Below are 54,659 nucleotides of genomic sequence, written 5' to 3'. Positions count from 1 at the left end.
ATCTCGGTCTCGATCGCGGCGGTGCAGGCCATCGCCGCCTCCGGCCCGATCAGTGCCGTCGCCGCGCCCAGCGCAAAGCCCGCGGCCGACCACACCGGCTGCAGCAGCGTCGGACGCACGCCGCGCTGCGCGATCATCGCGTCGAACTTCGCCTGATGCTCGGTCTCCTGCGCGGCCATGCCGGCGATCTCGGTCGAGTGCGGACCGCGCGTGCCCATCACCGCCAGTTGGCCCGCGTAGATTCGGTTGGCGCCGAATTCGCCCGCCTGATCGACCCGCAACATCCGTTCGCTGCGCTTGCTCATCGCGTTCATCTCAAGCCTTTCGGTCGCTGCGGGCGATGAGGGCGAAGACCGCCAGCGCGCCCAGCGTCGAGAACAGGAAGTTGAAGCCCGCCAGCGAAATGCCCAAGAGGCTCCACGGCGCCACGTCGCAGCGGATCACCGGCGCCTTCATGATCGCGTCGAGCGGATCGCCGCCTGCCGCGAAGGGGCTGGCGGTGCAGGCGGTCACGCCTTCCCACCACTTATATTCGACCCCGGCGTGGAAGCCGCCGATCAGCCCGGACACCAGCACCGCCAGCGCCGCGACGGCCACCAGCGGGCGCACCGGCCGCCAGAAGAACGCCAGCAGCGCGAAGACGATGGCCAGCATGTGCGGATAGCGCTGCCACCAGCACATCTCGCAAGGGTTGAGCCCGAACACGTACTGGCTCACCAGCGCCCCGCCGAGGGCGATAACGGGAATGCCAAGCGCCAGCATACGCGCGGCGCGCACGGACGGTGCGGCGGAAACGGCCATGCCCTTCGTGCCCCTGCCGTCAGTTCTTGGAAACGGCGGCAAGCGCGGGCTTGCCCGCCGTACGCTGCAGCGTGGAGATCGCGTAGTGCAGCTGGAAGTCCTTGATGCCCTGCTTTTCCAGTTCGGCGGCGGTCACCTTGAAGCGCGGATCATCCTGCTTGTCGGTTTCCAGATCCTTGTCCTTGAGCGCCGCCTCGTTGATGAGGTGGCCGCGCAAGTCGGACTCGCGCACCGCACGTTCGGCGCGGGCACGGGCGTCGGGATCGGACAGCTGCGGAACCTTGATGTCGGGGGCGATGCCGCCCTCCTGCACCGAGTGGCCGGAAGGCGTGTAGTAGCGCGCCGTCGTGATCTTGATCGCGCTGTTCTGGTCGAGCGGCAGGAACGACTGGACCGAGCCCTTGCCGAACGTGCGCTCGCCCATGATCACCGCGCGGTGCTGGTCCTGCAGTGCGCCAGCGACGATCTCCGAAGCCGAGGCCGAACCCGCGTCCACCAGCACGACGACCGGCAGGCCCTTGGCGACGTCGCCCTTGAACACCGATTCGGCGCGGTAGAACTGGTTCTCGTTCGCGTTGCGCCCGCGCTGCGAGACGATGTCGCCATGGTCGAGGAACAGGTCGGACAGCGCCACCGCCTCGTCCAGCGAACCGCCGGGGTTGGAACGCAGGTCGAGCACGAGGCCGGTCAGCTTGCCGCCCTTCACCGCCGCCTGCTTCTTGAGGTCGGAGATGGCGTTGTTCACGTCGTTACCGACATCGCGCGAGAACTCGTTGACCGAGATCACGCCGACGTTGTCCTTGAATTCCCAGGTCACCGGCTCAAGCTCGATCACGCCGCGCGTCACGGTGACGTCGAACGGCGCGTCGCGGCCCGGACGGAAGATCGTCAGGCGGATCGAGGAGCCAGCCTCGCCGCGCATCTTCGATACCGCCTCGTCCAGATCGCGCTCGTAATAGAGCACGCCATCGAGGTGGGTGATGTAGTCGCCCGCTTTCAGCCCCGCCTTCTCCGCCGGGCTGCCCTTGAACGGCGAGACGATCTTCACCGCGCCGTCATCCTCGACCACCGAGAGGCCGAGGCCGGTATACTTGCCGTCGATCATCGTCTCCAGCCGCTGCAGCGACTGGCCGTCGAGGTAGTTCGAATGCGGATCGAGGCTGGCCAGCATGCCGTCGATCGCGCCCTTGAGCAGCTTGTCGTCGCTCACCTGGTCGACATAATTGTCCTTCACGATCTGGTAGATCGTGAAAAGCTTGTCGAATTCATGGCTGGTGCGCGTGTCCACCGCCGACAGGCCAGAGGTCGCCACAGGCAGCACGGCCACGGCGGAAACCAGCAGGGTAGCGCGGATTAGCGGGGCAATCTTCATCGGGCGTGATGCCTCTTCAATGCGTCGGTCCGGCGCGGTGGCCGGCGGGGGTTCATGACCGTCATCCTATCGTCCGATGACCGTGAACGCCAGCGGAACGGCAGGATTTGCGTTCATATAGGAGGCATCAGGCTAATTGCCCGAAAAAGCGGCATCGTCGTCCTCCACCCTCTACTTTCGTCATTGCGAGCGAAGCGAAGCAATCCAGGGCAGTCTCGCGTCGCCCTGGATTGCTTCGCTTCGCTCGCAATGACGAATATCCTCCTGCGCACAAGGCTACGATCAGCCCTGATGCGGAACGACGCCTTACAATGCCCGGATATACTGAAGCGGATTGACCGGCGCCCCGCCCTGCCGCAGCTCGACCATCACGCGCGGATCGCCCGGCCCGGTCACGCCGATCGGAGACCCGGCGACCACTTGCGCACCCACTGCCACGTCCAGCCGCGCCAGGCCCGTGACAAGCGAGGTCCAGCCGCCGTCGTGCTCGATGATGACGATGCTCTGGAAGCCGCGATACGGCCCCGCGAAAGCCACTCGCCCCGGCGCCGGAGAGACCGCCTGCGCATACGCGCGCGGGGCCATGACCAGCCCGTTGGAGCGCGCCTGCCCCGGCGCATCCTCGCCGAATCCGGTTACCAGCCGCCCGGTCACCGGCAGCATGTAGCTGGACAATCCCTCGGGCAGCGGCGTGAACTGCCCGGCGCCGATGACTTGCGCATCCTCCGGCCGGGCGGGCCGCATGATCGGCCCCGGCAGCGCCGCGAGGCTCGCCCGCAGTTCCCCCTGCCGGCCGACCTGCACCACCAGATCGCCCAGATCGCGCGCCTTCTCCGCCAGCGCCAATGCCCGGTCGCTTTCCCGCGCGGCGATACCGCTGGCTTCGCGCCCGGCCAGCCGCTGGCGCGATTCGATGGCGGCGAGTTGCCCGCGCCGCTCGCGCATCTGCGCCTGCGCCTGCGAGAGCCCGGCCGCGGCGGCCTTGGCCTGCTGCTCCAGCGCCCGCCCACGCTCGATCGCTACCCGCAGGCCCGCCGTGCGCGCCTCCACCTCGGGCAGCATCGTGTCGAGCAATGCCCGCATGTAAACCGCATCGCGCACCGATCCCGGCCGCAACAGGGCCAGCAACGGAGGCCGCCGCGACAGCCGCTGCAATGACCCGGTGAGTCGCGCCAGAGGCCCCTGCTTCTGCGCTAACTGCGCCCTCAGGCCCTGCCGCTGCGAAGCGATCAGCCGGATCTGCGCGCGCTGCACGGCGATCTGCGCATCGGTTTCCTGAATCCGCGCGGCGATGGCGGCGGCCTCACGCGCAGTGGTCTCGGCCTGCTCGGTGACTTCGCGGGCACGCGCTTCCAGCTTTTCCGCCCGCTTGCGAGCCGCTGCACCTTCGCGCCGGGCGGCGATCATGTCCGCCTGCGCCTGCCGCGCATCGACCGCCGGGTCGAGCACCGCAAGCCCGCCCTGCTGCGTCAGCGCCTGCGTGGCAAACGCAACGGAGCCCAGCGCGGTGACGGTCAGGAGAATGCGGTGGGCTGGCTTCACGGCGTCGTGTTAGGACAGCCGGAGTCACGCGGGAAGAGACGAAATGCGCCTTTATCCTCCCTGTTCCGCAGGAATGGGGAGGGGGACCGCCGACGAAGTCGGTGGTGGAAGGGGAGAAGACCCCTCCGTCGGCGCTTCGCGCTGCCACCTCCCCATTCCTGCGGAACAGGGAGGATAAAATGCCTTCACCTTGGATGGCGCGCGGCCAGCGCAATTCCGGCAAGGTTCTGCTCACGCTTGATCCACCGTATGCGCGCAGGACGAACCTGAGCCGCCAGCGCAAGGAAGCGCGCCGCGTGCCGCCCCGGGCCATGCCCGTCGCGCAAGGCCCGGTTGGCCTGACGCACAACCTCCACCGCATCGCCGATCAGCTCGACCTGTTCCAGCCCCTGCTCCCGGCAGAGTTCCAGTGCATGGATCAGCGCCAGCCACTCGGCATCGCTGTTGGTGCCGCAGCCGCAATCCTCGAAGACATGCGCCACCCCGCGGATCACCACGGCGACCTCGATGGGGCCGGGATTCGGGCGGCAGCCGCCGTCGAAGAAGGCCTTCAGGCGCTTCATCCCATCTCCCCGGTTTCGTCATTGCGAGCGCAGCGAAGCAATCCAGGGCCGCGTAAACCGCCCTGGATTGCTTCGCTGCGCTCGCAATGACGGATGAGTCGGCGCTTCATCAGCCCGAGCGGTGGTAAGGATGCCCGGCAAGGATCGCGGTGGCGCGCCACAGCTGTTCGGCGAGCATCGCGCGGACCATCAGATGAGGCCAGGTCATGCGGCCGAAGCACAGAAGGTGGTCGGCCTGCGCCCGCGCCTCGTCGCCGTGGCCGTCGGCGGCGCCGATCAGGAAGCGGCATTCGCGCACGCCCTCGTCGCGCCAGCGGCCGAGCAGCGCGGCGAACTCTTCCGAGCTCATCAGCTTGCCCCGCTCGTCGAGCAGGACTTCACGGACCGGGGTATGGGCGGGAGGAGGCACCTTGCCGCCGACATCGGGCAGCTCGCTGTGCCTGAACGGCCAGGTGATGCGCTTCGCGTAGCGATCCAGCATCTCACCCTCAGGCGAGCGGGCGATCTTTCCGCGAGCAATGATGTGCAGCAGCATGGGTTCAGGGTGCAATCAGGCCGGAACGCGGGGACGGAGCAGGGCCCCCGCGTGATTTCCTTGCGATTTTCCGGTCACCGTCGCGACCGGAGGATCATCCTCTAGGCAGCGATCAGGCTGCCCCGGACGGGCCGTCGAAGCCCCACATCCGCTCGAGGTTGTAGAACGTGCGCACTTCGGGACGGAACAGGTGGACGACCACGCTGCCCGCATCGACGAGCACCCAGTCGGCCGCCGGAAGGCCCTCGATACGCGGATGGCCGAAGCCGTTCTGCTTCAGTCGCTCGCCGAGTTTCTGCGCCATGGACGCAACCTGGCGGGTCGAACGGCCCGAGGCGATCACCATGAAGTCGGCGATGCTCGATTTGCCGTCGAGGTCGATCGTCACCAGCTCCTGCGCCTGATCGTCGTCCAGCGACGAGAGCACGAGGTTCAGCAACGGATCATCGCTTTCGATCGTGACCGGAAGCGGGGTGGCGCCGGTTGATTCCGGCTGTAGTTCTGCCTGTGGCATCTTGGTTGGGTTCTGCTCCTTTCAAAACCGACCGGGCAGGATGAAGGCCATCCTGCCGCGTTCGATCGTTTGCCGTGTAAGCCGGGTATGCGGGAAGATGGCCTGAAAGCCGATCATTCCGCCGTTCCGGGGATCAAGTGGTACGTGACCGCGTCACGCGAAGGTCGATCTGAGAACCTTCGTGCCCAGTCCGGATCGGCCTGGCGTATCGCCGTTGCCGACCGCGTATCGGGGTCGAATCGCAATGTCACCAGCGCGGGTGCGCTCCACTCTTCCGGACCGCGAAGACTGGTCAGGGGTCTCCGGAATTTCCCCAGCCAGGCCATCGCGGGGCTCGCGAGGGCAGCGCCATCATACCCCGGACGCGCGATTACCGCAATCGGCATGAGTCGGCACAGCGTCCGCCAGTCCTTCCAGCGGTGCAACTGGGCGAGGTTGTCCGCCCCCATCAGCCATACGAAGCGCCGTTTCGGGTAGCGGTGAAGGAGCGCGCGGAGGGTGTCGACGGTGTATCGGGTGCCCAGTTCGCGCTCGATCGCGGTGGCCCGGATGCGGGCGCCCCGCGCCTGCCGCTGCGCCGAACGCATCCGCGCGGCCAGCGGGGCCATCCCGGCCTTGGGCTTGAGCGGATTGCCCGGCGAAACCAGCCACCACACTTCGTCGAGCGCAAGCGCCTCGACGGTGAACAGGGTGACGCGGCGGTGTCCACCGTGGGCCGGGTTGAAACTGCCGCCGAGCAGGCCCGTGACGGGGCCGGGGCGGGTTCGGGTCCGCCTCAGAACCAGATTCAGGGCCGGGCCTGCCCGGTTCCGCGCACCTGCCACTTGTAGGTCGTCAGGCCCTCCAGCGCGACGGGACCGCGCGCGTGCAGGCGGCCGGTGGCGATACCGATCTCGGCGCCGAGGCCGAACTCGCCGCCGTCGGCGAACTGGCTGGAGGCATTGACCATCACGATCGCGCTGTCGACTTCGGCAAGGAAGCGCTCGGCCGATTCCGCGTCTTCGGTAACGATCGCATCGGTATGGTGCGAGGAATGCGCGGCGATGTGCTCAAGTGCCGGTTCGATGCCGTCGACCACGGCGACGGCCAGCACGGCGTCGAGGTATTCGGTGTCCCAGTCCTCGTCGCTGGCGGGCAGCACGCGCGGGTCGAGCGCCTGCGCACGGGCATCGCCGCGCAGTTCGCAGCCCGCGTCGAGCAGGCCGGCAACGACCGATTCGCTCTCGGGGAACTGGGTGTCGAGCAGCAGCGTCTCCATCGCCCCGCAGATGCCGGTGCGGCGCATCTTGGCGTTGAGCGTCAGGTCGCGCGCCATCCCGGCATCGGCCGAGGCGTGGACATACGTGTGGCAGATGCCATCGAGGTGGGCGAGCACGGGCACCCGCGCATCGGCCTGCACCCGCGCGACGAGGCTCTTGCCCCCGCGCGGCACGATCATGTCGATGAGGCCCGCCGCCGTCAGCATCGCGCCGACCACCGCGCGGTCCTGCGTCGGGACCAGCTGGATCGCCGCCTCGGGCAGACCCACGGTGGCGAGACCCTTCGCGAAGGCGGCACGGATCGCGTGGTTGGAATGGATCGCCTCGCTGCCGCCGCGCAGCAGCACCGCGTTGCCCGAGCGCAGGCACAGCGCGGCAGCGTCGGCGGTGACGTTCGGGCGGCTTTCGTAGATGATGCCGATCAGGCCGATGGGAATGCGCACGCGCGACAGCTTGAGGCCGTTGGGGCGTTCGCTGGAAGCGATCACCTCGCCCACCGGGTCGGGCAGGCCCGCGACCTGATCGACCGCACCGGCAATGCCGGCCAGCCGCGCGGCATCGAGCCGCAGGCGGTCGAGCATCGCACCTGACAGTCCCTTAGCCTCGCCAGCCGCGATGTCCTTCGCGTTGGCTTCGAGAATTTCCCCTTCAGCCTCGCGCAGCGCCGTGGCGGCGGCGCGCAGGGCGGCGGCCTTATCGGCGTCCGTCAGCTTCGCCAGTACGCGCTGCGCGGCCCGGCCGTCGCGGGCCAGTTGCTCGACAAGCGCCTCGGGCGAGAGCGCTGCAGGTTCGGCGGTCAGGGTGCTCTGCAAAGTCATGGGCGCGGCCTATCATTCCAGCGTGCAGTTGTCACCGGAATGCAGCCGCCAAAATGCACGCATGCAATCGATTCGTATGTCGTCTCACGGTCGCGCCAAGGTAAGGTTCCTCGGCTCACCGCTATCTGTTTTCGACTCGCCCCGATTCCGCAGAGGTTCGGGCCAAGCCGATTCGCTTTGGTAACTACCGCCTGCTACCGGCGCGATCCGGGACTGAGACATAGATTTCAAGCGGGGTCGTTTTGCTTTCCAAGTCAACCGGGGCGTTCATCCAGCGCCTCAGGACGGCGTTCCCCGACCGCGAGTTCATCATGCGGTCGCAGGGACAGGTCCGTTTCATCCGCGTTTCCGCGCGGGCACAGAAGATCGCTGCGGGTGCAGCCGTCGGCGTGCTCGGCATGTGGGCCGCATCGGTCGGCGCTCTGGCGCTCTCGCAGGCATCCGTCGGCAGCGAAAGCGCTGCCCTCGCCGAGCGCGCGGCCAATGTCGCCAAGGCCGAGAAGAGCGTCGCGCAGTACCGCCGCAACGTCGATTCGGTAGTCGCTGACCTTCAGCGGCGCCAGGAATTCATCACCCAGGTGGTCGATGCCCATATCGACGATGTCCCTGAAGAGGCCGATGAGGGGCAACCTACGGCCCGAACCGTAGCGACCGCCAAGAAGGTCAGCGCCGCCGTTCCCGGCGTCGGCAACCTTGCCGACATCGAGGCGAAGCAACTGGCGCTCGTCGATCGCCTCACCCGCTACGCCGACCAGCGTTCGGACGCGGCGATGGCTTCGATTCGCAAGCTGGGGCTCAATCCCAATGCGATGATTTCGCGCGCGCACATGGCTGAGGGTGGTCCGTTGGTGAAGCTGGCGACCGGGGCCGACGGCAGCGTCGATCCGCGCTTCCTGACGATGGGCAAGAGCCTTGCCCGCATGGACGCGCTGGAGAACGGCCTCGCCTCGATCCCGCAGGTGAGCCCGGCGCACGTCGCCTACGTCTCGTCCAGCTACGGCTATCGTTCGGACCCCTTCACCGGCGGCGCCGCGTTCCACGCGGGCCTCGACTTCCCGGGGCCGATGGGCTCGCCGATCTACGCCGCCGCCAAGGGGCGCGTCACGTTCGTCGGGCAGAAGTCCGGTTACGGCAACTGCATCGAGGTGACGCACGGCAACGGGCTGATGACCCGCTACGGGCACCTTTCCGGCTTCCGCACCCGCGTGGGTCAGGACGTCGATGCCGGGGCGCTGATCGGTGCAATGGGCAGCACCGGGCGCTCGACCGGCCCGCATCTCCACTTCGAGGTTCGCGTGAACGACCGTCCGGTCAACCCGCGTCCGTTCCTCGAAGCGGCACGTCTTCAGGGGGCGAACAACAGCAGCAACAGGGGCCAGGAGGAGAACCACTGACATGGCCAAGGCCTTCATAAGCTCGCGTGCGAGCATCAACAGTTCGAGCTTCTCGATGCTGGGCGGCGACACCGTCATCAGCGGAGACATTTCGGCAAGCGCCGACCTGCACGTCGACGGCAGCGTCAACGGCGACATTTCCTGCAAGGCCCTGATCCAGGGCGAAGGCAGCGAGATCAACGGCGCGGTGCGGGCCGAATCGGTACGCGTCGCCGGGCTCGTGCGCGGATCGGTTTCGGCGCGCGAGGTCGTGATCCTCAAGACCGCGCGGATCGAGGGCGACGTGTCCTACGACACGCTGACCATCGAACAGGGCGCGCGCCTCGAAGGGCGCCTGTCGCCCAATGGCGGACAGATGCCGCCGTCAATCGCTCGCCTGCCCGCTTCGGCGCCGATCGAGGTCATCGCCGAGGAAGACGAAGAGGAGCTTTCCGCAGCGGCAGAGTGAGGGCTCAGCCGTGACCCTTCGACAAGCTCAGGGTGAGCGGAAGTAGTGTAAACCTCAAACCCCGCTCAGGCTGAGCTTGTCGAAGCCCCCCGAGAGCGGACACGAAAAAGGGGACATGGGATCAACTCCCATGTCCCCTTTTCGATTCAGCCGTCAGGCTGAAGCAAAGTTACTCGCCGCGGGCCTCGGCGGCTTCGGCAGCACGCTTGGCTTCGAGCCAGGCGGCGACTTCGGCTTCCTGCGCGGCTTCCGACGCGGCCTGAACCTGCGCCTGACGCTCTGCGCGCAGTTCGTCGATCAGGGCCTGACGGTCATCGACCAGACGCTCATCACCCTCGCCGGTGTCCTGGATGCCCGCCTTCTTCGCGGCCTTGGCGACGAGGGCGTCCAGCTCGCGCTGCGAGCACAGGCCCAGCGTGACAGGGTCCTTGGGGGTGATGTTGGCGATGTTCCAGTGCGAACGGTCGCGGATCGCCGCGATGGTGTTGCGCGTGGTGCCGATCAGCTTGCCGATCTGCGCGTCCGAAACCTCGGGGTGGTTGCGCAGGATCCAGGCGATGCCGTCAGGCTTGTCCTGGCGCTTCGACACCGGGGTGTAGCGCGGGCCCTTGGTACGGTTCTGCGCGAGCGGCACCTTGTGCATGCGCAGCTTGTACTCGGGGTTGGCCTGCCCCTTCTCGATCTCTTCCATCGTCAGCTCGCCCGAGCGAACGGGGTCGCGGCCGGTATACTTGCTGGACGCCAGATCGTCGGCCATCGCCTGCACTTCGAGCATGTGCAGGCCGCAGAATTCTGCGATCTGCTCGAAAGTCAGCGAGGTAACGTCGACCAGCCACGAGGCGGTCGCGTGCGGCATCAGCGGAGTGGGCTGGCTCATTCTCTATCTCCGGCGGAAACAATAAGGGCCGCCCCTTCGCGGAGCGGCCTCACGGTTTCGATTTAGGGAATTTTTGCCGAAGGAGCAAGCAAAAGGGGCCGAAAATTGCGTCATTCCGTCGATGCGTTTCACGTGGAACGCAATTTGGGGCATGATTTGACGGCACTCAAAGGCACTCAAGGGTACCATAAGTGCACCTTCACACCTCCAGCACGATCTTCCCGACGTGGTCTCCGGCCTCCATCCGCGCATGCGCGGCGGCGGCTTCGGCGAGCGGGAAGCGCGTGTCCATCACCGGGCGCAGCAGGCCTTCCTCGACCAGCGGCCAGGCGCATTCGAGGATCTCCTGCGCAACCGCTTCCTTGAACGCGTCCGTGCGCGGGCGCAGGGTCGAGCCGGTCAGCGTGTAGCGCCGGGTCATGACCACCGCCATGTTCACCTCCGCCTTCGCGCCGCCCTGCACCGCGATGGTGACGTGGCGGCCATCGGGCGCGAGGCACTTGAGGTTGCGCGCGACGTAGCTGCCCGCGACCATGTCGAGCACCACGTCGACGCCGCGCCCTCCGGTAATCCGCGCGACTTCCTCGACGAAATCGGTGGCCTTGTAGTCGATCGCGTGATGCGCGCCGATCTTCAGCGCCGCCGCGCACTTGTCGGGCGAGCCGCAGGTGACGATGACCGTCAGCCCGAAGTGCCGCCCCAGCATCGCCGCCATCGTGCCGATACCGCTGGTGCCGCCGTGGACGAGCAGCCACTCGCCCTCACGCGCCAGGCCGCGCTCGAAGACGTTGTGCCAAACGGTGAAAAGAGTTTCCGGCAGCGCCGCGGCTTCCGCAAGGGACAAGCCCTCGGGCACCGGCAGGCAGTGCCCGGCCTTGGCGATGCAGTATTGCGCATAGCCCCCGCCCGAAACGAGCGCGCAGACTTCCTGACCGGGGAGAAACTGACTCACACCTTCGCCCAATGCCGCGATGGTGCCGGAAACCTCCAGCCCCGGAATCGGCGAGGCGCCCGGCGGCGGCGGATAATTGCCAAGCCGCTGCACCACGTCGGGGCGATTGACGCCCGCGAAGGCGACCTTGACCAGCACTTCGCCGGGACCGGGCCGGGGCACCGGGACCGTTTCAGGACGCAGGACTTCGGGGCCGCCGGGTGCATCGTAACCCACGGCGGTCATGGTGACAGGAAGGTCAGCTAACATGAACCTCCCTGTGCCACAGGATGGAGGGGGTGGGGAACTCCCTTTCTTGGCCCTGCCTCCCGAAGTGGAACGGTGCATGCAGTCGCACTGACAAAGTCTCTCGATTTTATGATGATAGTGGTGTTCACTCCACTTCGGGTCGCAGCCGTACCGTGCGGATGGGTTCATCAGAGGAAGTACGGAAGTGGGCGTGTCGACTATAGCTCTGTCCGTCCTGTTGGCGGGCGGCGGAGCCAACCTTCAGGATCACCCGGCGATCGGGACGCCGGGCGCAGTGACGACTCCTGTGCAGGAAGTGGCGGCGCAGCCGTTGCCGAACGTCGCGGCACAGCCGTTGCCCGACCACGCGCCGATCATTCACGCTCCGGCCCCGCCTGCGGGAACGCCCCCGCCCGGCAGCGTGCCTGCGGCGGAGGACGAGAATGTCATCATCGTCAGTTCCAGCCCCCGCCAGATAGAGGCCGACCCGTTCTCGGGCGTCAATGCGGCCAGCTTCGCGGTGGTTGAGGCGGTGGACAAGGTGGTCGTCGCCCCGGTCGCGGGAACGTACGAGCGGGTCGTGCCCAAGCCGATCCGCAACGGCCTGCGCAACTTCCTCATCAACCTCGCGGAGCCGATCGTCTTCGTGAACTACCTGCTGCAGTTCAAGCCGGGCAAGGCGATGGAGACGGCAGGCCGCTTCGTCATCAACAGTACGGTCGGCGTCGCCGGGCTGTTCGACATGGCCAAACGCAAGCCGTTCCGCCTGCCTTACCGCGAGAACGGTTTCGCCAACACTTTCGCCTATCACGGCATCGGCAACGGGCCGTACCTGTTCGTGCCCGTGCTGGGTCCGACGACGGCGCGCGACCTCGTCGGGCGCGTGCTCGATCTGGCAGTGTTGCCCACGCTGGTCGGCAAGCCGTTCAACAAGCCGGTCTACGGGCTTTCCACCGGCATAGTGAAGTCGATGAACGACCGAGTCGCCTTCGACGAGCAGATCAAGGCCAACCGTGCCGCCGCCGACCCTTACGTGGCCACGCGCGATTTCTACCTCAAGCGTCGCCAGGCCGAAGTGGACGCACTGCACAGCCCGGAATACCGCGCGCGCAAGGGCATTGCGGAGCCGGTGGTGGGTGATGAAAAGCCCTTGCCCGAGCCGAGTGCCCAAAAGCCGTAACCTTCCCACCTTCGTCATTGCGAGCGCAGCGAAGCAATCCAGAGCGGCGTAGTGCTGCCCTGGATTGCTTCGCTGCGCTCGCAATGACGAAAACAGTTCCACCGTGGGTCATATCCCCCGCTCTTCCAGAGCCTGTCGAAGGACCCATTGACAGCCTCGCATTCCAGTCCGATGCTGCACCGCAATGGACGAAGAAGACCGACCTCTGCGGCGGTCATCCGAGGGCGACTTCGGAGCCGCCAGCCACCTCGCCGGTGAAAGCCTCGATCGCTATTCGCTGGACGAACTCGACGCGCGGGTTGCGCTTCTCGAAATCGAGATCGCCCGCATCCGCGCGCACCGGAACGCATCATCGGCTCACCGCCTCGCGGCGGACGCCCTGTTCAGGCCGCGATCATCTTGAGAATCGCAGCCTCCTCTGGCAGCCTTCGGGCGACCTCGGGCGCTTACCCCCATGGCCACCCTCGCAACCATCCTGAACGTCCCTATATCAACCTCGTAACCCTGACCCGCCAATCTCCCCTGCGGGCCGGGAACCTCCCGGGAGAGCCGTCCCTCACGATGAAGGTCGCCTAAATGCCAAGTTTCGCCCAAAGCCTTGAAAAGACCCTGCACTCGGCTCTGTCTCACGCGTCTGAGCGGAGCCACGAGTACGCGACGCTCGAGCACCTGCTGCTCGCGCTGATCGACGACACCGACGCGGCGCAGGTCATGCAGGCCTGCGGCGTGGACCTTGGCGACCTCGGCGACGTGGTGCGCCAGTATCTCGATCAGGAATACCAGTCGCTCAAGACCGAGGAAAAGGGCGATCCCGCCCCGACCGCCGGTTTCCAGCGGGTGATCCAGCGCGCGATCCTGCACGTGCAGTCGTCCGGCAAGGACACCGTGACCGGCGCCAACGTCCTCGTCGCGCTGTTCTCCGAGCGGGATTCCTACGCGGTCTACTTCCTGCAGCAGCAGGACATGAGCCGCCTCGACGCCGTCAGCTACATCAGCCACGGCATCGGCAAGGGCGGCAAGCGGATCGAGGATCGCACCGCCAAGGGCTCGTCCGACGAGACCCCGCCCACGCCCGAGGACAAGGCGGAGGCAAAGGCGTCCGCCAACAAGAAGGACTCCGCGCTCGACCAGTTCACCGTCAACCTCAACGAGAAGGCGCTGGCGGGCAAGGTCGATCCGCTGATCGGCCGCGGCCCCGAAGTGGACCGCACGATCCAGATCCTGTGCCGCCGCTCCAAGAACAACCCGCTCTACGTGGGCGATCCGGGCGTGGGCAAGACCGCCATCGCCGAAGGCCTGGCGCGCAAGATCGTAGAGGGCGAAGTGCCTGAAGTGCTGACCGAGGCGGTGATCTACTCGCTCGACATGGGCAGCCTGCTGGCCGGCACCCGCTATCGCGGCGATTTTGAAGAGCGTCTGAAGCAGGTCGTCTCCGAACTGGAGAAGATGCCGCACGCGGTCCTCTTCATCGACGAGATCCATACGGTGATCGGCGCGGGCGCCACCAGCGGCGGGGCGATGGACGCTTCGAACCTGCTCAAGCCGGCGCTGTCGGGCGGGACGATCCGCTGCATCGGCTCGACCACCTACAAGGAGTTCCGCAACCACTTCGAGAAGGACCGCGCCCTGCTGCGCCGGTTCCAGAAGATCGACGTGAACGAGCCCACGGTCGAGGATACCATCAAGATCCTCAAGGGCCTGCGCACCGCTTTCGAGGATCACCACCGCGTCAAGTATACGCCTGACGCGATCAAGACGGCGGTGGAGCTTTCGGCCCGCTACATCAACGACCGCAAGCTGCCCGACAAGGCGATCGACGTGATCGACGAAGTCGGCGCGATGCAGATGCTGCTGCCGCCCAGCCGCCGCAAGAAGACCATCACCGCGCGCGAGATCGAACAGGTCATCGCGACGATGGCCCGCATCCCGCCCAAGTCCGTCTCGTCCGACGACAAGAAGGCGCTGGAGAACCTCGAACGTGACCTGAAGCGCGTGGTGTTCGGCCAGGACAAGGCGATCGGCCTCCTCGCCACCGCGATGAAGCTGAGCCGCGCTGGCCTGCGCGATCCGGACAAGCCGATCGGCTCGTTCCTGTTCAGCGGTCCTACCGGCGTCGGCAAGACCGAAGTGGCCCGTCAGCTCGCCAGCATCATGGGCATCGAGCTGAAGCGCTTCGACATGTCCGAATACATGGAGCGTCACTCGGTCAGCCGCCTGATCGGTGCGCCTCCGGGCTATGTCGGCTTCGATCAGGGCGGGTTGTTGACCGACGCGATCGACCAGAACCCGCACTGCGTCCTCCTGCTCGACGAGATCGAGAAGGCACACCCCGACCTGTTCAACATCTTGTTGCAGGTGATGGACAACGGCCGCCTGACCGATCACCACGGCAAGACCGTCGATTTCCGCAACGTGGTGCTCATCATGACCACCAACGCGGGCGCCTCGGACATGGCCAAGCAGGGCATCGGCTTCGGCGACACCTCGAAGGAGGATGCCGGCGAGGAAGCGGTGAAGCAGATGTTCACCCCCGAATTCCGCAACCGCCTCGATGCGATCGTGCCCTTCGCGTACCTCGCCAAGGACACCATCAGCCGGGTCGTGGACAAGTTCATCCTCCAGCTGGAACTGCAGCTGGCCGACCAGAACGTCCACATCCAGTTCGACTCGGACGCACGCAGCTGGCTGGGCGACAAGGGCTATGACAAGCTCTACGGCGCGCGCCCGATGGGCCGCGTGATCCAGGAGAAGGTCAAGCAGCCGCTGGCGGAAGAACTGCTGTTCGGCAAGCTGGCCCACGGCGGCGAAGTGCACGTCTCGGTCAAGGAGAACGCGCTGAACTTCGAACTGACTCCCTCGGCGCCCAAGGTGTCCAAGACGAAGAAGAAGGTGCCGGTGAAGCGGGCGAAGAAGCCCGGTCCGCAGGCGGATACCAACGCGGACGATTGAGGGTCATTGCTCACTTCCCGACTCAGGGGGCTTCGACAAGCTCAGCCTGAGCGGGAGGAGGGGATAGCGGCCTTACACCAACACCGCTCACCCTGAGCTTGTCGAAGGGTCTGCGCCACATTGAGACATTGGGGCGGGAACCACGCGGTTCCCGCCCCATTTTCATGACATGCCCCGCGATTTCTCCTGGATCAGACCCGAACCCTGGGGCATCCACGTCGTCCCCGCCGACTGCTGGATCGACCCGGCCCGCCCGGTCGATCGCGCGCTGGTAACGCACGGCCATGCCGACCACGCACGCGGCGGCCACGGCGAGACCTTCGCCACCCCCGAAACCCTCGCCATCATGAAACTGCGCTACGCCACCGAGGAAGGCGCGGTGCCCGTCCCCTACGGCGAGCGCATCGCCCTGCCCGGAGATGTCCACGCCACGTGGATTCCCGCCGGACACGTCCTCGGCTCCGCACAGATCCTGCTGGAGCACGCGAGCGAGCGGATCATCGTCACCGGCGACTTCAAGCGCCGCGCCGATCCCACCTGCCCGCCCTTCGAGGTCACCCCTTGCGACGTGCTCGTCACCGAGGCGACCTTCGGCCTGCCTGTCTTCCGCCACCCACCGGTGGAGGAGGAGATCGCCAAGCTGCTCTCCGCCCTCGCCGCCAATCCGGAGCGCTGCGTGCTGGTCGGCGCCTACGCGCTGGGCAAGGCACAACGCCTGATCGCCGAACTGCGCCGCGCCGGGCACCAAGACACGATCTGGCTCCACGGCGCGATGGAGCGGATGTGCCGACTGTATGAAGAATGGGGCGTCGATCTGGGCGACCTGCGGCTGGTGTCGGACGCCAGCAAAGAGCAACTGGCCGGCGCGGTGATCGTCGCCCCGCCCTCGGCGCTCAACGACCGGTGGAGCCGCCGCCTGCCCGATCCGATCACGGCAATGGCCTCCGGCTGGATGCGGGTACGCCAGCGCGCGCGGCAGCGGATGGTGGAACTGCCGCTGGTGATCTCCGACCACGCCGACTGGGACGAACTGACGCAGACCGTGGTGGACGTGAACCCCGCCGAGACGTGGATCACGCACGGGCGCGAGGAAGCCATGCTGCGGTGGTGCGAGTTGAACCAGAGGAAGGCGCGGGCGCTGGCTCTGGTGGGGTATGAGGATGAAGATGATTGACCTTCCGTCATTCCCGCGAAGGCGGGAACCCATCTCCTGCGGCTCCGTATTACGCGGTCATCAGATGGGTCCCCGCCTTCGCGGGGATGACACGAAAAAGGAAGTGAGCGCGAAACGAGGCTGCGCGCACGACCTCGACGGTATGGGGGTCTGGGGCGATGGCCCCAGGACTTCTACTTTCTAAATGGAAGCGTTCGCCGCTCTTCTCGACGCGCTGGTCTATACCCGCAGCCGCAACGCCAAGCTCAAGCTGCTGGCCGACTACCTGCGCGACACGCCCGATCCGGATCGCGGCTGGGCGCTTGCCGCGCTGACCGATGGGCTCGATTTCCCGGCAGTGAAGAGTTCCACCATCCGCAACCTGCTGACCGAGCGGATCGACCCGGTGCTCTGGACGCTCAGCCGCGAATACGTGGGTGATTCCGCCGAGACCGCCAGCCTGCTCTGGCCCGAACCGGCGGAGGCACCCTCCCCGCCCACGGTGTCCGAGGCGGTGGATGCGCTTTCCCGCATGACGCGCGCCAATGTCATGGTGGAACTGCCGAAGCTGCTCGACCGGCTGGATGCGAACGGCCGCTATGCCCTGCTCAAGCTCGCCACCGGGGCGATGCGCATCGGCATTTCGGCGCGTCTCGCCAAGACGGCTTTCGCGCAGGCCTTCGACGTCGCGGTGGAGGATGTGGAGGAGCATTGGCACGGCCAGACGCCGCCTTATGCCCCGCTGTTCGACTGGGCCGCGCACGGCGCCGAGCCTCCCAATTCCGACGATCTGCCGCTGTTCCGCCCCTTCATGCTGGCGCACGGGCTGGAGGACACGGAGGTCGATCTGGCCGACTATGCCGCCGAATGGAAGTGGGACGGCATCCGCGTGCAGGTGGTTCGGGCGGGCGGAGAAACGCGCGTCTACTCCCGCTCCGGCGATGACATTTCCGCCACCTTTCCCGAGGTCGCCGAGGCGCTGCATATCGACGGCGTGCTGGACGGCGAACTGCTGGTGCGCGGTGCCCATCAGGGCGGCGAAGAGGGCGGCGCGGCCAGCTTCAACGCCTTGCAGCAGCGCCTCGGGCGCAAGACTGTCTCGAAGAAGATGCGCGAGGAATATCCCGCCTTCGTGCGCCTCTATGACGTGCTGATCCTGGAGGGGCAGGACTTGCGCCCCCTCCCCTGGAGTCAGCGCCGCGCCGCGCTGGAGGCGCTGTTGCCGCGCCTGCCCGCCGACCGGTTCGACATCTCCACCGTGATCCCCGCCGCCGACTTCGCCGACCTGTCCGCCATCCGCGAACGCGCGCGCGACGATGCGATAGAGGGGGTGATGCTCAAACGGCGGGACAGTCCCTATGTCGCGGGGCGCAAGACCGGGCTGTGGTACAAGTGGAAGCGCGACCCGCTGCTGATCGACTGCGTGCTGATGTATGCCCAGCGCGGCTCGGGCAAGCGAAGCTCGTTCTATTCGGACTATACCTTCGGCTGCTGGGACGGCGATCCCGATACCGGCGCGGAACTGCTGCCCGTGGGCAAGGCCTACTTCGGTTTCACCGACGAGGAACTGAAGTGGCTCGATCGCCACGTGCGCAACCACACCGTGGGCCGCTTCGGCCCGGTGCGCGAGACGGACAAGTCGCTGGTGTTCGAGGTGGCTTTCGATTCGGTCCACGCCAGCAAGCGCCACAAGTCCGGCGTAGCCATGCGTTTCCCCCGCATCAGCCGCATCCGCGCCGACAAGCCCGCGCACGAGGCCGACCGCATCGAGACTTTGCGCGCCCTGATCCGCGATTGACCGCGATCAATGCGTGCGTGCGGACGATACGCTAGAGGGGCAGCATGGAACAGCCCTCCCCCGTGCCGGACACCCCCTACCACCGCCTCGGCGGCGCTCCGGTGTTCGAGGCGATCGCCAACCGCTTCTACGATCTGATGGTAAGCGATCCGGCCTATGCCGAACTTCGCGCGATGCACGCGGCCGATCTGGCGCGATGCGGGCCTCGCTGCCGAAGTTCCTCGCCGGATGGGCAGGAGGCCCGCGCGACTGGTTCGAGGAGAACCCCGGCCGCTGCATGGTGAGCCTGCACGCGCCCTTCACCATCGAACCGCTGACGGCGGACCAGTGGGCCGAGGCGATGGAGCGCGCCATCGCCGAGGTGGCGCCCGAACCTACAGACATCGCCCGCTCGATGAGCGAAACGCTGGCGCGGATCGCACGCAGCATGGGGCGATAGCCCCTTCCACTGGCGGGAGAGGACCATCGCGGCTGTGAATTCAGAGCTTCGTGCCCGCCGTCGGGCCGGAGCGCAGGGTGTAGATGTCCTCGATGTGGATCAGCACCGCGAACTTGGGGGTCTTCATGCCCGCCGTCGCCGCGAAGGCCTCGGCGTTCTCGAAGGCCGCGCCTTCGGAAAATATCTCGGGCTTGCCGACGAAGCGGTAACCGTCGAGCGCTTCGCGATCGATCACGGCGATCGCCATCTTCGATCCGTCGCGAATGTTCTGCAGCGTCTGGCCGCCGGTGTTCTCGTTGTAGATCAGCGTGGCCTCGTCATAGACCCGCAGCGAGCGCTTGGGGCCGATGTCGGGCAGGCCGTCCTTGCTGACGGTGGCCTGGATCGGAAGCTGGACCGAGAGGATGCGCTTCATCTCTTCGTTGAGCATGTCGTCTTTCTGCTTTTGTCGGAAGGAAAGCGGGCACGGGCCCGCAAGCGTGGTGCGGCGCAGCATGGCATATTATATATTGATTCTCAATTGCAATAAACATGCAGAACAAAGGCGAAGCGGTTAGCCGGATACCCTGAACTGCTTCTCACGCGATGTTGCGCCGCGCAGCAGTTCCAGCCGCGAGGGCGCCACGCCCAGCGCGCGGGCGAGCAGGTCGCGCACGGCGGCGTTGGCCTTGCCGTCCTCCGGCTGAGCGCGGACTTTGGCAGTGAGGCGGCCCTCTACGATTTCCAGTGCCTCGACCTTTGCGCCCGGCGTTACCCGCAAGGCCAGCGCACCGTCGGCATCGACCATGGCCCGCAGCGCCTCGGCATCCGGCAGCATCGCCCTGGGCCGCGCCATCAGCCCTTCAGCCCGAGCGCCTCGGCATGCAGGCGGCCATTGAGGACATAGCCCTTCACGCCCGACTGGTTGGCGACGACGGCCTCGTCGGTCAGATCGCGCAAGTACTTTGCCGGGCGGCCCATCCAGAGCTGGCGAGCACCGATGCGCTTGCCGGTGAGCTGCGAGCCCGCCGCCAGCATGCCGTCGCTCTCGACATAGGAGCCGTCCATCACGATCGCGCCGAGGCCGATGAAGGCGCGGTCTTCCAGCGTGCAGCCGTGCAGCATGACCATGTGGCCGATCAGCACGTCCTCGCCGATGATCGTGGCGTAACCTTCGGGGCGGTGCGGCTTGGGGCTGTCGCAGTGGACGACGGTGCCGTCCTGGATGTTGGTGCGCGCACCGATGACCACGCGGTTGATGTCAGCGCGGATCACGCAGTTGTACCAGATGCTGGCGTCGGCGCCGATCTCGACGTCACCGATGATGCGGCAGCCGGGCGCGATGAAGGCGCTGGAATGGATGCGCGGCGCCTTGCCGTTGAAGGCGGCGATTGTGATGTCGTTACGGTCGGTCATGGATTCCCCGTCAGCCTGCTCCAGCGGACATACGGCAGGATGGAAGCGTGATCGTCCGTCCAGGGTTCCGGCGCCCGTTCTTCAAGCTTGCTCCATGGGGCATCGGGGCGCTGCCTTGCAAGCCTGTCGAGCACGCTCCGATCCGCCGAAAGCGCGATCCAGCGCGAGGGGGTGTAACGCACTTCGTCTTCGGGAAAGTCCAGCCGCGAAAGCGCCATGAGCCCGCTCGCTCGCGCATTGGCGCCGACCACCGGCGCAAGGTCGATGTAGCGGTTGGAGATGTGCAGGATCAGCAGGCCCCCCGGGGTCAGCGCGCGGCGGTAGACCGCCAGCGCCTCGGTCGTCAGCAGGTGCATGGGGATGGCATCGGAGGAGAAGGCATCGATCACCAGCACGTCGAAGCTGCGCGGCGCGACGTGTGCCAGTTCCAGCCGGGCATCGCCGATCACCACGCGGGCCTTCGGGGTGCAGTCCTTGAGGAAGGTGAACTGCCGCGTCGTGGAGAAGCGCAGCACGACCGGGTCGATCTCGAAGAAAGTCCAGTCCTGCCCCGGCTGCGAACGGCAGGCGAGCGAGCCGGTGCCGAGCCCGACAACGCCCACGCGCGCCTGCGGCCCCTCGATCGCGGGCACTGCCGCCAGCGCGAGGGCGACGCCCGAGCCGGGGCCGTAATAGGTCAGCGCATCGTGCGTGCGCGCGGGATCGAGCGCCTGCATGCCGTGTAGCGTCGTGCCGTGCGCCAGCGTGCGGAAGCGTCCCTCCGCGTCGTCGCGCAAGGTATAGATGCCGAAATAGCTGCGGGTGCGCTCGCCTTCCAGAGTGGCGCGCACGGTCCACAGGCCGCCCTGTCCGACCATGCCGATCAGCAGGACAAGCGCGAAGGCCCCGCGCCATGCCATGACCATCACCCCCACGCCGACGAGGAACACCGTCAGCATCAGGCTGAACAGCGCCTCCTCGGGGTCCAGCACGGTCTGCAGCAGTTCCCAGCCCAGGAAGCCCGCGAAGAGCAGCACCACGGTCAGCGCGATGCGCGCCATGCCGGGCTCCATATCGGTGCTGTCGCGCCAGTTCAGCAGCGGGCGCAGCGGCATCAGCAGCGCGGCGGCGAGGACCAGCAGCGGGTGCTCCCAGGCCCAGTCGAACACCAGCGGCGCGATCAGCGCGGTGAACACGCCGCCCAGCGCTCCGCCCGCCGACATGACGAGGTAGAAGCGGGTAAGCTGCGCCTCTCCCGGCCTCAGGTCGTAGAGCCGCGCGTGCAGCGTCGTCGCCACGCAGAGCAGCAGCAGGCAGGTGCCCGCCACGGCCCACAGGGTGCCCGAGCCATTCGACAGCATCGCGTAGCTGCCCATGAACAGCACCACCACCGGCGCGATGCGGCTGACGAAGGTAGCCGACCCGCGCCGGTCGGAGAACGCGATCACGAAGCTCAGCAGGTAGAGCCCCAGCGGGATCACCCAGAGCAGCGGCATCGCGAAGATGTCGGTGGTGAGATGCGTGGTGGTCGAGAGCATCAGCCCCGAAGGCACCGCCGACAGCGCCAGCCACAGGCCGATGGTGCGGGCGGGGATGCGCTCCGAAGCGTGGGCCTGTGCGATCGGCGCGGGGGTATTGCGGCGGCTGAATCCGGCCAGCGCGATCAGCAGCACCAGCACGGCGAAGCCGCCAGACCACGCGAGGCTCTGCAGACGGACGCTCAGCAGCGGCTCGGCCAGCAGCGGATAGGCGATGAGCCCCGCGAAGCTCCCGAGGTTGGAGGCGGCGTAGAGCGCCCAAGGTGCACCCGCTTCGGGCGCAGCGGCGAACCAGCGCTGCATGAGCGGCGCCTGCGCGGATACGACGAAGAATACCGGGCCGATGCTCGCGCCCAGTAGCAGCGGCACCCATGCGGCCTCCGGCAGCCCGGCGATGCGCGGCATGTCGATCAGGCCCACCGGCAAGGTCAGCGCGGCGACCAGCAGCAGCGCGAGGTGAATCATCGCCTGCCGCTTCAGCGCGAACCGGCCGAGCCAGTGCGCATAGGCGTACCCCGCCAGCAACAGCGCCTGATAGACCAGCATCGCGCTGTTCCACACGTTCGGCGCGCCGCCGAGCCGGGGCAGCGCCATGCGCGCCACCATCGGCTGGACGAGGAACAGCAGGAAACTGCCGACGAGGATGGTGGCGACGAAAAGCCCGCGGCGCGGCGGGGTTGTCCGGGCGGTTTGCAGCATGTGCTCGGCGGTGTCGGTCATTGCGGCAAGACAGGTACGTGGTGCCGGCAGGGAAGGATAGACCTTCACTCGTCATTGCGAGCGCAGCGAAGCAATCCAGGGCGGCTCAAGACTGCCCTGGATTGCTTCGCTACGCTCGCAATGACGAAATGTGGTGCCCTGTGGCTAGCGCCCCGCGCGCCCAATGCTCCGCCACGCCTCGGCGGTGATCGAATGGACGATCGTATCGCCCACCGGCGGCTCGAACCGCGCATCGACGAAGTCCAGTTCCGCGCGCCGCACCATGCCGAGGCGCAGCATCAGGCCCCAGCTGGCGGTGTTCTCGAGGTTGGTGATGGCGAAGATCTCCGCCGCCCCGAACCGCTCGAACCCGGCATCGAGCGAGGCGATGGCAGCTTCCTTGGCATAGCCCTGCCCCCAGGAATCCTCACGAAACCGCCAGCCGATCTCCATCTCGCCGGGGAACGTCGCCCCCGGCGCATCGATAACCTTAAGGCCGCAGAAGCCGAGCACTTCGCCGTCGTCCTTGCGCTGGGCGATCCAGAAGGTGTGGCCGAGACGGTTCTGGAAACCCAGCACCCGCTCCTCGAACAGCGCCACCTTGGCATCGTCCATCACGCCGCCGAGATGGCGCATGACGGCGGGCGTATTGGTGCCCTCTGCGAAACGCGCAATGTCGCCCTCACCCCAGTCGCGCAGGATCAGGCGGTCGGTCTCGATCCTAACCACGCAGCAGCCGCGCCGCATGGGCCGCATGGTATGTCAGCACGCCCGAGGCGCCGGCGCGCTTGAAGGCGGTCAGCGTCTCCAGCACCATGGCGTCGCGATCCGCCGCGCCCGCCGCGACCGCGTGCTCGATCATCGCGTATTCGCCGGAGACCTGATAAGCGAAGACGGGCACCTCGAACGTGTCCTTCACCCGGCGGATGATGTCGAGGTAAGGCAGACCCGGCTTCACCATCACCGTGTCGGCGCCCTCGGCGAGGTCCATCTCGACTTCGCGCAGCGCTTCCTCAGTGTTGCCGGGGTCCATCTGGTAGGTCTTCTTGTCGCCCTTGAGCAGCCCGCGCGAACCGACCGCGTCGCGGAACGGGCCGTAGAACGCCGAGGCGTACTTGGCGGCGTAGCTCATGATCTGGACGTTGATGTGGCCCGCGTCCTCCAGCGCGTCGCGGATCGCGGCGATGCGGCCGTCCATCATGTCTGAAGGCGCGATGATGTCCGCGCCCGCGTTGGCCTGGTTGAGCGACTGGCCGACCAGTGCCTCGACCGTCTCGTCGTTGAGGACGTAGCCCGCATCGTCGATCAGCCCGTCCTGTCCGTGGCTGGTATAGGGATCGAGCGCCACGTCGGTGAGCAGGCCGATTTTATCGCCCAGTTCCGCCCGGATCGCGCGGATCGCGCGGCACATCAGGTTGTCCGGGTTGAGCGCCTCGGCCCCGCCCTCGCTACGGCGATCGGGCTGGGTGTGCGGGAACAGCGCGAGCACCGGGATGCCGAGGTCCACCGCTTCCTTCGCCCGTTCGACGATGAGGTCCACCGACCAGCGCGACACGCCCGGCAGCGCGGCGATGGGCTGCTCCACGCCTTCGCCCTCGGTGATGAAGAGGGGCCAGATGAGGTCCGCCGGGGTCAGCACCGTCTCGCGATGGAGCGCGCGGCTCCAGGCGGTGGCGCGGGTACGGCGGAGGCGGGTGTGGGGATATGTGCCGGTCATGGCGGGGTGCTTGCCGGAAAACGAAGGCGGGGGCAATCGGGGGAGGGTTGCGATTTGCGCGGGTTGGGGTGCGCGGGACTGCCTTGATCCTCCCTGTCGCGAAGCGATGGGGAGGTGGCAGCCCGCAGGGCTGACGGAGGGGGCCGGCTCCCCCCTCCACCACCGACTTCGTCGGCGGTCCCCCTCCCCATTGCTGCGCAACGGGGAGGATAAGGCATCACCGCCCCAGCTTGTCGATCTCGCGCGTGGTCTCGACCGGATCGCTCGCCACCGGCTCGATCGATCCCAGCGCCGCACCCGGAGTCACGCCCAGCAGTGCATTGAGCCGCGCCTTGAAGGCATCGCGCTCGCGCCCGTCGATCTCGGGCCGCTGCATCACCGCGATTCCCGCCGGATTGATGGTGCGACCACCGCGATAGGCCTCGAAGTGGAGATGCGGTCCCGTCGAGAGCCCGGTGGAGCCCACATAGCCGATCACCTGCCCGGCTCGCACATGCGTACCATTGCTGACGGCGATGCGGCTCATGTGGCCGTAGCCGGTGCCGAGACCGCCGCCGTGCTGCAGCCGCACGTAGTTGCCGTGCCCGCCATGCCGCCCGGCGAAGGTCACCACGCCGTCCGCCACCGCATAGATCGGCGCTCCATAAGGCGCGCCGAAGTCGATACCGGCATGCATCCGCACATAACCGAGGATCGGATGGCGCCGCCCGCCATAGGGCGACGTGATCCGCGTGCTCGCCACCGGCTGGCCGATCGGCACGGCGCGGGGTTGGCCGATGGAACTGGCGGCGAACATCTGCCCGTCATTGCCCCAGCGCATCAGCTGCAGTTGCGGCTTCCCGCCCCGCGCGACGCCTGCATAGAGCATTTCCCCCACCTCGCGCTCGCCCTTGGCCGAGCGTTTGTAGGACAGGATCATGTCGAATTCGTCGCCCGAACGCAGATCGCTGTCGAGGCTGAGGTACTTGTCCACCGCGCGCAGGTACGACTGGATCGCCGCCACCGGCGCCCCGGCATTGCGCGCCGAGCGGTAGAGGCTGGAGCCCACGGTGCCGCGAATGCGCAGCGGGGTCTCGTCAACCCGGATCGGATGGCGCACCGCCATAAGACCACCGGCACCGCGCTCGATGGAAAGATCGAGGTCGAACCGCGCCCGGAACGACAGCGAATCGAGTGCCCGCGCCGCGCCCTCGGCGGGACGGCGGCCCAGCGTGATGTCGAACTGCGTGCCCGAACCGATCTCTCCGGCCGGCACGACCTGGCCGACAAGCTGCGTCACTTGCGCCACCTCGGCCGATCCCAGCCCGGCGCGCTGGAGCAGGCCGGGGAGGGTGTCGCCCTGTCCCAGCGTCGAGGTCAGCTGCACGGTAGGTCGCTCGGGCGCGCCGGTCAGCGGGCTGACCAGCGGCGTCGCACCCATGTGGCGGCCGGTGTCGGCCCCCAGCGCGAGCGGGGCGATCGACTGGCTGCGGAATTCGCCCTGCTGGCTGGCGTCGAGCGGCATCGTCGCCGCAGCCTCGACCGCGCTGAAACCGGGGAGCAGCGCCAGCGCAGCGCCGCTCAGGCCCAGCATCGTGGCGAGCCCGCGCAGCCACTTGCGGCTGCCGATGTCGGCGGCAAGGTCGGGGGCCAGTTCGATGCGGTGGCACCAGTTCTCGACCCGGGCGCGCAGGGAAGGGCGGGGTGAAGCTTCGTCGTCCCGGACCTGATCCGGGACCGCTGGCCGAGAACGGCCTTGCTCTGCGGGAAACACCAGAAGCACGGCATCGTCGCGCCGCGTGGCCGCAGGCGTCAGCCCGTCCGGGTTCTGAGTTTCAGCGCGATCGTCGCGATCGCGCTGCTGCGGCTTGAACACCTTCGCGCGGTTCCCTCGTTGCAACCCTTTGGTCCGCGGCGGCGGACCTCGCGCAATTTCCCTGCCCGAACAAGGTTACGAACATCCTAAGACTGTGGATTCAGGGGGGTCTGCGGGATACCCCGAGTCTTGCGAGCGGCGGGCTGCGGTGCCACATTCACCGGCATAATGGTTCAGCACCGGAACGGCTCGGCATTAAAGGACGCTCCCGGCGCGGTGAAGGCGGTGCTTGGCCCGACCAACACCGGCAAGACACACCTCGCGATCGAGCGGATGTGCGCCCACTCCAGCGGCATGATCGGCTTCCCGCTGCGCCTGCTGGCGCGCGAGGTCTACGACCGCGTAGTCAAGATCAAGGGCGAGGCCAGCGTCGCGCTCATCACTGGCGAGGAGCGGATCGAGCCGAAGAACGCCCGCTACCTGCTCTGCACGGCCGAGGCGATGCCCGTGTCCGAACGCTCGATGGCCTTCGTCGCCATCGACGAGGCGCAACTGGCGGCGGATCGCGAGCGCGGCCATGTCTTCACCGATCGCCTGCTGCACGCACGGGGCAGGGAGGAGACGATGATCCTCGGCTCCTCCACCGCCGAGCCGCTGGTGAAGGCACTGGTGCCCGGGGTGGAGGTCGTCACCCGCCCGCGCTTCTCCACCCTGACTCACGCGGGCGCGAAGAAGCTCAGCCGCGTGCCGCCCCGCAGCGCCATCGTCGCCTTCTCGACCGAGCAGGTCTATGCCATCGCCGAAATGCTGCGCCGGTTCCGGGGCGGCGCGGCGGTGGTGATGGGCGCGCTCAGCCCGCAGACGCGCAACGCCCAGGTGGCGCTCTACCAGTCGGGGGAGGTGGACTACCTCGTCGCCACCGACGCGATCGGCATGGGCCTCAACCTCGATGTCGAGCATGTCGCCTTCGCGGGCCTCTCCAAGTACGACGGCCGTCGCCACCGCCGCCTGACGCCGCCCGAGATGGCGCAGATCGCCGGGCGGGCAGGGCGCCACCAGAAGGACGGCAGCTTCGGCACGCTCACCGGCACCGGCGGCCACGATTCCGAATTCGACCCAGAAGAAATCTACGCGATCGAGGAACACCGCTTCGCGCCCCTGACCAAGCTGTTCTGGCGCGAGCCCGAGCCCCGCTTCGACAGCCTCGCCACCCTAATCGCCGACCTCGAAACGCCGCCGCTGCGCCCCGAACTCGCGCCTGCGCCCGAGGCGATCGACCTCGCCGTGCTCAAGCGCCTCGCGGACGAGGGGCCGGTGGCGGACACCGTGCGCGGGTTCGGGCAGGTGCGCCGCTTCTGGGACGTGTGCCGTCTGCCGGACTTTCGCCAGCAGGGGGTGGAAACGCATTCGCGCTTCGTCGCGCGGCTGTGGCAGGACCTCCGCAGCGGCGAACTCGGGGCCGATTTCGTCGCCGGGCAGATCGCGCAACTGGACCGCACCGGCGGCGACATCGACACGCTGCAGGGCCGCATCGCCGCGATCCGTTCGTGGGCCTACATCGCCCAGCGTCCCGATTGGGTACTCGCGCGCGATGAAATGGCCGCCCGCGCCCGTGCGGTTGAGGCTCGACTTTCGGACGCACTTCACGGAAAGCTGACGGAACGATTCATCAACCGCAGGACGGCCGTTCTGATGAAGAAGCTGGGACCGGATACCGGACTGCTCTCGGTCCGGCTGGAAGACGAGGAAGTGCTGGTCGAGGGCGAGCACATCGGCTCGCTGCGCGGCTTCACCTTCCAGGTCGATCCCGGCGCGCGCCTGTCTGATCGCAAGCTGCTGCTGGCGGCGGCGGAAAAGCACTTGTCCACGCTGCTCGGCACGCGTGCCGATGCGCTGGTCACGGGCATTCACGAAGGCACCGCCGCGATCACCTTGGCCGACGGCGCGCTTGTCTGGGACGGGCAGAAGCTGGCGAGCCTCGCGCCCGGCCGCTCGCTGCTGGCGCCGGTGATGGTGCCCGACCGTGCGCTCGATGCCGTGCCCGACGTGTCGCGCAAGGCGCTCGTCGCCGCGCTGGAAGTGTGGCTGGAGGCGGCACTGAAGCCACTCGCCCCGCTCGCCAAATTGGACGAGGCAAGCCGCGCGACCGACGCCGGGTCGGACTTGCGCGCGCTGCTCATCACCCTGGTCGAGCGCGGCGGCATGACCGCGCGCGAGGAATCGGGGCTGGACCGACTCGACAAGCAGCGCCGCACGATGCTGGCGCGGCTGGGCGTGCGGGTAGGGGCGCTCGACCTCTTCGTGCCCGCCATGCTGCGCACGCCGGTCATTGCGCTGTGGCGGCAGCTGGCGAAAGTATCGGGCAAGAAAGAGGGCGGAGCGCCCGCTCCCGACATGCCGCCGGTGCTGCCCGCCGGAAACCATCGCCCGCCGCCCGGCTACCGCGCGCTTGGCAAGCAATTGCTACGCCTCGACATGGCCGAGAAGCTGCTGCGCGAGGCGCATGAACTTCGTGCGGCGGAAAAGCGCGGCAGCTTCGCGCTCGATCCGGCGCGGGCGGTCTCGATGGGACTGACGACCTCCAGCTATGCCCGGCTGCTCCGGCTCGGCGGATTCCAGCCGCTGATGCCGCGCGCGCTGGCGGAAGGACAGCACGGGCCGCCCGCCCCGGTGCGCTGGCGCTGGCGTCCGCCCCGCCGCCAGGCCGAGCCCGAGCGCGCGGCCCCGGTGCGGCGCGACGGCGCCTTCGCGGCGCTTGCGGACATGGTGCGGTAGGCCGGGTGCGGTAGGGAGGACCGATGGCGACAGGGATGCGCGTCGACAAGCTGCTGTGGTTCCTGCGCCTCGCCAGGACCCGGCCGGTCGCGCAGACGCTGGCCGAAGAGGGCCACATGCGGCTCAACGGCCGTCGCATCGACCGCGCCCACCAGAAGATCGCGGCGGGCGACGTGCTGACGCTTCCGATAGCTGGAGGCGTGCGGGTGATAGAAGTCCTATCCTTGCCCGAACGGCGCGGACCCTATAGCGAAGCTGTCAGCTGCTACAGAGTGCTTGACGGCAGGCCCGTCGATCCCATAGCTGCGCCCGAATCGAATGACGCCTGAAGGAAGGATACCGCACTCATGACGTATGTCGTCACCGACGCCTGCATCAGGTGCAAGTACACGGACTGCGTGGAAGTCTGCCCCGTGGACTGCTTCTACGAAGGCGAGAACATGCTGGTCATCAACCCCAGCGAATGCATCGACTGCGGCGTGTGCGAGCCCGAATGCCCGGCGGAAGCGATCCTGCCCGACACCGAGAGCGGCCTTGAGCAGTGGATGGAGATCAACGCCAAGTATTCGGCGGAATGGCCCAACCTCACCACCCGCAAGGACGCGCCGGACGATGCCGACGCGATGAAGGGCGAGGAAGGCAAGTTCGAAAAGTATTTCTCGCCCGAGCCCGGCGAAGGCGACTGATCCTGCTGCGGCGGGCCTGAGGCTCGCCGACCAAAACCCGCAGATTCCCGTGGTTTGCGCTTTGTGCAACAGAGCCACGGAAGACCCATGAGGCGCGAAACGGAAACGTTTACGCGCCTCTGGATTTTTTGGCATATTGCTGCTATATAATCGTTCAACTGCCCGAGCCTTCTGCTCGTTCGGCAGGCATTTTCATTGCGAGGCAGGGTTCGAAAGCAGACGGTTGGGAGAGTGATCTGACCGGGCGCGGAGACGATTCGTCTCCCTGTCGCACCCCCGGTTATCTCCCGATTTGAACAAACTGGAACCCTGCAGGTGAAAGGACGATACATGGCAACCAGGATCGATGCATTCGATGTTGGAGATTACGTCGTTTACCCGAAGCACGGTGTTGGTCGGGTTATTGAGCTGCAGAAGCAGGAAATCGCCGGGATGCAGCTCGAGCTTTACGTGTTGCGGTTCGAGAAAGAGCGCATGACCCTGCGCGTTCCCGTCAACAAGGTCGAATCGATCGGCATGCGCAAGCTGTCTTCGGACAAGACCCTGCGCGAAGCGCTCGATACCCTCAAGGGCAAGCCCAAGGTGAAGCGTACCATGTGGTCGCGCCGTGCCCAGGAATACGAAGCGAAGATCAACTCGGGCGACCTCGTGTCGATCGCCGAAGTGACCCGCGACCTGTTCCGCGCCGACGACCAGCCCGAACAGAGCTATTCGGAGCGTCAGATCTTCGAAGCCGCTTCGTCGCGCCTGGCCCGCGAACTCGCGGCGATGGAAAAGACCGACGAGCAGGCCGCGCTCAAGAAGATCCTCGCGATCCTCAACGAGCACGCGCCCAAGTACTACGACACCGCCGAGACCGCCTGATCCTTTCAGGCGTTCCACGTGGAACCATGGGGCCGCTTCCGCAAGGGAGCGGCCCCTGTCGTTTGTAGTCCGGCGTTTTGGAGACGATTGTTCATTGCGCTGTCATCTGGTGCGTGTGAAGCTGGCGGTATGAAGCGTCTTGTCGTCCCCTTCGCCGTGTTGATGGCCCTGCCGATGCTCTCGGGCTGCGTTCGCACCGCCGCCAGCATCGTCACCGCTCCGGTACGCGTGGCGGGCAAGGCGGTCGACTGGACCACCACCAGCCAGTCCGAATCCGACGAAAAGCGCGGCCGCGCCCTGCGCAAGCGGGATGAGGAACTGGGCAAGCTCAACCGCAGCTACGAGAAGAACACCCGCGACTGCCAGCGCGGTTCCGAAGCCGCCTGCGACCGTGCGCGCAACGATTACGGCGCGATGCAGGACTTGCGCGAAAAGGCGATCTGATCGCGCTGGGAAGGGCGGTGGCTCTTCCGTCACTACATCAACAAACTTCGTCATTGCGAGCGTAGCGAAGCAATACAGGGCAGTATCAAACCGTCCTGGATTGCTTCGCTACGCTCGCAATGACGAGGGGGTGGGGATGCGCCGTATCGGAGCCCCGATTTAGTCGAGCCTCAATGCACCGGCGGATCGACCGGCGGCACCTTGCCGACCGGCGACACCGGCTCACCCGGTTCGCGCGGAGGTAGAGCGTTTTCCGGCACTTCGTCGATCTGCATCGCCGGGGTCGGCACCTTCTCCAGATTGCGCGCGGTCACCCGGATCTGGTCGCCGTCGATCACGATCTCGTTGAAGCTAGGCGGTGTGGAGCGAATGCGCTTCGACAGCGTGCCCGCACCGATCATCCGAAGCGGCCCGGCGGATGTCTGCTCGGTCAGGTCGAACGGGTCGTGGATATGACCCGAGAGCACCGCCATGACCTTGCGCCCGGCCAGCACTTTCATCGTGCGGGTGCCGTTGATGGTCAGCAGCTTACCGTCCGCGCGGCGCTCAGGCAGCGGGTGGTGGCAGGTGACGAGGACGCGCGTGCCTTCGGGCAGGGCGTCGATCTGCGCCAGCGTCTGCTTCAGGGCATGATCGGTCACCCAGCCATTCGACCAGGGGAAGCGCTGATACTGCGCGCGCGTGGTCGTGCGCAGCGGCACGATGGCGAGGTTGGGCAGGTCCAGCTGGGTCTCGACCATCCGCTCGATCGCCTTGAACCGGCGATAGGGGTCGAAGAAACGCTGGTAGAGGTTGAAGTAGGGAATGTCGTGATTGCCCACCTCGACCGTGACCGGCACGTCGAGGCCCTGAATCCACTCGCACGCGGCCTGGAATTCGGGGTGGCGGGCACGCATGGTCAGGTCGCCGGTGATCGCGACGGCATGCGGCATCTCACGATCGATGCAGGCCTTGGCCCAGTCGATGGCCTGCTGATCGACCAACCCGAAATGGATGTCGCTCAGATGGAACAACCGCAACGGACCGTTGTACATCGAGGCCGTCTTGCCGTGCATTATCCGTCGAACTCCTTCGTCGTCACCAGGTCGACCTCGCAGGTGCCCAGTTCGAAAATTTCCTCGGCGGCGCCGTCGAACGGCTCGCCGTCTATCAGCAGGCCCATCGGCTCGCCCGTGGGGCAGACCAGCCGCAGCCTGGGGTGACGGCCCAGTTCGTCGTGCGGGCCGTCGCGAAAGTTACGGTTGAGCAGGGCGATGCCTTGCCCGGCGTAGTCCCCCAGCGACTCGGCATAATAGCCGTTCGCTCGCAGGCCGTCGTCCTTGGGAACAACCGTGATCGCGGCATAGCCTTCCTCTCGTCCCCCGTCGACCTCCGTACTACCGACCTCGGCGCACATGACTTTCGGGCCGTTCGCGGACTGGGCGATCGCCTCGCGCGTCGAGGCGACGAAATCGATCACGTTCATCGCGCGCATCGCCTCGCGCACTTCGTTCCACACCGTCCCCGGCCCGGCGAGCGCGCCGGTGAGGCCGATGCCGTGGCGGGAGACGATCACCGGCGGACGCACCGTGCTCAGGGCCGCGCCGGAAAGTCGCGCGACGATCTCGGGCGCAGGTACGTCGCCGTGCATGCGCTTGGCGAGGAGGTTCATCGTCCCGCCCGGCAGCACCAGCACGGCACCGCCCCAGCCATAGGCCTCCATGACCACCGAGTGCGTCGTGCCATCACCGCCGAATACCGCCAGCATGTCCACGCCCGCCGCATCGAGATCGGCGGGCTGAGGGGCGGGATCGTCGGGAAAGCGCAGCACCCGGTCAGAGCCGAGGCCAGCCGCCTCGAAGGCGGCGAGCAGTTCCTCCACCGCCGCGTCGTTGTTGCTGCCGCTGGCCGCGTTGCAGACGAGCCAGACCTTTGCCGAAGATGTGCCGTTTGAAGTCATGCCCGCACAAGCGCCCGAGCCGGGGCAGGGTTCCCCGGCGAAGTTCCCTTCAAACGCGCCCGCTGAAGACCAGCCAGGCGGACACGCCATTGAGGGCAGTATAGAGCGCGTAGAGCAGCGCCCAGCCGGTCGATCCCGACGCCGCGACGATCATCACACCCACCAGCATCACGAACTCGACGATGAGGCTCAGCCGCCCGCCAAGCGCCTGGAAGAACCACGGCACATGCATCAGCATCGGGTGGTTGCTTTCGAGCAGCGCCTTGTGCGCGGCGAAATTGACGATTCCGAGGCAGAATACGAGGATCAGGGGGGTCATGTGCGGCCAGTCTATCGACTGCGCGGCGGCAGCGCCACCGCATTGCGCACGATTCGATCGCCCGTGGCGCACGACGCGTCATCATCTTGCATGTCGTTCGTCGACTACAAATGTCGTTGGTCCGTCCGCCTGCGCCTTCGTCGGATCACTTCTGCCCGCAATCGACCTTCGCGTGATCGTGTGCCGGATGTGAGGCACATCACACTCATCGAGCCGGACGGAACACAGTTCTTCCCCACGGCTCACACCGTGAGGAGGAAAATACCATGTTCAAGACCGCACCCAAGACCGCCATCTTCGCCGCCGCAGCCCTCTGCACCGTCGGCCTGTTCTCGGCCCCGGCCGCCTTCGCCAAGAGCGTCGAAGTCCGCTACGCCGACCTCGACCTCGGCACCGTCGAAGGGCAGGGCATGCTGCAGAAGCGTATCAACAAGGCCGCCCGCAGCGTCTGCCGCGTCAGCCGCCCGACGACGGGCACCCACATCGACAGCAACGTCGACACCGAGTGCTACCGTCAGGCCCGCCTGAACGTGCAGCAGCAGGTCGCCGCCGCGATCGACAAGGCCGACGACACCCGCCTCGGCGGCTAAGGCTTAAACCCCATCAATCCAGGTCCCAAAAGAAGAAAAGACCCGGAAAAATCCTGATGGCGGGCTTAGCGGCCCGCCATTTTCTTTACGCCGGGAAGATACGTTCGACCGATCCGCAAGGCCTCTCCGTCCGCCGTTTCCGCCGACCAGACGCCAAGCCCCTCGTGACGCAAGCCCGAAACGTGGCTGCGCTGCAGGATGCAACTGCGATGGATACGGATGAACCGCTCAGGGTCGAGGCGCTCCTCCAGACTCGTGATGGTCTGGAGCAGCAGGTAGCTTTGCGTCCCCACATGCAGGCGCACGTAATCGCGCTCGGCATCGATGCGCTGGACCTCGGCGGCGGGCACGCGCACCAGTTCGGATCGGTGCGGCACCCAGAATTCGTCGAGCCACTGGCTGAGCGCCGGAACCTGAGCCCGCTCGCCCCGGCGCGACACCACGCGGGTCACGGCGCGCTGCAGGCGATCAGGCGCCACCGGCTTGAGGACATAGTCCACCGCATCGAGATCGAACGCCTCGACCGCGAACTCATCGTGCGCGGTCACGAAGATCACCGCCGGAGCGTCCGGCCGGCCGCCCAGCGTGCGCGCCACGGTGAGCCCGTCGGTCTCCGGCATCGTCAGGTCGAGCAGCACCAGGTCGGGCGTCAGCGCATCGATCAGGCGCAACGCGGCCTGGCCGTCGCTCGCCGTGCCGATCACGGAAATCCCTTCGATCCGGGAGCAGATCACCTGCATGCGCTCGACAGCCAGCGGCTCGTCGTCGACGATCAGGGTGCGCAGGGGAGCGGCGGGCGCGGCGCCTTCGGGCTCAGACATTACCCGCCTCCAGCGGCATGCGCAGGATCGTCGCGAAACCGCCGTTCGGGCGCTTGCCGTAGGAGATCGTCGCAGCCTCCCCGTAACGCGCCCGCAGGCGGTCGCGCACGTTGTTGAGGCCGATGCCGCAGCCCTCGGTCTTGATCTTCAACTCGCCGCTCATCTCTCCGGGTCCATCGTCATGGACGGCGACGACGAGCTGGCCACCCTCGCGCCGCGCCTCGATGGCAATGGTCACCGGCCGCTGCGTCGCGGCGACGGCATACTTCACGGAATTCTCGACGAGCGGTTGCAATATCATGCCCGGAACTTTCGCATCGAGAACGGCCTCGTCAATATCGATATGCGTTAGCAATCGATTGGGGAAGCGGACTGCCTCGATCGCGAAGTAAAGGCGCTGCAGCTCTATCTCGTCAACCAGCGAAAGATCGTTGGTGGGATCACCTGACAAAGTGCGGCGGTAGAACGTCGACAGCGTCTGGATCATCTCTTCGGCATCGTCCTGCCGTCCGACCATGACCAGCGCCGACAGCGAATTGAGCGTGTTGAACAGGAAATGCGGATTCACCTGATAGCGCAGCGAACGCAGTTCGGCCTGTTCGGCGGCGCGGCGGTATTCGCCCTCGCGCCGTTCTGCCGCGCGGGCCTCCTCGGCCTTGGCGAGCGCGAAGTAGAGCGCCACCCACGCGAGCACGAGGAAGTAGCGTCCGAACGCCGTGTCGGCGATGTTCGCCCAGCGCCCGAAATTGGCGCCGAGGGCAGAGTTGGTCTTGATCGTGATCGCCGAGGAATGCTGCGGCCGGGCTGCGCCGCTTTCCTCGCTCGGCGCATCCGTCGGCTCGTCCGGAACCTCGCTGGAGCCAGGTGCTGGCGGGGCGGGGGGAGCGGGCGGCGGCAGGATCTTGGGCAGGTCCACCAGGATGTTGCCGGCCTCGTCCTGCGTGATGCGCACGTTGCCCGCAGCCACCGCTGCCGCATCTTCCTCGCTGCCGTAGGCTGCCGGGCGTTCAATGTCGGAGAAGATCACGTCGTTGACGATGCTGAGCACCAGCGACAGCGGGAACGCGCCGATCAGCACGATGGCGAAGCGGACCCGGCCCGATTTGCGATCCAGCAGCTGCAGCAGCGGCCAGACGGCGGCCATTACCAGCATCGAGACGATGCAGATCGTCAGGCGCCGCGACAGGAACGACCAGTCGAGGTCGAACCCCATGACCAGACCGCGCAAGCTGGCCACGATGAAGTAGCAGGCCCACAAGGCCGCCAGCGACAGGAGGACGAGCCGCGCCGGAACGCGGGGAGGGGGTGCTGCTTCGGACATTACCGCCCGGTCTAGCGCGAAAACGGTTCGTCGCACCACACCTTCCATCGGACGGAGATTGTCGTTGGTCGAAGGGGGCTGGCAGCTCACGCCCCCCGTTTTGTCATTGCGAGCGTAGCGAAGCAATCCAGGGCGGTTTACGCGGCCCTGGATTGCTTCGCTACGCTCGCAATGACGCAGGTGGGTGTGTGAGGGCAGTTCCGTGACCCCGACGGCGCGCGCCGGGGTCACGGGAAAGAAATCACACCAGCAGGTGTTCCTCGGCGATCTTCGTCTTCCACACCGGCGGGGCCAGCGTGTGGACGTTCTTGCCTTCGGAATCGACGGCCACGGTCACCGGCATGTCCTGCACGGTGAATTCGTAGATCGCCTCCATGCCGAGGTCCGCGAAGCCGACGACCTTGGCTTCCTTGATCGCGCGGGCGACGAGGTAGGCCGCGCCGCCAACCGCCATCAGATAGGCCGACTTGTGCTTGGCGATGGACTCGGTCGCCGCCGGGCCGCGCTCGGACTTGCCGATGCTGGCGAGCAGGCCGAGGTCGAGCATGGTGTCGGAGAACTTGTCCATGCGGGTGGCGGTGGTCGGGCCGGCCGGGCCGACGACTTCCTCGCGCACCGGATCGACCGGGCCGACGTAGTAGATCACGCGGCCCTTGAAATCGACCGGCAGTTCCTCGCCCTTGGCCAGCATGTCGGCGATGCGCTTGTGCGCGGCGTCGCGCCCGGTCAGCATCTTGCCGTTGAGCAACAGGCGATCGCCCTGCTTCCAGCTCTGGACTTCCTCAGCGGTCAGCGTGTCGAGGTTGACCTTGATCGCTTCCTTGCTCGGCTTCCACTCGACCTTGGGCCACTCGTCGAGGTTCGGCGTCTCGAGGAAGCTCGGGCCGGAACCGTCCAGCGTGAAGTGCGCGTGGCGGGTGGCGGCGCAGTTCGGGATCATCGCGACGGGCTTGCCCGCGGCATGGCACGGCCAGTCGAGGATCTTGACGTCGAGGATCGTGGCAAGGCCGCCGAGGCCCTGCGCGCCGATACCCAGCGCGTTGACCTTGTCGAAGATTTCGATGCGCAGCGCCTCGATGTCGTTCTGTGGGCCGCGCTGCTTCAGCTGCGCCATGTCGATCGGCTCCATCAGGCTCTGCTTGGCGAGCTTGACGCAATGCTCGGCGGTGCCGCCGATGCCGATGCCCAGCATGCCCGGCGGGCACCAGCCAGCCCCCATCTGCGGCAGCATCTCGATCACCCAGTCGACGATGGAATCGCTGGGATTCATCATCTTGAACTTGGACTTGTTCTCAGACCCGCCGCCCTTGGCCGCGACGTCGACCGAGATTTTCGAGCCCGGGACCATCTCCACCGACAGCACGCAAGGAGTGTTGTCCTTGGTGTTGCGGCGGGTGAAGGCGGGGTCGGCCAGCACCGAGGCGCGCAGCTTGTTCTCGGGGTGGTTGTAGGCGCGGCGCACGCCGTCATCGACGACGTCTTGCAAGCTGCGCTCGGACTCGAGGCGGCAATTCTGGCCCCACTCGATGAAGACGTTGACGATGCCGGTGTCCTGGCAGATCGGGCGGTGACCCTCGGCGCACATGCGGCTGTTGGTCAGGATCTGGGCGATGGCGTCCTTGGCCGCCGGGCCCTGCTCCGCTTCGTAGGCGTCGCCCAGCGCGCGGATGTAATCCATCGGGTGGTAGTAGCTGATATACTGCAATGCGTCGGCGACGGACTCGATGAGGTCCTCTTCGCGGATGGTCACCATTTCTGTCATGGAATTCTCCGGTCTTCTTGGCCCGATCTGGCGGATAACGTCGGATTTTTGCCGCTCCATAAGCCGCATGGGCGTGATCGTCAAAGTGCTTGATCGGATCGACGGGCGTTGTTTCATGGGGCTTGGCCTGAGAGGCCGGTTCGCATAGAAGCGGCCCCATAGTGTCGTCTTCGCGATTGCAGCGATCTGCCGCAAGCCCCGCGAGCGAGTGAGGGAATACACGAATGACCTTGACCGAGGACCGGTCGGCTCCTGCCACCGACTTTTCTGCCGCCCGTCGCGCCATGATCGTCAGCCAGCTGCGCACCAGCGGCGTGAACGAGCCCTGGGTGCTGGAAGCGATGGCCGGTGTTCCACGTGAAAACTTCGTGCCCGCCGAGCTGCGCGACGCCGCCTATATCGACCGCGCCGTGCCGCTGGGCGAAGGCAAGTTCCTCGGCGCCCCGCTGGTGCAGGGCAAGATGCTGCAGGAAGCCGCTCCGGCGAAGACCGACAAGGCGCTGATCGTCGGCGACGGCGAAGGCTACCTCGCCACGCTGCTGCGTCCGCTGGTCGGCTCGCTCGACGCGGTAGCACCTGCCGCTGCCGATGAAGCCGCTTCGGGCGCATACGACCTCATCGTCATCGACGGCGCCATCGAAGTGCTCCCCGATGCCCTCTCCGCACGTCTCGCCGAGGGTGGCCGCGTGGTCACCGGCGTGACCGATCGCGGCGTGACCCGCCTTGCGGCCGGCACCAAGGCAGGCGGCGTGACCTCGCTGCTGCCGCTGGCGGAGCTGGGGATTCCCGTGCTTCCCGAATTCGCCGCTCCCAAACGCTGGAGCTTCTGAGCATGGCCCGGATCGCGTGGCGTTCCGGGCTGCTCGCGGGGGGATGTCTGATACTGACGGCCGGCGCGCCTGCGCGGGCCGACACCCTGCGCGATGCGCTCGTTTCCGCCTATCAGACCAATCCCACGCTGGAATCGGCGCGCGCCCAGCAGCGCGCCACCGACGAAGGCGTGCCGATCGCCAAGGCTGCAGGGCTACCCAGCCTCAGCACGACCGAAACTTACACCAAGAACCTGAAGCAGAGCGAAAACTCGCTCACGGCTCCGTCGAAGATATTCACGGCGGATGCCCAACTGGGCGTGCCGATCTATTCGGGCGGCGCGGTCAAGAACCGCGTCAAGGCTGCCAAGCTGCGCGTCGGCGCCGGTCAGGCCGATCTGCGCGGCACGGAGGCTTCCGTCTTCTCGCAGGTCGTCGCGGCGTACATGGACGTGATCCGCACGGAAGCGATCGCCGGACTTAACCGCAAGAACGTGGCGGTTCTCCAGACCAATCTCGATGCGACCAACGACCGGTTCCAGATCGGCAACCTCACGCGCACCGACGTCGCCCAATCGCAGTCGCGCCTAGCGACTGCGAAGAGCGACCTGCTGACGGCGGAAGCCAACCTTGCCGCCGCGCGCGAAACCTACATCCGGTTCGTCGGTCATGCACCCGAAGCGCTCGACGCGCCGCCGCCGCTGCCGAACCTGCCCGCCAACGCCAGCGAAGCGGCGACGATCGCGCTCGATGCGAACCCGGACATCATCGCCGCACGCGAACGCAGCAAGGCCGCGGACAAGGACATCGACGTCGCGGGCGCCAGCCGCCTGCCGACGCTACGGCTCTTCGGCCAGGGCACGTACAACAACTACTTCAACACGCTGGCGCGCGGCGCGGTGAACGCGAGCGTGGCGCAAAGCGATTCGTCTGCGCAGGCCGGGGCGCAGCTGTCGATCCCGATCTTCCAGGGCGGCCTTCCCGCCGCGCAGCGTCGCCAGGCACAGGCGACGGCTTCGGCCACGCTGGAGCAGGAAATCGCCACCGAACGCGACGTGATCGCGCAAGTCCGCTCGGCCTTCACCTCCTACGTCGCGTCGAACGACCTGATCCGCTCCTCGCAAGTCGCAGTGGATGCGGCGACGCTGAGCCTCGAAGGCGTGAAGGCAGAGAATTCGGTGGGTCGGCGCACGATCCTCGACATCCTCAATGCCGAGCAGGAATTGCTGAACGCGCAGGTCACGCTGGTGACGGCGCGGCGCAATGCCTACGTCGCCGGGTTCTCCCTGCTCGCGGCGATGGGCAAGGCCGAGGCGCGCGATCTGGGCCTCGACGGCGGCACCCTCTACGATCCCGACGTCAATTACGAGCGCGTGCGCGGCAAGTTCTTCGACTGGGACGACGACGATGCGCCAGTGGCCCGGTCCACGCGCACCGTTGACACGCCGGTGCAGGACGGCAACATTCCCGCTTCGCAGGAGCCCTGATCCCGTTTGCGGATAAGGACTTGGATGCGCGGGACTACAGGGATTTAGGCAGATGCGTCAGAACGGTGAACCTTCGGTCGAGGAGATCCTCCAGTCGATCAAGCAGGTCATCGCGCGCGATTCCCGCCTCGAAACCCGTACCAGCCGCACCGAACGCCTGATGCGCGAGCCGGAACCGCTCTACGCCGACGAGGATGAGGACGATGTCCTCGAACTCCAGGAAGCCTCGCAGATTACCGCAGCGGGCGAGACCGACGAAGGCCCGTTGCTGCACGATCAGGCGCGCGATTCGATGCGCGAATCGCTCGCCGCGCTCGCCATGCTGTCCGAGCCCGGCGCGCAGCCGCAGATCGTCCGTTCGGGAGAAACCTCGCTGGAGGCGCTCGCCAAGGAGCTTCTCCGCCCGGCACTGACCGAATGGCTTGACCGCAACCTGCCGGCTATGGTCGAACGCCTCGTCGCTGCCGAAATCGCGCGGATCGTCGGCAAGAAGGGCTGATGGGGCTTCGACAAGCTCAGCCTGAGCGGCGTTGAGAGGTTTACAACTACACCCGCTCACACTGAGCTTGTCGACGGGTCACGGATGAGCCTGTCGAAGCCCCATCGCCCGGACGGGCTGGACCTCAAGGCCCACACTTCCTACCTTCACCGGGTATGCCGAAACCCGATCCCGCGCTGCTCGATCCCGCGCGCTACCCGTTTTCCTGCCGCATCGAGCCGCGCTTCGGCGATCTCGACGTCAACATGCACATCAACAACGTGGCGATGGCCGGATTCCTCGAGGATGGCCGCGTGCGCTTTCACCGTGCCAGTCGCTATCGCGAGGGACTTGTCGGTCTGTCCTCGATGATCGTCAGCATCGGCATCGAATATCTCGGCGAGGCGCACTATCCCGATGCCCTGACCGTCCATACCGCCATCGAGCAGGTCGGGCGTTCCAGCCACGGCCTCGTCCAGTTGGTGACGCAGGACGACCGGATCGTCGCGTTCTCCCGCTCCACGATGGTAACGGTCGGCGAGGACGGCCCTGCGCCGATGCCAGCCACTTTCGCCAGCCAGACCGAGGAATGGAAACTGCGGCCATGAGCCACCACGCCATCGCCAAGGCCGAGGAAGCCTTCGCCAAGACCGGCAGCGACATGATCCGCCGCCACATCTTCATATGCGCCGAACCGCAAAAGGGCGAATGCTGCTCGCCCGAGAAGGGGCAGGCCGCGTGGAAGTTCCTCAAGAAGCGGCTCAAGCAGCTCGGGCTGGACGGAAAGGGCGGCGTGGCCCGCACCAAGGCGGACTGCCTGCGCATCTGCCACGCCGGGCCGGTCGCGGTCGTGTGGCCGGACGGAGTCTGGTATCACTCGTGCGACGAGGACGTGCTGGAGCGGATCATCCAGCAGCACCTCATCGGCGGCGAGCCGGTCGAGGAATTTCGCCTGCACGCGCCGGGAGGTTGAGGCCCACCCCGTCCGGCTGGTTCGCTACGCTCTCGAGCCTCCCGACCCTCCCGCAAGCGGGAGGGCTGACGCACATCTCCCCTCCCGCTTGCGGGAGGGGCAGCGAGACTTGGGAGCTTGCTCCCTAGTCGCAGCGGGGTGGGGCTGACGGCGGGCCCTTACTTGTAAGGATCATCATCCTCGAGCGGATCGACGATCGCCTCGTCATGCCCGGTCCCGCTCGACAGGAACGCGAGGCCCATCAGCGCCGAGGCCAGCAGCATGGTGAAACCGATGCCCAGCGCGGTCGCGATGTAGAAGTGGATCGAGACCATCCCGTTGGAGCGGTACAGCAGGATTATCGACCCGATCACCAGCCCGACCGTGATCGTCATCATCCAGCGCATGATGCGCAGGTAGCGCGCCCAGGCATGGGCGGCCTTGCCGGGATCGTCGAGGGGCGAAGACGGTATCATCGCGCCCTATCTGGGCCTGACGGCGTCTCATCGCAAGCATGACGTGACGAGTCCGACGCGGCTGTGATACGCTCCGCCCCGGGGGCAAGCTGCGGGAACAGAGGCTCCTTTCAGGAACAGGGAGAGCTGACGATGACCATCGGTCGAATTATCGAAGGCCGCGATGCCGTAGTCACTTGCGACGTTGCCATGACCGTGCGCGAGGCCGCCGGAATCCTCGCCGAAAAGAGAATCGGCGCAGTGCCGGTGATGGAAAACGGCGAAATCGCCGGAATCTTCTCCGAACGCGACGTAATCTACAAACTGCGCGAACTGGGCGCCGACATGCTCGACATGCCGCTCGGCCACATCATGACCGCGCTGCCCGTGACCATCGAGCCCGAAACCTCGGTCATGGCGGCGCTGTCGCTGATGACCCGCCGCCGCATTCGCCACCTGCCCGTGGTGAAGAACGGGCGCATGGTCGGGTTCGTGTCGATCGGCGATCTGGTGAAATACCGGATCGACAAGATCGAGAACGAGGCTGCCGCGATGCGGGATTACATCCAGACGGCGTAAGGGCTTCGACAGGCTCAACCTGAGCGGAGTTGGAGGTGTGGCGCCACGTCCGCTCACCCTGAGCCTGTCGAAGGGTCACCCCGAGCTTGTCGAAGGGTCAGGCCGCGCCTACATCGGACGCATGGAACAGCAGACCGTGACTCTCAGCCCCTCGGCCGCCGCGCGCGTCGCCGCGATCGCGAGCAAGCAGGGCAAGCCCGCAATCCTGCGGCTTGCCGTCGAAGGCGGAGGCTGCTCGGGCTTCCAGTACAAGTTCGGCCTCGCCGACGCCCCCGACGCGGACGACAGCGTGGCCGAGACCGACGGGGTGAAGCTCCTCGTCGACTCGGTCAGCCTCGACCTCGTCCAGGGCTGCGTCGTCGATTTCGTGGAGTCGCTGGGCGGCGCGGCATTCCGGGTGGAGAATCCGAACGCGGCGGCAGGCTGCGGCTGCGGGTCCAGCTTCTCGGTATGAAGATCTCCACCTTCAACATCAACGGCGTGAAGGCACGCCTGCCCCGACTGCTCGAATGGCTGGAGGAAACCCGCCCCGCCGTCGCCTGCCTGCAGGAGATCAAGACGCAGGACGAAGGCTTCCCCATCGCCGAGTTCGAGAAGCTGGGCTACAAGGGCATCTGGCACGGCCAGAAGGGCTTCAACGGCGTCGCCATCCTCGCCGACGGGGAAATGCCCGTCGAAGTCCAGCGCGGCCTCGATGGCGAGCCCGAGGACGAACATTCGCGCTATCTCGAAGCGCAGGTCTTCGGCGTGCGGGTCGTGTGCATCTACCTGCCCAACGGCAATCCGCTGCCCGGCCCCAAGTTCGACTACAAGCTGCGCTGGATGGAACGCCTGCGCCGCCGCATGGACGTGATCAAGGCCGAGGAAGTGCCGGCCATCATCACCGGCGACTACAACGTCATCCCGACCGACCGCGACGTTTGGACGCCCTCTGCAATGGCCTCCGACGCGCTGATGCAGCCGGAATCGCGGGACGCCTACTTCCGCCTCCTAGGAGACGGCTGGACCGACGCGCTGGCCACCCACAATCCGCGCGGCGGGGTGTGGACCTACTGGGACTATCAGGCAGGCGCCTGGCAGCGCGACCACGGCTTCCGCATCGACCACTCGCTGCTCTCGCCCGAACTGGCGGACCGGCTGGCGGCGTGCGGTGTCGACAAGGTTCATCGCGGGCGGGAAAAGGCCAGCGACCATGCGCCTGTGTGGGTCGAACTGAAGGCCGCCTGAAACTCTTCGTCATTGCGAGCGAAGCGAAGCAACCCAGGGCGGCGTAAACCGCCCTGGGTTGCTTCGCTTCGCTCGCAATGACGAACGAGAATTACCGATAGAAGATGTGGTTATCCACCTGAGCCAGCTTCGTCAGCTTGCTCCAGCGCGGCGAGACGCGCTTGGCGTGGAAGAACAGCGCACCCTTGGCCTTGCTCTTCCAGGCGCCGTCCTCGGCGATCTGGGCGATCGCGACGGCTTCCTGCCAGCTCGGAGAATTCTCGCGCACGGCGGGCATCGAACGGCCGCGGATGAACGAGAACTGCGAGGGCTGGTAGACCACGCCGCAATAGCTCGTCGGGAAGCGGCCCGACTTGGTGCGGTTGACGATCACACGGCCAACGGCGAGCTGGCCTTCCAGCGATTCACCGCGTGCTTCGAAGTAGATCGCGCCGGCAAGGCAGCGCATGTCGCGCGACATGTCGTCCGGCGTCTCCTGCTGAGACACCAGTTGCTGAAGGGAATCCGCATCGGGGGCGTCTGCTTCCTCGGTCTCGGTCTCGGCGGCGGGAAGCGCCTGTACGACCGGTTCGGAAACGAACTGCGGGGCGGGCTTCGTTTCTACCAGCGTCGGAATGAAATCCGATGCGGCGGCGCCCGAGCCCGTGGCGCCTAGAAGAGCGGTGAGAACCGTCGCGGCCAGCGCAATCGCGCTCGCCCACTCAACTTTCTTTCGCATTCAAACTTGATCAAAGGCGGTGAACCGGTCCGACACAGGCTGGAACGGAATGCCACGAAGTGACGTTCTGTTTCCGTCGAGCCTGCCGACGATTCCCCGTCTGCGTGCTAGCCGGACAAGCCGAAGTGCTGTCCGAGCCGCTTTCGCGTCAGTGAAGGGGGCCTTTAGGCTGTGGGCCGGGCAAGTCAACCCGCACCGGGTCAGGCCCCGATGAAACGTTCGGCGTCTGCGCCATCGAGTTCGATGATCCACACGTCGGGGTCCTGACGCTTGCGCCGGTCGAGGTACTCCTGAAATTCGAACGGGTTTTCAGGATCCTGAGTCTTGGAGCAGCGCCAGCGCCGGGTGCCGTCGAGTTCGGGCATCCGTTCATGAAGGCGCACATTCGATCCATTGTGCGAAAGAACGACAAGGATCGTCCCGGCGTCCTGTTCGCCTTTAGCCAGCACCGTCGCGAATCCGCCCTCGCCATTGACGCGGCGAATCAGTGCGGAAACCTCGAGGTGAGCGGGGAGGCGGGAATCCATCAGGCTTGCGGAATCGAATAGCCGGGCAGGCTGGAGAGCGCGATGCGCGATCGCATGAACGTTCCGGTGCCGCGCCCGCATTCCTCGCCGTCCTCGTCGATCAGCCAGGACTCGGCCACCAGTACGCGGCGGCGACCGCTCACCCAGCGGCCCTCGCACACGATACGGCCGCCCTTGATGGGCTTGGACAAGTGCAGGTTGAACGAGGTCGTCAGCAGGAAGCGATCGGTGACGTGAGTGTTGGCGGCGTAAAAAGCCGCATCGTCGAGCATCTTGAAATAGATGGTCCCGTGCGCCGCACCGGCCGCATGGAAACAGTCGGGCTCGACCAGGAACGTGATGCGCGCATGCCCGTCGCCGACGATTTCCAGCTTTGAGCGGAACATCTGGTTGATGGGGGCGGAGGCATAGAGCCCCTCCAGCGCGCGCCAGTGGAGCCCGGCGCCGCCCTGACTCTGGCCTTCGGCAGTGTCTTCAGGCGGCATCGCGGTCGATGACGTTGCTCAGCAGGCTGTAGAGCGCTTCGGTGCCCGGAGCGGCCAGCAGAGCTTCGTGCATGCGCTCGTCACGCATCATGCGCGAGATCGCCGCCAGAGCATGAAGATGTGTCGCGCCCGCGCCTTCGGGGGAGAGCAGGCCGAACACGAGGTCGATCGGCACGCCGTCCGCGGCTTCGAATTCGACCGGGGAAGCGAGGCGCATGAACACGGCAACGGGACGTGTCAGCCCCGCCATGCGCGCATGGGGGATGGCGATGCGTCGCCCGAACCCGGTGCTGCCGAGCTGCTCACGCTCGGTGATGCGCGCCAGCACGGCCTGATGGTCGAGACCATAGACCGAAGCGAACCGAGCCGCGAGGCGGTCCAGGATGATGTCCTTGCTGTCCGCGTCGAGGGTGATGACAGCCTCGGGCGCCAGCGAAAAAAGCCCACTCATTGCGTTTCTGATACTTGACCGGTTGCCAACATTGCATGCTCCGAAACCCCCGGCGGAAAACCGGGGGTTCGTTTCTTCCTCTCGTTGCGATCAGAAGCTGTGCGCGAAAAGCGTCAGTGCGGTTCGACCCAGCCGATCGACCCATCACCGCGGCGGTAGACCATATTATGCCGCCCGGTGCCAGCATTTTTGAAGAAGAGAGCCGTAGTATTGCGCAAGTCGAGCATCATTACCGCGTCCGAAACGGTGGCTTCGGGAACGTCCACCCGGGTTTCGGCAATGACCACCGGGGCGTCGGCTTCGAGGTCGTCCGTGTCGTTGTCTGCGACGTTCTCCTCGAAGATCGTGTAGGCGGCGTCCTCGGCCGCATTGGCATGGGCCGTCTGTTCGGAGCGGTCCTTCAGGCGGCGCTTGTAGCGGCGCAGCTGCTTGTCGATCTTCTCGGCGGCCTGATCGCAGGCGACATGCGCGTCCTGCGCCATGCCGCTGCCCTTGAGCACGAGGTTCTGCATCACGTGCATGATGATGTCGCACTTGAACGCCCCGGCCGGCGCTCGGCCGAAAGTGACGTGAGACGACAGCGCCCGATTGAAATACTTCTCGATGATCGCCGTGAGCTTGTCGTTGGCGTGGACCTGCAGGGCCTCGCCGGTTTCGACCTGGTGACCAGAGACGCGGATATCCATGGGCGTTTCTCCTTAGACTTAGAGTTCAGGCACCCCAGAGCGGGGTATCGACCGACTTGAGAAACTCTGCGTGCGCAGAGAGTTCCGCCTCGGTAGCCGCGTGGGGACGCGGCTGACGGAAAATACGGTTCTTCGTGTTGAGAACCTTGATTTCCGTCACGATCTCAGTGGTTTCTGCAGAAAGTTCGAGGCCGATCTGACGACCTCCCCGCAGTTCCACGTAAACTTGGGCAAGCAGTTCGGAGTCGAGCAGCGCCCCGTGTTTGGTGCGGTGGCTGCGGTCTATCCCGTAGCGACTGCAAAGCGCGTCGAGCGAGAGCTTGGCGCCGGGATGGCGCACCTTGGCGAGCGCCACGGTATCGACCATGCGCTCACGCGAAACCTCGGGAAGCCCGCATAGCTTCAGCTCGGCGTTGATGAAGTTGAAGTCGAAGTTGGCGTTGTGCGCCACCATCGCGCTGTCCTCGATGAAGTCGAGGAATTCCTGCGCGCAGGCCGAGAACAGGGGCTTGTCGGCGAGGAAGGCGTCGGACAGGCCGTGCACCGCCTCGGCCTCCGCAGGCATGCCGCGCTCGGGGTTGAAATAGGCGTGGTAGGTACGGCCGGTCAGCACCCGGTTGACCATCTCGATGCAGCCGATTTCCACCATGCGGTCCCCGTTTTTCGGGTCGAAGCCGGTCGTTTCGGTGTCGAAGATGATCTCTCTCATCCCTCTCCATATCTGCCTGTGCGCCCCCATGCGCAAGGGGCTGGAGCGGATTATTCGGCTCGCCTCAGCGCCTGCACGATACCGGCCACCTGTTCGCGCGTCGCATCAAGGGTCAAGCCGGTGTCGATCACGTAGTCGGCACGCGCGCGTTTCTGCGCATCGGGCACCTGAAGTGCCAGAATCTGCTCGAATTTTTCCGCAGTCATACCCGGCCGCGCGAGCACCCGGCGACGCTGTTCCCCGGCCGGGGCGGACACTACCGCGACGGCATCGAGGCCCTTTTCGCTACCCTTTTCGTAGAGCAGCGGAATGTCGAAGACGACCAGCGGCGCCTCGGCATTGTCCCGCAGGAAGTCCCCCCGCATCGCCGCGACGGCGGGGTGGACGATTCGCTCCAGAGTCGCGAGCTTGTCCTTGTCCTGGAACACGACGGCACCCAGCAGGGGTCTAACGACACCTGACGCATCCGTAGTGCCGGGAAAGGCCGCCTCGATCAGCGGCACCAGCGCGCCGTTCGGACCCTGCAGTTCGTGCACCGCCGCATCGGCATCGAACACCGGCACGTCGAGGTCGCGCAGCATCTGCGCAACGGTCGACTTGCCCATGCCGATCGATCCGGTGAGGCCCAGAATTTTCATTTGAGAATCAACTCGCGCAGAGCGGCATCGCGGTCGCGGGGAGGGCGGGCGCCGAAGAAATGCGTGAAGGCCGAGTCCGCCTGGCCGATCAACATGGCGAGGCCGTCCACCGTCTCGAACCCGGCGCCGCGTGCATCCTGCAGGAACTGCGTGTCGAGCGGACTGGTGACGATATCGTAGACCACGCTGCGCGGCGGGGCGTGGCTGAAGTCGAAGGCCAGCGGCGGCTGCCCGGTCATGCCGAGCGGGCTGGCGTTGACGACGAGGTCGAAGCACTGCTCGCGGTCGTCAAAGGCGAAGTCGGTGGCATCGGCGAAGTGGTCGAGGCCGATGGCGTGGTGCTCGCCGCCCGGCGCAAGTTCGTCGAGCATGGCGCGCGCCTTGGCCGGATCGCGGCCCGCGAGGACGATGACGAAATGCTCGTTGGCCAGCGCCGCGATGATCGCCCGCGCCGCGCCGCCGGTCCCGAGGATGCGCGCCATGCGGAACAGGTGCGTCTTCGCCAGTTCATCGCGCACCGGCTCCAGGAATCCCGGCGCGTCGGTGTTGTAGCCGGTAAGGGTGCCGTCGGACTCGCGCACGACGGTGTTGACCGCGCCGATCTGCGCAGCGAGGGGGTCGAGCCGGTCCATCAGCGGCAGGATCGACAGCTTGTGCGGCATCGTCACGTTGCAGCCGCGCCAGTCGGGATCGGCGCGGCGCTTCGCGAGATAGTCGCCGAGGTCCTCCAGCTTGACGAGGCAGTGGTCGTAGCGGCCTTCGATCCCCAGTTCGGCAAGCCAGAAATTGTGGATCGCTGGCGACTTGGACTGCGCGATCGGATCGCCGATCACTTCGGCATAGCGTGTCATCGCGTCAGGACTCCCAATCCGCGCAGCGCCGCCTGGACCTTGAGCAGCGGCATGCCCAGAATCGTGAAGTAATCGCCGTCGATCTTCTCGAACAGCTGCACGCCGCGCCCCTCGATCCGGAAGACGCCGACGCAGGCACCGACTTCGGGCCATTCCGCGTCGAGGTAACTCTCGATGAAGGCATCGGACAAATCCGCGACATGCAACTGCGCCACCGCATTCTCCGCCCAGAGCACTTCGCCATCGCGCACGAGGGCAGCCGCGCTGTGCAGCTCCATCACCTTGCCCGAGAAGAAACGCAGATGCTCGGCCGCGTTCTCCCGGCTGGCGGGCTTGTCGAACCGCCGCCCACCGCAGGACACGAGGGAATCGCTACCGAGCACGACCGCACCCGATGTTTCACGTGAAACATTCAGGGCCTTTGCTTTCGCAAGTTCCAACGCGACTTCGGGCGCGGAGGCATCGCCGAGCGCCGCCTCGATCCCGCGTTCGTCGACATGGGCGGGCTGGGCGCGGTAGGCGATGCCCGCCGCTTCGAGCATGGCGCGGCGTGAGCCGCTCTGGGATGCAAGAACGATCATGGAAAACTCTGCTAGATGGGCTTCGGGCCGACCTGGCCGGTCTGGCCCGCTGCCTTGCGTTCGTTATAGAGGTTGATCACCGCCGCAGCGGTCTCCTCGATCGAGCGGCGGGTGACGTCGATCACCGGCCAGGAATTGTCCGCGAACATGCGCCGCGCATATTTCAGCTCGCTCTCCACCGCGTCGGTCGCGACATAGTCGGTGTCGGGCGACTGGCTGAGCGAGAGCAGGCGGTTGCGGCGGATCTGGATCAGCCGGTCGGGCGCGGTCGTCAGGCCGACCACCAGCGGATGGCGCAGTCCGAACAGCATCTGCGGCGGCGGGCTTTCGACGACGATCGGGATGTTCGCCACCTTGTACCCGCGATTGGCGAGATAGATCGAGGTCGGCGTCTTGCTGGTGCGCGACACCCCGGCGAGCAGGATATCGGCTTCCTCCCACTCTTCCCACAACACGCCGTCGTCATGGGCGATGGTGAACTGGATCGCATCGACGCGCGCGAAATAGGCGTCGTCGAGCCGGTGCTGGCGGCCCGGACGTCCCTTCGCCTCCTGCCCCAGCAGCGCCTCGAGCGCGTCGGTCACCCCGTCGAGCACCGCGATCGCAGGCAGGCCGAGTTGCTGGCACCTCTCTTCGAGGCGCCCGCGCGTCTCCTCGTTCACCAGGGTGAAGAAGACGAGGCCCGGGTTCGCGGAAATCTCGCCCATGATCCGATCGAGGTGCTGCTGCGAGCGGACCATCGGCCAGAAATGCCGCAGGACTTCGCCGTCGTCGTCGAACTGCGCGAGGGCCGCCTTGGCGATCATCTCCAGCGTTTCGCCGGTGGAATCTGACAGGAGGTGCAGGTGGAAACGCGCCATGCCGGCTCAGGGCCTCCGAAGGGCAAGGGGTGTGGATATGTGGCGGCATAAACCATGGGAGGAGCCCGGTGACAACTCGGTGAAAACTCCTCAGCGGCATTTCCTGCCCGCTATGGGGATTCACCGAGTCAGTTTCTGGACAGGCGGGCCGACTCTTCCCACACCCTGTGGACAAGGCGAACAACCTTTCGTTGACTCACTCTCGTCCAAGAGTCGCATCTGACTCTTCAATCTGTTCATCCGGGGGTAAATCGGGCAAGGCGAGCCAATCCCCGATATCCACAGGGCCAACAGACTCCATCATCCTTATATAAAATTTCTATTTTTTTTGTTGGGACGTGACGCGATGCCCGGAATCCTCCTCGAAACTCTGCGCGGAAACAACGCGCGCAGGCGGCCGCTGTGGCTCATGCGCCAGGCTGGCCGCTACCTCCCCGAATACCGCGAGTTGCGCGCCGAAAAGGGCGGTTTTCTCGCGCTCGTCTACGATACGGACGCCGCCGCCGAGATCACCCTGCAACCGATCCGCCGTTTCGGCTTCGATGGCGCCATCCTGTTTTCCGACATCCTGATCGTGCCTTACGCGATGGGGCAGGACCTCCAGTTCCTCGCCGGAGAGGGGCCGAAACTGACTCCGCGGCTTGTGGACAATGCGCTGGAGGGGCTGACTCGGGTGCCTGAGCGTCTTTCGCCGATCTACGAGACCGTGCGGAAGGTTCGCGCCCAGCTTGATGACGACAAGACGATGCTCGGTTTCGCCGGTTCGCCCTGGACCGTCGCGACCTACATGGTGGCAGGCGAGGGGAGTCGCGACCAGCACGACACCCGCGCCATGGCCTATCGCGATCCGGACGCCTTCGAAGCAATCATCGATGCGGTGACTCAGGTGACCGTGGAATACCTGTGCGGCCAGATCGAGGCCGGCGCCGAAGCGGTGCAGCTGTTCGATTCATGGGCAGGCAGTCTCTCGCCCGCGCAGTTCGAGCGCTGGGTGATCGCCCCCAATGCCGCAATCACCGCTGCCGTGAAGGCGCGTCACCCCGAGACTCCGATCATCGGCTTCCCGAAGGGCTCGGGCGAGAAACTTCCCGCCTATGCCCGCGAAACCGGAGTCGACGCGGTCGGAATCGACGAGACCATCGACCCGATCTGGGCTGCGCGCGAACTTCCCCAAGGGCTGCCGGTACAGGGCAATCTCGATCCGCTGCTCCTGCTGGCGGGCGGCGAGGACCTCGACCGGCAGGCCCGCGCGGTGCTTGACGCTTTCGCGGACCGTCCCCACGTGTTCAACCTCGGCCACGGCATCGGCCAGTTCACCCCGATCGCGAATGTCGAGCAGTTGCTGGCGATCGTTCGCAGCTGGGAGCGTTGAGCGCGACGGGATTGAATTGAACCACCCTTCGTCATTGCGAGCGGAGCGAAGCAATCCAAGGCGGTTTACGCGACTCTGGATTGCTTCGCTCCGCTCGCAATGACGATTCAAGGCTTTGGTTGAGACTGGCATGACGACGCGCTAAAGGGCTTCCACCATGGCAATTCTCGCAAGTCTCTATCCCTGGCTCAAGGCCGGGCACGTCATCTTCGTGATCTTCTGGATGGCGGGGCTGTTCATGCTGCCGCGCTATTTCGTCTATCACCAGGAGAGCGATCCCGGCTCGGCGGAAGAGGCGCGCTGGGTCGATCGCGAGGCGAAGCTGCGGTCGATCATCCTGACGCCCTCGATGGTGCTCACGTGGGTTCTGGGGGTGCTTACAGCGCTTTCGATCGGTGCGTTCGATCAAGGGTGGCTTCATGCCAAGTTGCTCTTCGTGGTGGCTCTCTCAGGCTATCACGGCTGGCTGGTCGGCTATGCGAAGAAGCTGGCGCGCGGCGAGCGGCCGCTGACCGGCAAGAAGCTGCGCCTGCTGAACGAGGTTCCGGGCCTGGCGGCGGTGGTGATCGTCATTCTGGTGGTCGTGAAGCCGTTCTGAACGGAGTGAGGTTATGATAGTTTCCCTGCTTGCCGCCGCGTTGTCTCTCTCCGCGCTGCCGCAGGCGGAGCAGGACGATCTTCACTGTCTGGCCTATCTCTCGGTTGCGGCCGGGAAGGTGCAGGGGGACTTGCGGACGAAAGTGGACGGCGGCGCGCTGTACTACTTCGGCCGGATTCAGGCGCGTTCCCCGCAACTGGACATCACTGCCGCGCTGGACGCGATCCTCGAGGCGCCGGGGTACGGGGCACAGACCTATCAGGCCGACAAGGCGCGCTGTCATGCTCAGCTGGACCCGCTCGCAGGGCAGTTCGAGGCGTGGAAGGACAAGTACGAGGGCGCTCGCTAGGCCCACCCCGCTGCGACTAGCTTCGCCTTCGGCTCAGCAAGTCTCGCTCCCCTCCTGCTTGCGGGAGGGGTTGGGGGTGGGCTTTCGCGCCTCGATTTCGATTCACCCCACCGGCCTGCCGCCCTGCGGATTGACTCGTTGACCGAGCCGCCGCGAATGCGTATCTGAGCGGCGTTCCGGCAACAGGGCGCGAGCCTTTGTCTCCTGCCTGGATCTGCTTTCCCCAAGCCCATCGATCCCGCCGGCCGACACTACAAATCCATCTGGAATTCACGAAAATGCATCTCAAAGAACTCAAGAAGAAGTCATCGGCCGAGCTGGTCGAAATGGCAGAGGAACTGGGCGTCGAAAGCGCCTCCACGCTGCGCCGTCAGGATCTGATCTTCGCCATCCTCAAGGAAGTGGCTGAAGACGGCGAGGAAATCATCGGACAGGGCACCATCGAAGTGCTGACCGACGGTTTCGGCTTCCTGCGCAACGCAGAGGCGAATTACCTCGCCGGGCCCGACGATATCTACGTCTCGCCGAACCAGGTCCGTAAATGGGGCCTGCGCACCGGCGACACCGTCGAAGGCGAAATCCGTGCCCCCAAGGAAGGCGAGCGCTACTTCGCCATCACCAAGCTGATGAGCGTCAACTTCGACGATCCCGACGCGGTGCGCCACCGCGTCAACTTCGACAACCTGACGCCGCTCTATCCGAACGAACGCCTGCGCCTCGACACCCTCGATCCCACGGTCAAGGACAAGTCGGCCCGCGTGATCGACCTCGTCTCGCCGCAGGGCAAAGGCCAGCGCGCGCTGATCGTGGCGCCGCCGCGTACGGGTAAGACCGTGCTGCTGCAGAACATGGCCAAGGCCATCACCGACAACCACCCCGAGGTGTTCCTCCTCGTCCTGCTCGTCGATGAGCGCCCCGAGGAAGTCACCGACATGCAGCGCAGCGTGAAGGGCGAGGTCATCTCCTCCACCTTCGACGAACCCGCGCAGCGCCACGTCCAGGTCGCCGAAATGGTGATCGAAAAGGCCAAGCGCCTTGTCGAGCACAAGCGCGACGTGGTCATCCTGCTGGACTCGATCACCCGCCTCGGCCGCGCCTACAACACCGTGGTGCCCAGCTCGGGCAAGGTGCTGACCGGCGGTGTCGATGCCAACGCCCTGCAGCGCCCCAAGCGCTTCTTCGGCGCCGCGCGCAACATCGAGGAGGGCGGCTCGCTCTCCATCATCGCGACGGCCCTGATCGACACCGGCAGCCGCATGGACGAAGTCATCTTCGAAGAGTTCAAGGGCACCGGTAACTCGGAAATCGTCCTCGACCGCAAGGTGGCCGACAAGCGCATCTTCCCGGCGCTCGACGTCGGCAAGTCCGGCACCCGCAAGGAAGAACTGCTCGTGGCGAAGGATCAGCTCACCAAGATGTGGGTGCTGCGCCGCATCCTCATGCAGATGGGCACCATCGACGCGATGGAATTCCTGCTCGACAAGATCAAGGATTCGAAGACCAACGAAGACTTCTTCTCGACGATGAACCAGTAAAAAGGGAAGGTCCTGGGCCGTTGCCCCAGACCCCGAAATTGGCGTCGCTGCGCGTGCAGCGGCGCCTTTTTCATTTTCGAGATCGACAAAGCCAGCGATGCAAAACCTCTACGAACCATCCCTTCGTCATTGCGAGCGAAGCGAAGCAATCCAGGGCGGTTCCGAACTGCTCTGGATTGCTTCGCTTCGCTCGCAATGACGAGGTGGGTAAAGCTATTGCGCACAACCCTGCTGCACGCTCAACGCCGACATTTCCGGGGTATGGGAGTCCTGTGAGCTTGTCGAAGGGGCCCCAGATTCCCTTATCTTCCAATATCTTCAAGGAATGAGAACGGTAGACCCCGTAGTCGCCCGGCTCTCCAGTGCCCGGTGGGCCTCCGCAGCATCCGCCAGAGCGAAAGTCTGCCCGATCTTCGGCGCCAGCACGCCCGAGGCGATCCGCCCGAACAGCTTTTCCGCATTCGTCGCCAGCATTTCGGGCGTAGCGATGTAGTCCGCCAGCGTCGGCCTTGTCGCGTAGAGCGATCCGCCCCGCATCAGGTCGAGCATCCCGATGGGCGGCACCGCGCCCGAGGCGTTGCCGTAGCTCACCATCAGGCCGCGCTTGCGCAGGGACGCGATCGAGGCATCCCAGCTTGCCGCGCCGACGCCGTCGTAGACGACATGGCACAGGGCGCCGTTGGTGATGTCTTGTACCGCCGCGGGCAGGTCGGCGAATCTGCAGGACAGGGAATGTTCTGCGGGCACCTGCGCGGCCTTATCGGGCGATCCCGAGTGGGCGATGACGGTGACGCCCTTGTCGAGCAGCCAGGGCACCAGGAGCGATCCGACACCGCCAGCGGCCGA

Annotated in this window: 61 protein-coding genes and 1 pseudogene (2 of these 62 only partly in view); 26 read left to right on the top strand and 36 right to left on the bottom strand. The window is 66.2% G+C overall.

Features of this window, described 5'->3' with window-relative positions; translation table 11 throughout:
* From PKE80_RS11915 to PKE80_RS11875, 9 genes are all read right to left on the bottom strand, one after another.
* A protein-coding gene (locus PKE80_RS11915; protein ID WP_271182629.1) for a demethoxyubiquinone hydroxylase family protein crosses the window boundary here: on the bottom strand, positions 1–314 show its 5' portion. Its footprint begins 208 nt before the window's first position; the window shows 314 of its 522 coding nt (coding positions 1–314); the start codon lies at positions 312–314; its stop codon lies off the left edge, out of view.
* Between the two features lies 1 nt (position 315).
* Positions 316–801, bottom strand: a complete 486-nt coding sequence (locus PKE80_RS11910) for a disulfide bond formation protein B (RefSeq protein ID WP_271182628.1) — start codon at positions 799–801, stop codon at positions 316–318.
* Between the two features lie 19 nt (positions 802–820).
* A complete protein-coding gene (locus tag PKE80_RS11905) occupies positions 821–2,173 on the bottom strand; it encodes a S41 family peptidase (RefSeq protein WP_271182627.1) in 1,353 nt (450 codons plus the stop codon).
* A 306-nt stretch (positions 2,174–2,479) separates the two neighbouring features.
* Positions 2,480–3,715 carry a murein hydrolase activator EnvC family protein gene (locus PKE80_RS11900; RefSeq protein WP_271182626.1) on the bottom strand — a complete coding sequence of 412 codons (1,236 nt, stop codon included), beginning with the start codon at positions 3,713–3,715 and terminating at the stop codon, positions 2,480–2,482.
* A gap of 185 nt (positions 3,716–3,900) precedes the next feature.
* Positions 3,901–4,278, bottom strand: coding sequence for a ribonuclease HI (locus tag PKE80_RS11895; protein ID WP_271182625.1), 378 nt, complete (start codon positions 4,276–4,278; stop codon positions 3,901–3,903).
* Positions 4,279–4,387: 109 nt separating this feature from the next.
* Positions 4,388–4,813 carry a 23S rRNA (pseudouridine(1915)-N(3))-methyltransferase RlmH gene (locus PKE80_RS11890; RefSeq protein WP_008831382.1) on the bottom strand — a complete coding sequence of 142 codons (426 nt, stop codon included), beginning with the start codon at positions 4,811–4,813 and terminating at the stop codon, positions 4,388–4,390.
* 112 nt (positions 4,814–4,925) lie between these two features.
* Positions 4,926–5,327, bottom strand: coding sequence for a ribosome silencing factor (gene rsfS, locus PKE80_RS11885; protein WP_008831383.1), 402 nt, complete (start codon positions 5,325–5,327; stop codon positions 4,926–4,928).
* Positions 5,328–5,440: 113 nt separating this feature from the next.
* Entirely contained in the window at positions 5,441–6,151 is a 711-nt protein-coding gene (locus tag PKE80_RS11880; RefSeq protein ID WP_370423933.1) for a nicotinate-nucleotide adenylyltransferase, read from the bottom strand.
* The gene (locus tag PKE80_RS11875) at positions 6,115–7,404 is read right to left on the bottom strand and encodes a glutamate-5-semialdehyde dehydrogenase (RefSeq protein ID WP_271182624.1); all 1,290 of its coding nucleotides are present in this window, start codon (positions 7,402–7,404) and stop codon (positions 6,115–6,117) included. Before PKE80_RS11875 ends, PKE80_RS11880 begins: the two co-directional genes overlap by 37 nt.
* 242 nt (positions 7,405–7,646) lie before the next feature.
* Between PKE80_RS11875 and PKE80_RS11870 the strand changes: the two genes are divergently transcribed.
* Both PKE80_RS11870 and PKE80_RS11865 read left to right on the top strand, forming a co-directional pair.
* Positions 7,647–8,798, top strand: coding sequence for a M23 family metallopeptidase (locus tag PKE80_RS11870; RefSeq protein ID WP_271182623.1), 1,152 nt, complete (start codon positions 7,647–7,649; stop codon positions 8,796–8,798).
* Position 8,799: 1 nt separating this feature from the next.
* Positions 8,800–9,246, top strand: coding sequence for a bactofilin family protein (locus PKE80_RS11865; RefSeq protein ID WP_008831387.1), 447 nt, complete (start codon positions 8,800–8,802; stop codon positions 9,244–9,246).
* Positions 9,247–9,415: 169 nt separating this feature from the next.
* On the opposite strand, the gene PKE80_RS11860 is transcribed toward PKE80_RS11865, so the two are convergent.
* A complete protein-coding gene (locus PKE80_RS11860; protein WP_036525601.1) occupies positions 9,416–10,123 on the bottom strand; it encodes a DUF1013 domain-containing protein in 708 nt (235 codons plus the stop codon).
* A gap of 199 nt (positions 10,124–10,322) precedes the next feature.
* Positions 10,323–11,324 (bottom strand): NAD(P)H-quinone oxidoreductase, encoded by a 1,002-nt coding sequence (locus PKE80_RS11855; protein WP_271182622.1) that lies wholly within the window; start codon positions 11,322–11,324, stop codon positions 10,323–10,325.
* A 190-nt stretch (positions 11,325–11,514) separates the two neighbouring features.
* Between PKE80_RS11855 and PKE80_RS11850 the strand changes: the two genes are divergently transcribed.
* The 6 genes and pseudogenes from PKE80_RS11850 (at position 11,515) to PKE80_RS11825 (ending at position 18,822) form a co-directional block, all read left to right on the top strand.
* A complete protein-coding gene (locus PKE80_RS11850; protein ID WP_271182621.1) occupies positions 11,515–12,483 on the top strand; it encodes an MlaA family lipoprotein in 969 nt (322 codons plus the stop codon).
* 184 nt (positions 12,484–12,667) lie between these two features.
* A complete protein-coding gene (locus PKE80_RS11845) occupies positions 12,668–12,886 on the top strand; it encodes a DUF1192 domain-containing protein (RefSeq protein ID WP_036525606.1) in 219 nt (72 codons plus the stop codon).
* A gap of 173 nt (positions 12,887–13,059) precedes the next feature.
* A complete protein-coding gene (gene clpA / locus PKE80_RS11840) occupies positions 13,060–15,432 on the top strand; it encodes an ATP-dependent Clp protease ATP-binding subunit ClpA (protein WP_036525608.1) in 2,373 nt (790 codons plus the stop codon).
* 169 nt (positions 15,433–15,601) lie between these two features.
* Positions 15,602–16,606 carry a ligase-associated DNA damage response exonuclease gene (locus tag PKE80_RS11835; protein ID WP_271182620.1) on the top strand — a complete coding sequence of 335 codons (1,005 nt, stop codon included), beginning with the start codon at positions 15,602–15,604 and terminating at the stop codon, positions 16,604–16,606.
* Between the two features lie 184 nt (positions 16,607–16,790).
* Positions 16,791–18,383, top strand: a complete 1,593-nt coding sequence (locus tag PKE80_RS11830) for a cisplatin damage response ATP-dependent DNA ligase (protein ID WP_271182619.1) — start codon at positions 16,791–16,793, stop codon at positions 18,381–18,383.
* A 44-nt stretch (positions 18,384–18,427) separates the two neighbouring features.
* Positions 18,428–18,822 (top strand): annotated as a pseudogene (locus PKE80_RS11825) (globin domain-containing protein).
* A gap of 40 nt (positions 18,823–18,862) precedes the next feature.
* Here the strand turns inward: PKE80_RS11825 and PKE80_RS11820 are convergent.
* The 7 genes from PKE80_RS11820 to PKE80_RS11790 form a co-directional block, all read right to left on the bottom strand.
* Entirely contained in the window at positions 18,863–19,252 is a 390-nt protein-coding gene (locus PKE80_RS11820) for a pyridoxamine 5'-phosphate oxidase family protein (RefSeq protein ID WP_271182618.1), read from the bottom strand.
* A gap of 123 nt (positions 19,253–19,375) precedes the next feature.
* On the bottom strand, positions 19,376–19,657 hold the full coding sequence (locus PKE80_RS11815; RefSeq protein WP_271182617.1) for a DUF167 domain-containing protein: 282 nt from the start codon (positions 19,655–19,657) through the stop codon (positions 19,376–19,378).
* Positions 19,657–20,217 (bottom strand): gamma carbonic anhydrase family protein, encoded by a 561-nt coding sequence (locus PKE80_RS11810; protein ID WP_271182616.1) that lies wholly within the window; start codon positions 20,215–20,217, stop codon positions 19,657–19,659. Before PKE80_RS11810 ends, PKE80_RS11815 begins: the two co-directional genes overlap by 1 nt.
* Complete coding sequence (locus tag PKE80_RS11805; RefSeq protein WP_271182615.1) at positions 20,214–22,454, bottom strand: spermidine synthase; 2,241 nt, start codon at positions 22,452–22,454, stop codon at positions 20,214–20,216. Before PKE80_RS11805 ends, PKE80_RS11810 begins: the two co-directional genes overlap by 4 nt.
* A 144-nt stretch (positions 22,455–22,598) precedes the next feature.
* The gene (locus tag PKE80_RS11800) at positions 22,599–23,162 is read right to left on the bottom strand and encodes a GNAT family N-acetyltransferase (RefSeq protein ID WP_271182614.1); all 564 of its coding nucleotides are present in this window, start codon (positions 23,160–23,162) and stop codon (positions 22,599–22,601) included.
* Positions 23,155–24,150, bottom strand: coding sequence for a porphobilinogen synthase (gene hemB / locus PKE80_RS11795; RefSeq protein WP_271182613.1), 996 nt, complete (start codon positions 24,148–24,150; stop codon positions 23,155–23,157). The genes PKE80_RS11800 and hemB overlap by 8 nt, the downstream gene beginning before the upstream one ends.
* Positions 24,151–24,367: 217 nt before the next feature.
* Entirely contained in the window at positions 24,368–26,005 is a 1,638-nt protein-coding gene (locus tag PKE80_RS11790) for a M23 family metallopeptidase (RefSeq protein ID WP_271182612.1), read from the bottom strand.
* Between the two features lie 168 nt (positions 26,006–26,173).
* Here PKE80_RS11790 and PKE80_RS11785 point away from each other — a divergent pair, with 168 nt between their 5' ends.
* The 5 genes from PKE80_RS11785 (at position 26,174) to PKE80_RS11765 (ending at position 30,714) form a co-directional block, all read left to right on the top strand.
* The gene (locus PKE80_RS11785; RefSeq protein ID WP_271182611.1) at positions 26,174–28,720 is read left to right on the top strand and encodes a helicase-related protein; all 2,547 of its coding nucleotides are present in this window, start codon (positions 26,174–26,176) and stop codon (positions 28,718–28,720) included.
* A gap of 23 nt (positions 28,721–28,743) precedes the next feature.
* Positions 28,744–29,049 (top strand): RNA-binding S4 domain-containing protein, encoded by a 306-nt coding sequence (locus PKE80_RS11780; RefSeq protein ID WP_008830933.1) that lies wholly within the window; start codon positions 28,744–28,746, stop codon positions 29,047–29,049.
* A gap of 18 nt (positions 29,050–29,067) precedes the next feature.
* Positions 29,068–29,406, top strand: coding sequence for a ferredoxin FdxA (gene fdxA / locus PKE80_RS11775; protein WP_008830932.1), 339 nt, complete (start codon positions 29,068–29,070; stop codon positions 29,404–29,406).
* A gap of 330 nt (positions 29,407–29,736) precedes the next feature.
* Entirely contained in the window at positions 29,737–30,270 is a 534-nt protein-coding gene (locus PKE80_RS11770; protein WP_008830931.1) for a CarD family transcriptional regulator, read from the top strand.
* A gap of 129 nt (positions 30,271–30,399) precedes the next feature.
* On the top strand, positions 30,400–30,714 hold the full coding sequence (locus tag PKE80_RS11765) for a hypothetical protein (RefSeq protein ID WP_271182610.1): 315 nt from the start codon (positions 30,400–30,402) through the stop codon (positions 30,712–30,714).
* A 170-nt stretch (positions 30,715–30,884) separates the two neighbouring features.
* Here PKE80_RS11765 and PKE80_RS11760 read toward each other — a convergent pair whose 3' ends face one another.
* The 3 genes from PKE80_RS11760 to PKE80_RS11750 are packed head-to-tail and all read right to left on the bottom strand — an operon-like array spanning position 30,885 to position 32,972.
* Complete coding sequence (locus PKE80_RS11760; RefSeq protein ID WP_271182609.1) at positions 30,885–31,769, bottom strand: metallophosphoesterase family protein; 885 nt, start codon at positions 31,767–31,769, stop codon at positions 30,885–30,887.
* Complete coding sequence (locus PKE80_RS11755; protein ID WP_271182608.1) at positions 31,769–32,653, bottom strand: diacylglycerol kinase family protein; 885 nt, start codon at positions 32,651–32,653, stop codon at positions 31,769–31,771. The genes PKE80_RS11760 and PKE80_RS11755 overlap by 1 nt, the downstream gene beginning before the upstream one ends.
* 49 nt (positions 32,654–32,702) lie before the next feature.
* Complete coding sequence (locus PKE80_RS11750) at positions 32,703–32,972, bottom strand: hypothetical protein (RefSeq protein WP_036525843.1); 270 nt, start codon at positions 32,970–32,972, stop codon at positions 32,703–32,705.
* A 266-nt stretch (positions 32,973–33,238) separates the two neighbouring features.
* Here PKE80_RS11750 and PKE80_RS11745 point away from each other — a divergent pair, with 266 nt between their 5' ends.
* Positions 33,239–33,562, top strand: coding sequence for a UrcA family protein (locus tag PKE80_RS11745; RefSeq protein WP_008830926.1), 324 nt, complete (start codon positions 33,239–33,241; stop codon positions 33,560–33,562).
* A gap of 65 nt (positions 33,563–33,627) precedes the next feature.
* Here the strand turns inward: PKE80_RS11745 and PKE80_RS11740 are convergent, their stop codons facing one another.
* The 3 genes from PKE80_RS11740 to PKE80_RS11730 form a co-directional block, all read right to left on the bottom strand.
* Positions 33,628–34,383 (bottom strand): LytR/AlgR family response regulator transcription factor, encoded by a 756-nt coding sequence (locus tag PKE80_RS11740; RefSeq protein ID WP_036525632.1) that lies wholly within the window; start codon positions 34,381–34,383, stop codon positions 33,628–33,630.
* On the bottom strand, positions 34,376–35,794 hold the full coding sequence (locus PKE80_RS11735) for a histidine kinase (RefSeq protein ID WP_271182607.1): 1,419 nt from the start codon (positions 35,792–35,794) through the stop codon (positions 34,376–34,378). The genes PKE80_RS11740 and PKE80_RS11735 overlap by 8 nt, the downstream gene beginning before the upstream one ends.
* A 151-nt stretch (positions 35,795–35,945) precedes the next feature.
* Positions 35,946–37,466, bottom strand: coding sequence for a fumarate hydratase (locus PKE80_RS11730; RefSeq protein ID WP_271182606.1), 1,521 nt, complete (start codon positions 37,464–37,466; stop codon positions 35,946–35,948).
* 224 nt (positions 37,467–37,690) lie between these two features.
* On the opposite strand from PKE80_RS11730, the gene PKE80_RS11725 reads away from it, so the two are divergent.
* From PKE80_RS11725 to PKE80_RS11705, 5 genes are all read left to right on the top strand, one after another.
* Positions 37,691–38,296, top strand: a complete 606-nt coding sequence (locus tag PKE80_RS11725) for a protein-L-isoaspartate O-methyltransferase family protein (RefSeq protein ID WP_271182605.1) — start codon at positions 37,691–37,693, stop codon at positions 38,294–38,296.
* A gap of 2 nt (positions 38,297–38,298) precedes the next feature.
* Positions 38,299–39,762, top strand: coding sequence for a TolC family outer membrane protein (locus PKE80_RS11720; RefSeq protein ID WP_271182604.1), 1,464 nt, complete (start codon positions 38,299–38,301; stop codon positions 39,760–39,762).
* Between the two features lie 52 nt (positions 39,763–39,814).
* Positions 39,815–40,261, top strand: coding sequence for a DUF2497 domain-containing protein (locus PKE80_RS11715; protein ID WP_008830920.1), 447 nt, complete (start codon positions 39,815–39,817; stop codon positions 40,259–40,261).
* 155 nt (positions 40,262–40,416) lie between these two features.
* Positions 40,417–40,848, top strand: a complete 432-nt coding sequence (locus PKE80_RS11710; RefSeq protein WP_008830919.1) for an acyl-CoA thioesterase — start codon at positions 40,417–40,419, stop codon at positions 40,846–40,848.
* On the top strand, positions 40,845–41,213 hold the full coding sequence (locus tag PKE80_RS11705) for a (2Fe-2S) ferredoxin domain-containing protein (protein WP_008830918.1): 369 nt from the start codon (positions 40,845–40,847) through the stop codon (positions 41,211–41,213). The genes PKE80_RS11710 and PKE80_RS11705 overlap by 4 nt, the downstream gene beginning before the upstream one ends.
* 158 nt (positions 41,214–41,371) lie before the next feature.
* Here PKE80_RS11705 and PKE80_RS11700 read toward each other — a convergent pair whose 3' ends face one another.
* Positions 41,372–41,668: a hypothetical protein gene (locus PKE80_RS11700; RefSeq protein ID WP_008830917.1), complete on the bottom strand. Its 297-nt coding sequence runs from the start codon at positions 41,666–41,668 to the stop codon at positions 41,372–41,374.
* 132 nt (positions 41,669–41,800) lie between these two features.
* On the opposite strand from PKE80_RS11700, the gene PKE80_RS11695 reads away from it, so the two are divergent.
* The 3 genes from PKE80_RS11695 (at position 41,801) to xth (ending at position 43,453) form a co-directional block, all read left to right on the top strand.
* Positions 41,801–42,226 carry a CBS domain-containing protein gene (locus tag PKE80_RS11695; RefSeq protein ID WP_008830916.1) on the top strand — a complete coding sequence of 142 codons (426 nt, stop codon included), beginning with the start codon at positions 41,801–41,803 and terminating at the stop codon, positions 42,224–42,226.
* Positions 42,227–42,347: 121 nt separating this feature from the next.
* Entirely contained in the window at positions 42,348–42,680 is a 333-nt protein-coding gene (locus PKE80_RS11690) for a HesB/IscA family protein (protein ID WP_036525641.1), read from the top strand.
* The gene (gene xth, locus PKE80_RS11685) at positions 42,677–43,453 is read left to right on the top strand and encodes an exodeoxyribonuclease III (protein WP_271182603.1); all 777 of its coding nucleotides are present in this window, start codon (positions 42,677–42,679) and stop codon (positions 43,451–43,453) included. Before PKE80_RS11690 ends, xth begins: the two co-directional genes overlap by 4 nt.
* A gap of 91 nt (positions 43,454–43,544) precedes the next feature.
* On the opposite strand, the gene PKE80_RS11680 is transcribed toward xth, so the two are convergent.
* The 10 genes from PKE80_RS11680 to PKE80_RS11635 form a co-directional block, all read right to left on the bottom strand.
* A complete protein-coding gene (locus PKE80_RS11680) occupies positions 43,545–44,171 on the bottom strand; it encodes a cell wall hydrolase (protein ID WP_271182602.1) in 627 nt (208 codons plus the stop codon).
* 200 nt (positions 44,172–44,371) lie between these two features.
* Complete coding sequence (locus tag PKE80_RS11675; RefSeq protein WP_271182601.1) at positions 44,372–44,698, bottom strand: DUF1491 family protein; 327 nt, start codon at positions 44,696–44,698, stop codon at positions 44,372–44,374.
* Entirely contained in the window at positions 44,698–45,183 is a 486-nt protein-coding gene (locus PKE80_RS11670) for a PaaI family thioesterase (protein WP_036525646.1), read from the bottom strand. Before PKE80_RS11670 ends, PKE80_RS11675 begins: the two co-directional genes overlap by 1 nt.
* A complete protein-coding gene (locus PKE80_RS11665; protein ID WP_036525647.1) occupies positions 45,173–45,634 on the bottom strand; it encodes a PTS sugar transporter subunit IIA in 462 nt (153 codons plus the stop codon). Before PKE80_RS11665 ends, PKE80_RS11670 begins: the two co-directional genes overlap by 11 nt.
* Positions 45,635–45,747: 113 nt before the next feature.
* Positions 45,748–46,320, bottom strand: a complete 573-nt coding sequence (hpf, locus tag PKE80_RS11660) for a ribosome hibernation-promoting factor, HPF/YfiA family (RefSeq protein ID WP_008829266.1) — start codon at positions 46,318–46,320, stop codon at positions 45,748–45,750.
* Positions 46,321–46,345: 25 nt separating this feature from the next.
* A complete protein-coding gene (gene dnaQ, locus PKE80_RS11655; RefSeq protein WP_271182600.1) occupies positions 46,346–47,029 on the bottom strand; it encodes a DNA polymerase III subunit epsilon in 684 nt (227 codons plus the stop codon).
* 50 nt (positions 47,030–47,079) lie between these two features.
* Complete coding sequence (coaE, locus tag PKE80_RS11650) at positions 47,080–47,667, bottom strand: dephospho-CoA kinase (RefSeq protein WP_271182599.1); 588 nt, start codon at positions 47,665–47,667, stop codon at positions 47,080–47,082.
* Positions 47,664–48,518 (bottom strand): shikimate dehydrogenase family protein, encoded by an 855-nt coding sequence (locus tag PKE80_RS11645; RefSeq protein WP_271182598.1) that lies wholly within the window; start codon positions 48,516–48,518, stop codon positions 47,664–47,666. Before PKE80_RS11645 ends, coaE begins: the two co-directional genes overlap by 4 nt.
* Positions 48,515–49,099 (bottom strand): Maf family protein, encoded by a 585-nt coding sequence (locus PKE80_RS11640; RefSeq protein WP_211150741.1) that lies wholly within the window; start codon positions 49,097–49,099, stop codon positions 48,515–48,517. The genes PKE80_RS11645 and PKE80_RS11640 overlap by 4 nt, the downstream gene beginning before the upstream one ends.
* 11 nt (positions 49,100–49,110) lie before the next feature.
* Positions 49,111–49,959 (bottom strand): pyruvate, water dikinase regulatory protein, encoded by an 849-nt coding sequence (locus PKE80_RS11635; RefSeq protein ID WP_008829261.1) that lies wholly within the window; start codon positions 49,957–49,959, stop codon positions 49,111–49,113.
* A 346-nt stretch (positions 49,960–50,305) separates the two neighbouring features.
* Here PKE80_RS11635 and hemE point away from each other — a divergent pair, with 346 nt between their 5' ends.
* The 4 genes from hemE to rho all read left to right on the top strand — a co-directional run bounded on the left by hemE (position 50,306) and on the right by rho (position 53,813).
* Positions 50,306–51,331, top strand: a complete 1,026-nt coding sequence (gene hemE / locus PKE80_RS11630; protein ID WP_271182597.1) for a uroporphyrinogen decarboxylase — start codon at positions 50,306–50,308, stop codon at positions 51,329–51,331.
* Between the two features lie 157 nt (positions 51,332–51,488).
* Complete coding sequence (locus PKE80_RS11625; RefSeq protein WP_008832525.1) at positions 51,489–51,929, top strand: CopD family protein; 441 nt, start codon at positions 51,489–51,491, stop codon at positions 51,927–51,929.
* A gap of 13 nt (positions 51,930–51,942) precedes the next feature.
* A complete protein-coding gene (locus PKE80_RS11620) occupies positions 51,943–52,278 on the top strand; it encodes a hypothetical protein (RefSeq protein WP_271182596.1) in 336 nt (111 codons plus the stop codon).
* Positions 52,279–52,556: 278 nt separating this feature from the next.
* The gene (rho, locus tag PKE80_RS11615; protein WP_271182595.1) at positions 52,557–53,813 is read left to right on the top strand and encodes a transcription termination factor Rho; all 1,257 of its coding nucleotides are present in this window, start codon (positions 52,557–52,559) and stop codon (positions 53,811–53,813) included.
* Positions 53,814–54,131: 318 nt separating this feature from the next.
* Here rho and PKE80_RS11610 read toward each other — a convergent pair whose 3' ends face one another.
* Positions 54,132–54,659, bottom strand: the 3' portion of a protein-coding gene (locus PKE80_RS11610; RefSeq protein WP_271182594.1) for a quinone oxidoreductase family protein. Its footprint extends 441 nt past the window's final position; the window shows 528 of its 969 coding nt (coding positions 442–969); its start codon lies beyond the right edge, outside the window — the gene reads right to left on this strand; it ends in the stop codon at positions 54,132–54,134.

It is taken from the genome of Novosphingobium resinovorum, assembly GCF_027922145.1.
Taxonomy (GTDB): Bacteria; Pseudomonadota; Alphaproteobacteria; order Sphingomonadales; family Sphingomonadaceae; genus Novosphingobium; species Novosphingobium resinovorum.
The sequence above is the reverse complement of the archived record's forward strand: the minus strand, read 5'-3'. Positions and strand labels throughout refer to the sequence as shown.

Coding starts and splice junctions, on each gene's coding strand:
- PKE80_RS11760 (WP_271182609.1), bottom strand. CDS start 31,769: ATGCACGGCAAGACGGCCTCGATGTACAACGGTCCGTTGCGGTTGTTC.
- dnaQ (WP_271182600.1), bottom strand. CDS start 47,029: ATGAGAGAGATCATCTTCGACACCGAAACGACCGGCTTCGACCCGAAA.
- PKE80_RS11905 (WP_271182627.1), bottom strand. CDS start 2,173: ATGAAGATTGCCCCGCTAATCCGCGCTACCCTGCTGGTTTCCGCCGTG.
- PKE80_RS11780 (WP_008830933.1), top strand. CDS start 28,744: ATGGCGACAGGGATGCGCGTCGACAAGCTGCTGTGGTTCCTGCGCCTC.
- PKE80_RS11725 (WP_271182605.1), top strand. CDS start 37,691: ATGACCTTGACCGAGGACCGGTCGGCTCCTGCCACCGACTTTTCTGCC.
- PKE80_RS11750 (WP_036525843.1), bottom strand. CDS start 32,972: ATGACCCCCCTGATCCTCGTATTCTGCCTCGGAATCGTCAATTTCGCC.
- PKE80_RS11705 (WP_008830918.1), top strand. CDS start 40,845: ATGAGCCACCACGCCATCGCCAAGGCCGAGGAAGCCTTCGCCAAGACC.
- PKE80_RS11700 (WP_008830917.1), bottom strand. CDS start 41,668: ATGATACCGTCTTCGCCCCTCGACGATCCCGGCAAGGCCGCCCATGCC.
- PKE80_RS11675 (WP_271182601.1), bottom strand. CDS start 44,698: ATGGATTCCCGCCTCCCCGCTCACCTCGAGGTTTCCGCACTGATTCGC.
- PKE80_RS11665 (WP_036525647.1), bottom strand. CDS start 45,634: ATGAGTGGGCTTTTTTCGCTGGCGCCCGAGGCTGTCATCACCCTCGAC.
- PKE80_RS11715 (WP_008830920.1), top strand. CDS start 39,815: ATGCGTCAGAACGGTGAACCTTCGGTCGAGGAGATCCTCCAGTCGATC.
- PKE80_RS11730 (WP_271182606.1), bottom strand. CDS start 37,466: ATGACAGAAATGGTGACCATCCGCGAAGAGGACCTCATCGAGTCCGTC.
- PKE80_RS11670 (WP_036525646.1), bottom strand. CDS start 45,183: ATGCCGCCTGAAGACACTGCCGAAGGCCAGAGTCAGGGCGGCGCCGGG.
- PKE80_RS11875 (WP_271182624.1), bottom strand. CDS start 7,404: ATGACTTTGCAGAGCACCCTGACCGCCGAACCTGCAGCGCTCTCGCCC.
- PKE80_RS11805 (WP_271182615.1), bottom strand. CDS start 22,454: ATGACCGACACCGCCGAGCACATGCTGCAAACCGCCCGGACAACCCCG.
- rsfS (WP_008831383.1), bottom strand. CDS start 5,327: ATGCCACAGGCAGAACTACAGCCGGAATCAACCGGCGCCACCCCGCTT.
- PKE80_RS11770 (WP_008830931.1), top strand. CDS start 29,737: ATGGCAACCAGGATCGATGCATTCGATGTTGGAGATTACGTCGTTTAC.
- hpf (WP_008829266.1), bottom strand. CDS start 46,320: ATGGATATCCGCGTCTCTGGTCACCAGGTCGAAACCGGCGAGGCCCTG.
- PKE80_RS11810 (WP_271182616.1), bottom strand. CDS start 20,217: ATGACCGACCGTAACGACATCACAATCGCCGCCTTCAACGGCAAGGCG.
- clpA (WP_036525608.1), top strand. CDS start 13,060: ATGCCAAGTTTCGCCCAAAGCCTTGAAAAGACCCTGCACTCGGCTCTG.
- PKE80_RS11755 (WP_271182608.1), bottom strand. CDS start 32,653: ATGACTTCAAACGGCACATCTTCGGCAAAGGTCTGGCTCGTCTGCAAC.
- PKE80_RS11635 (WP_008829261.1), bottom strand. CDS start 49,959: ATGGCGCGTTTCCACCTGCACCTCCTGTCAGATTCCACCGGCGAAACG.
- PKE80_RS11645 (WP_271182598.1), bottom strand. CDS start 48,518: ATGACACGCTATGCCGAAGTGATCGGCGATCCGATCGCGCAGTCCAAG.
- xth (WP_271182603.1), top strand. CDS start 42,677: ATGAAGATCTCCACCTTCAACATCAACGGCGTGAAGGCACGCCTGCCC.
- PKE80_RS11910 (WP_271182628.1), bottom strand. CDS start 801: ATGGCCGTTTCCGCCGCACCGTCCGTGCGCGCCGCGCGTATGCTGGCG.
- PKE80_RS11640 (WP_211150741.1), bottom strand. CDS start 49,099: ATGATCGTTCTTGCATCCCAGAGCGGCTCACGCCGCGCCATGCTCGAA.
- hemE (WP_271182597.1), top strand. CDS start 50,306: ATGCCCGGAATCCTCCTCGAAACTCTGCGCGGAAACAACGCGCGCAGG.
- PKE80_RS11815 (WP_271182617.1), bottom strand. CDS start 19,657: ATGGCGCGGCCCAGGGCGATGCTGCCGGATGCCGAGGCGCTGCGGGCC.
- PKE80_RS11835 (WP_271182620.1), top strand. CDS start 15,602: ATGCCCCGCGATTTCTCCTGGATCAGACCCGAACCCTGGGGCATCCAC.
- hemB (WP_271182613.1), bottom strand. CDS start 24,150: ATGACCGGCACATATCCCCACACCCGCCTCCGCCGTACCCGCGCCACC.
- PKE80_RS11695 (WP_008830916.1), top strand. CDS start 41,801: ATGACCATCGGTCGAATTATCGAAGGCCGCGATGCCGTAGTCACTTGC.
- PKE80_RS11865 (WP_008831387.1), top strand. CDS start 8,800: ATGGCCAAGGCCTTCATAAGCTCGCGTGCGAGCATCAACAGTTCGAGC.
- PKE80_RS11710 (WP_008830919.1), top strand. CDS start 40,417: ATGCCGAAACCCGATCCCGCGCTGCTCGATCCCGCGCGCTACCCGTTT.
- PKE80_RS11620 (WP_271182596.1), top strand. CDS start 51,943: ATGATAGTTTCCCTGCTTGCCGCCGCGTTGTCTCTCTCCGCGCTGCCG.
- PKE80_RS11855 (WP_271182622.1), bottom strand. CDS start 11,324: ATGTTAGCTGACCTTCCTGTCACCATGACCGCCGTGGGTTACGATGCA.
- PKE80_RS11820 (WP_271182618.1), bottom strand. CDS start 19,252: ATGCTCAACGAAGAGATGAAGCGCATCCTCTCGGTCCAGCTTCCGATC.
- PKE80_RS11890 (WP_008831382.1), bottom strand. CDS start 4,813: ATGCTGCTGCACATCATTGCTCGCGGAAAGATCGCCCGCTCGCCTGAG.
- PKE80_RS11860 (WP_036525601.1), bottom strand. CDS start 10,123: ATGAGCCAGCCCACTCCGCTGATGCCGCACGCGACCGCCTCGTGGCTG.
- coaE (WP_271182599.1), bottom strand. CDS start 47,667: ATGAAAATTCTGGGCCTCACCGGATCGATCGGCATGGGCAAGTCGACC.
- PKE80_RS11785 (WP_271182611.1), top strand. CDS start 26,174: ATGGTTCAGCACCGGAACGGCTCGGCATTAAAGGACGCTCCCGGCGCG.
- PKE80_RS11830 (WP_271182619.1), top strand. CDS start 16,791: ATGGAAGCGTTCGCCGCTCTTCTCGACGCGCTGGTCTATACCCGCAGC.
- PKE80_RS11680 (WP_271182602.1), bottom strand. CDS start 44,171: ATGCGAAAGAAAGTTGAGTGGGCGAGCGCGATTGCGCTGGCCGCGACG.
- PKE80_RS11845 (WP_036525606.1), top strand. CDS start 12,668: ATGGACGAAGAAGACCGACCTCTGCGGCGGTCATCCGAGGGCGACTTC.
- PKE80_RS11740 (WP_036525632.1), bottom strand. CDS start 34,383: ATGTCTGAGCCCGAAGGCGCCGCGCCCGCCGCTCCCCTGCGCACCCTG.
- PKE80_RS11720 (WP_271182604.1), top strand. CDS start 38,299: ATGGCCCGGATCGCGTGGCGTTCCGGGCTGCTCGCGGGGGGATGTCTG.
- rho (WP_271182595.1), top strand. CDS start 52,557: ATGCATCTCAAAGAACTCAAGAAGAAGTCATCGGCCGAGCTGGTCGAA.
- PKE80_RS11625 (WP_008832525.1), top strand. CDS start 51,489: ATGGCAATTCTCGCAAGTCTCTATCCCTGGCTCAAGGCCGGGCACGTC.
- PKE80_RS11745 (WP_008830926.1), top strand. CDS start 33,239: ATGTTCAAGACCGCACCCAAGACCGCCATCTTCGCCGCCGCAGCCCTC.
- PKE80_RS11690 (WP_036525641.1), top strand. CDS start 42,348: ATGGAACAGCAGACCGTGACTCTCAGCCCCTCGGCCGCCGCGCGCGTC.
- PKE80_RS11765 (WP_271182610.1), top strand. CDS start 30,400: ATGAAGCGTCTTGTCGTCCCCTTCGCCGTGTTGATGGCCCTGCCGATG.
- fdxA (WP_008830932.1), top strand. CDS start 29,068: ATGACGTATGTCGTCACCGACGCCTGCATCAGGTGCAAGTACACGGAC.
- PKE80_RS11895 (WP_271182625.1), bottom strand. CDS start 4,278: ATGAAGCGCCTGAAGGCCTTCTTCGACGGCGGCTGCCGCCCGAATCCC.